This is a genomic window from Acinetobacter vivianii (assembly GCF_014635885.1).
Lineage (GTDB): Bacteria > Pseudomonadota > Gammaproteobacteria > Pseudomonadales > Moraxellaceae > Acinetobacter > Acinetobacter vivianii.
This window is the reverse complement of sequence record NZ_BMDR01000003.1, coordinates 57,672-114,916: the sequence shown is the minus strand read 5'-3', so window position 1 is coordinate 114,916 and position 57,245 is coordinate 57,672. Positions and strand designations below refer to the sequence as shown.

Genomic DNA, 57,245 nt, shown 5'->3' with positions numbered 1-57,245 from the left:
GGCTAGAGACATCGCCTTTGGCATCGGCGAGAAAGACGGGTACACCGAGTCTGGAAAAGCTTTCTGCCAGTACTTTCAGAGTAACGGTTTTCCCCGTACCTGTTGCACCAGCAATCAAACCATGTCGGTTTGCAAATTTAGAATGCAAAACAATATCTTGTGTTGTATCTGTGGTTTTTTTAGCAATAACGATTGGTGTACTCATTCTTCACCTGTTTTTTTGATCTCAATCGAGCTGTTTTAATGCGTTTTGAATATCTTGGATTAAATCTTCTGGATGTTCTAGTCCTATACAGAAGCGCACCAATAAACCTTGTTGTAAATGTGTATTTCCCAGCGAACGCATCTGCTTTAAATCATAGAGCATGGCTAGGCTGACTGGGCCACCCCAGCTAAATCCAAGTTTAAACAATTTCAAGTTATCACAGAATTGTCGAACCGCCGTCAAGTCATAATTAGCTTTAAAAATGACGCTAACCAAGCCTGCGCTTTTGCCTGTGGTACAAATGTCTGACCAGAACGAGTGACCTGCTGAATCTGGTGAGCTTGGATGTAAAACCTGACTAAATTGAGGCTGTTGTTTGAGCCATTCCAGTAATACACGGGTGCTTTGTGCTTGCTGTTCATAGCGGAGCGACATGTGAGCCAGACTACGTTGAATCTGAGCAGTATCATCGCCTGATACAGAGATCCCTTGAATGGCATGCATGCGATAGAGTTTGTGATGTAACTGTTGATCACGGGTCACCACTGAACCCATGAGAATATCGCCGCCGCCGCTTGGGTATTTGGTGAGTGCATGTACGGTGATATCGACCGCTAAATGTTCATCAGAGAAATCGAAGGCATTAAAAGCAAGTCCTGCACCCCATGTGTTATCTAATGCAGTGAGTACATTGGCTTGTTGGGCTTTTTTGACCAGATTTTTGAGATCGGGAAATTCTAAGGTGACTGAGCCAGCTGCTTCGAGCCAGATTAATTTGGCTTTCTCTGTAGGTTGAAAGCTGGCTGCATCAACTGGATTATAAATTTTTACGCTGATGCCGTACCGGTCTTGCAGATTATTCAAATGTTCAAGGTTAGGGCCATAGATATTGTCGGCGACCCATACCTCATCACCAGTGCTTAGAAATGTACTGTTCACCAGATTAATCGCAGATAAGCCGCTGGGTGCAAGCAGGCAATAATTTCCGCCTTCAATTCTTGCAATATTGTCCCCTAATGTAAAAGTAGTTGGGGTGCCGTGTGTGCCATAACTATAGTCATAGGCATCGGTCCAGTGGCGATCAAAAAGGTGCGCTGTTGTTTTAAAAATAATCGTAGATGCACGAAATAGGGGAGGCTGGATGGTTTCTATGTATTGAGGGGCTTTACGTGGTGCATGAATGAGATCGGTTTGTGCTTTATTGTGAGTTGTCATAGGGCAAAATTAAATCAATAGAATGCGTCTCAGGTTAAGAGAAAATGATGAAAGCTGCTAGTGCTTTACTGCTTTTGTACAGAATCGGTACAGATTCAGGTCATCAATAAAAACTGGCTTTATTTTTGCTAAGACTAATTATCATTCTAACGATAATAGGTTTTCGCGCATGAAGTCGCATTTAAGAGTGCATTATTTTCAGCACATCGCTGGCGAAGGTTTTGGCAGTTGCTATGACTTTTTAAAAGCACATCACGCAAAAATTACAGCAACAGAATTTTTTGCTCTACCTGTAGATTTGCCATTGGAGCTTGAAGCGCTGCCACGCATAGATGAAGTTGACCTCTTGATTATTATGGGGGGAACGATGAGCGTGAATGATGAGGCGAATTATCCTTGGTTAAGATTGGAAAAAAGGTGGCTAAGACGTTATCTGGCTGCGGGAAAACCTGCTATTGGGTTGTGTCTGGGTGGACAATTGATTGCGAATGCCTTGGGTGCAGCAGTCAGTCGTAATCCTGATCAGGAGCTTGGCTGGATGGATGTAGGGCGTGCTTCACACATTCCAGAGCAATGTTTCCAGATACCAGAACAATTGAATATTTTACAGTGGCATAGTGAAACGTTTGAAATTCCCAAAGGCGCAATACGTCTAGCGGAAAATAAGGTGTGTTTAAATCAGATGTATCAAATTGGACGCAATGTATTGGGATTTCAGTTTCATCCAGAGATGACACCACACGCCTTGGCTCTGTTGATTGAGGGGGAGGAAGAGATGGCTGTTTTTAATGGAAGGTATGTACAGCCTATTGCTGAATTAAAAAGAAGCTTGAAAAGTAAATTTGAGCAGGGTAATCGTTTACTGAATCAGGCGATTGATTATGTGGTGAGTGCTTGAGCTGACAAAATGCTTAAAAAATGAAAAGAAGAATTGCATAAGACTTAAACAATCGTTATAATGGGCGACCCTCAAATGGAGGGCGTTTACTACGAAGAAAGTAGTCAACGCATTACAGTCGTGGCATCGATCACGACCATAGTGATTTTCACTGCCCTTGACACTTACCAAAAGGTGAGGTGCGTCATGGGTGATTCTTTATATATTTGGCTTGGAGTTTACTGGTATGTCTAACCAGAGAATTCGTATCCGTTTGAAGTCTTTTGATCATCGTCTGATTGATCAATCTGCTCAAGAGATCGTAGAAACCGCTAAGCGTACTGGCGCACAAGTGTGTGGTCCAATTCCGATGCCTACTCGCATCGAACGCTTCAACGTTCTTACTTCACCACACGTCAACAAAGACGCTCGTGATCAGTACGAAATCCGCACTTATAAACGTTTGATCGACATCGTTCAACCAACAGATAAAACTGTTGATGCATTGATGAAGTTAGATCTTGCTGCTGGTGTTGATGTTCAGATCGCTTTGGGTTAAGGCTTTCGGTTGATTAACTTTTAAGTTAATTAGGCCGCTTTATTAGAGGTTTATGCACATGGCTATTGGTTTAGTCGGTCGCAAATGTGGTATGACTCGCGTCTTTACGGATGCTGGTGTATCTGTACCTGTTACAGTTATCGAAGTCGATCCAAACCGCATTACGCAAATCAAAACACTTGAAACTGATGGTTATCAAGCAATTCAAGTAACTACTGGTGAACGTCGCGAATCGCGCGTAACTAACGCTCAGAAAGGTCACTTCGCGAAAGCTGGTGTTGCTGCTGGTCGTTTAGTTAAAGAGTTCCGTGTTACTGAAGCTGAGCTTGAAGGCCGTGAAGTTGGTGCTTCTATCGGTGTTGATTTGTTCACAGTTGGTCAAATTGTTGACGTAACTGGTCAATCAAAAGGTAAAGGTTTCCAAGGTGGTGTTAAGCGTTGGAATTTCCGTACGCAAGATGCTACTCATGGTAACTCTGTATCTCACCGTGTATTAGGTTCTACAGGTCAAAACCAGACTCCTGGTCGCGTGTTCAAAGGCAAGAAAATGGCTGGTCACTTAGGTGACGAACGCGTAACAGTTCAAGGTCTTGAAATCGTATCTATTGACGCTGAACGTTCTGTTTTAGTTGTTAAGGGTGCTATTCCTGGTTCAACTGGCGGTGACGTTGTTGTACGTCCTACCATCAAGGCCTGAGGGGAAATACTGTGAATTTAAAAACTGTTTCCGGCTCTGCTGTTGAATTGTCTGAAGTTGCTTTCGGACGTGAATTTAACGAAGCTCTTGTACACCAAGTTGTTACAGCTTACTTAGCTGGTGGTCGTCAAGGTACTCGTGCTCACAAATCACGTGCAGATGTTTCTGGCGGTGGTAAAAAACCATTCCGTCAAAAAGGTACTGGTCGCGCTCGTGCGGGTTCTATTCGTAGCCCTATCTGGGTTGGTGGTGGTAAAACTTTTGCTGCTCGCCCACAAGATTGGTCTCAAAAAGTAAACCGTAAGATGTACCGCGGTGCAATGCAATGTATCTTAGCTGAACTTGTTCGCCAAGATCGTCTTGTATTAGTTGAAGAGTTTGCTGTTGCAGCTCCAAAAACTAAAGAATTGCTTGCAAAGCTTACTGACTTGAATGCAACTCGCGCATTGATCATTACAGATGCTGTAGATGAGAACTTGTATCTCGCAGCTCGCAACCTTCCACACGTTGATGTGGTTGATGCTACTGCTATTGATCCTGTTAGCTTGATCGCATTTGATAAAGTTGTAATGTCTGTAGCTGCTGCTAAGAAAATTGAGGTAGAACTCGGATGAACAACGAACGTATCTATCAAGTCCTATTAGGACCAGTATTCTCAGAAAAAGCACAAGTTTTAGGTGATACTGCTGGTGTTCAAGTGTTCAAAGTTGCATTAAATGCAAATAAACTTGAAATCAAGAAAGCAGTTGAGCAGCTCTTCGGTGTTGAAGTTGTAAAAATCAATACAACGATCACTAAAGGTAAAACAAAACGCTTTGGTAAAACATTAGGACGTCGTTCTGATGTGAAAAAAGCATACGTCACCCTGAAAGCTGGCCAAGATGTAGAAATGGCTGACTTGGGCGATACCGCTGAAAACGCAGCGGAATAAGGACGAGAATTATGCCAATTCAAAAATGTAAGCCAACGTCTCCAGGACGTCGCTTTGTAGAGAAAGTGGTTCATGACCACCTTCACAAAGGCGCTCCTTATGCACCGTTGGTAGAAGCTAAAAAACGTACTGGTGGTCGTAATAACAATGGTCACATCACTACACGTCACGTGGGTGGTGGTCATAAGCAAAACTACCGTATTGTTGACTTTAAACGTAACAAAGATGGTATTCCAGCGACTGTAGAGCGCATCGAATACGATCCTAACCGTACAGCTCATATTGCTTTATTGAAATATGCTGATGGTGAACGTCGCTACATCATTGCACCTAAAGGCTTACGTGCTGGTGATAAAGTTCAATCTGGTAACGATGCTCCAATTCGTCCAGGTAACTGCTTGCCACTTCGTAACATGCCAATCGGTTCTACACTTCACAACCTTGAACTTAAAATCGGTAAAGGTGCTCAATTAGCACGTTCTGCTGGTACTTCAGTTCAGTTGTTGGGTCGTGATGGTTCTTACGCTATCGTTCGTTTACGTTCTGGTGAAATGCGTAAAGTCCATGTTGAATGTCGTGCTGTAATTGGTGAAGTTTCTAACCAAGAAAGCAACCTTCGTTCATTGGGTAAAGCTGGTGCTGCGCGCTGGCGTGGTATTCGTCCTACCGTTCGTGGTATGGCGATGAACCCAGTAGATCACCCGCACGGTGGTGGTGAAGGGCGTAGTAAAGGTATTCAACCTGTAAGCCCATGGGGTCAAAAAGCTAAAGGGTACAAGACACGTACCAACAAGCGTACGACTAAGATGATTATTCGCGACCGTCGCGTCAAGTAAGGGAATCTGAATAATGCCTCGTTCATTAAAAAAAGGTCCATTCGTCGACGCACATTTGTTCGCTAAGGTTGAAGCTGCTGTAGCTGCTAACAACCGTAAGCCGATCAAAACTTGGTCACGTCGTTCAATGATCCTTCCAGACTTTGTTGGTTTAACAATTTCTGTTCACAATGGCCGTAACCACGTTCCAGTAATTGTTACTGAACACATGGTTGGTCATAAATTGGGTGAATTCGCGCCAACTCGTACCTATCGTGGTCACGGTGTTGATAAGAAGTCTAAACGTTAATAGGTGCTATGATGGAAGTAACTGCTAAATTACGCGGTGCCGCTATCTCGGCACAAAAAGCACGTTTAGTTGCTGATTTGATCCGTGGTAAGTCGGTTGCACGTGCGATAGACATTTTAAACTTCAGCAACAAGAAAGCAGCTGTGCTCGTTAAAAAAGCACTTGAATCTGCAATCGCGAATGCTGAACACAACAACAGCTTAGATGTTGATGACCTTAAAGTAACTACGATTTACGTTGATGAAGGCATGAGCCTTAAACGTATCATGCCACGTGCTAAAGGCCGTGCAGATCGTATTACTAAGCGTACTTGTCACATCACCGTTAAGGTAGGGGTTTGATATGGGTCAGAAGGTTCATCCAATCGGTATCCGCCTAGGTGTTGTGAAACGCCATAACGCTAACTGGTATGCGAATCCGAAGCAATACGCTGAATACTTGCTTAAAGATCTTCAAGTTCGTGAGTTTTTAATCAAAAAACTTAAAAACGCGATGATCAGCAATATTCTTATCGAACGTCCTACAGGCGCTGCTAAAGTAACTATTAGCACTGCTCGTCCTGGTATCGTTATCGGTAAAAAAGGCGAAGACATTGAAAAATTACAGCGCGAACTCACCAATATTATGGGTGTTCCAGCTCAAGTTAGCATCAATGAAATTGATCGCCCTGACTTGGACGCACGTTTAGTTGCTGAAGCAATTGCTTCTCAATTAGAAAAGCGTGTTATGTTCCGTCGTGCTATGAAGCGTGCGGTTCAAAACACAATGCGTGCTGGCGCTAAAGGTATTAAAGTTGAAGTTTCTGGCCGTTTAGGTGGTGCAGAGATCGCTCGTACTGAGTGGTATCGTGAAGGTCGTGTACCTTTGCATACACTTCGTGCTGACATCGACTATGCAACTATGCGCGCAGAAACAACATACGGTACGATCGGTGTTAAAGTTTGGATTTTCCGTGGTGAGATCTTAGGTGGCATGAAACAAGTCATGAACCCAGCTCCTGCTGAAGAGCGTCCAGCTAAACGCGGTCGTGGTCGTGGTGAAGGTCAAGAGCGTCGTGGTCGTCGCGGTGACCGTGCTGCTGACAAGGGAGAATAATCCATGTTGCAACCTAAACGTACCAAATTCCGTAAAGTGCACAAAGGCCGTAACACTGGTCTAGCGCATCGTGGTAGTACAGTATCATTTGGTTCGATTGCAATTAAAGCAACTGAACGTGGTCGTATGACTGCGCGTCAGATTGAAGCTGCACGTCGTACCATTAGCCGTCGTATCAAACGTGGTGGTAAAATCTTCATCCGCGTATTCCCAGACAAACCAATTACCGAAAAACCATTAGAAGTTCGTATGGGTAAAGGTAAAGGTAGCGTGGAATACTGGGTTTGTCAGATCCAGCCAGGTAAGATCCTGTACGAAATTGAAGGTGTTAGCGATGAGTTAGCGCGTGAAGCTTTTGCTTTAGCTGCTGCTAAACTCCCGTTTAAAACCACTATCGTGACTCGGACGGTGATGTAATGAAAACTAAAGATCTACGTGAAAAGTCGGTAGAAGAGTTGAAAGCTTTGCTTGATGAGCAACAGCTTAACCAATTCCGTCTTCGTATGGCGAAAGCAACTGGTCAATTAGGCAAATCGCATGAAGTGCAAATTGCTCGTAAGACAATTGCTCGTATTAAGACACTCCTTACCGAAAAACAGGGGAACGGACAATGAGTGAAAAAACAGTCCGCACGTTAACCGGCAAAGTCGTAAGCGACAAAATGGACAAGTCTATTGTTGTGCTTATTGAACGCCGCGTTCAACACCCGTTGTATGGCAAATCAATCCGCCGTTCAACTAAATTACACGCTCATGATGAGAACAATGTTGCTAAATTAGGCGACTTGGTAACCATCAAAGAAAGCCGCCCAATTTCTAAAACTAAAGCTTGGACTTTAGTGGAAGTAGTTGAAGCTGCTGCTGAGTAATTAGACGTTCTTGTTGCATCATCGGACAATTTCGAGTACTCTTTGAGCCTTTCGAAATTGTGACCGGTGATGCTCGGTTTTGGAGTAGGGCAATGATTCAAACCGAAAGTATGCTCGACGTAGCAGACAACAGTGGTGCACGCCGCGTACAATGTATTAAAGTACTTGGTGGTTCACACCGTCGTTATGCTTCAGTTGGCGACATTATTAAAGTTACTGTAAAAGAAGCAATCCCACGCGCACGTGTTAAAAAAGGTGACGTGATGAATGCTGTAGTTGTTCGTACAAAGTTCGGCATCCGTCGTCCAGACGGTTCTGTTATTCGTTTCGACGATAACGCAGCTGTTATTTTGAACAACAACAAAGCTCCGATTGCTACTCGTATCTTCGGACCAGTGACTCGTGAACTTCGTACTGAACAGTTCATGAAAATCATTTCATTGGCTCCTGAAGTTCTATAAGAGGCAATCATGGCTAAGATTAAAAAAGGCGATCAAGTAATCGTGATCGCAGGTAAAGAAAAAGGCAAACAAGGTGTTGTTTTGTCTGTTTCTGAAGATCGAGTTAAGGTCGAAGGCCTTAACTTAGTGAAGAAGCATCAAAAGCCAAACCGTGTAACTGGCGCTGAAGGCGGTATCGTTACTCAAGAGGCTACGCTTCATATTTCAAACGTGGCAATTTTTAATGCTACAACCCAAAAGGCTGACCGTATTGGTTACCAAGTGATTGATGGCGCGAAAACTCGTGTTTATAAATCAAATGGTGAATCAGTGGCGGTAGCGAAGTAATAGGTTGAAAAGGCAATGGCCAGACTTAAAGCACGTTACAACGACGAACTTAAAGCAAAGTTAAAAGAAGAACTTAGCGTTAAGAACGTGATGGATATTCCTCGCATCACGAAAATCACCCTTAACATGGGTGTAGGCGCAGCTGCAACTGATAAGAAATTATTAGATGGCGCTGTTGCTGATATGCAACTCATTGCTGGTCAAAAACCAGTTGTGACTCTTGCTCGTAAATCAATCGCTGGTTTCAAAATCCGTGACGGTTGGCCGATCGGTTGTAAAGTTACTTTACGCGGCGACCAAATGTACGAATTCTTGGATCGTTTGATCTCGATCGCAATCCCTCGTATCCGTGACTTCCGTGGTTTCTCTGCGAAATCATTTGATGGTCGTGGTAACTACTCTATGGGTTTAAAAGAGCAAATCGTTTTCCCTGAAATCGATTTTGACAAAATTGATCGTATCCGTGGTTTAGATATCACTATTACGACCACTGCTCGTAGCGATGACGAAGGCCGTGCGCTTATGCGTGCATTCGGCTTCCCGTTCAAATAAGAGGTCGATATGGCTAAGAAAGGTATGATTAATCGCGAATTGAAACGCGAAAAGACAGTTGCTAAATACGCTGCAAAACGTGCTGAATTAAAAGCAACGATTGCAAATGTAAATGCGAGTGACGAAGAACGTTTTGAAGCGACATTAAAGTTACAGGCATTGCCACGTAACGCATCTCCAGTACGTCTTCGTAACCGTTGTGGTTTAACTGGTCGTCCTCATGGTTACTTCCGTAAGTTCGGTTTAAGCCGTAACAAATTACGTGACACAGTAATGCAAGGTGATGTACCGGGCGTTGTTAAGGCAAGCTGGTAAGGAGCGACTAAATGAGTATGCAAGATACCGTTGCCGACATGTTAACCCGTGTTCGTAACGCACAAATGGCTAAGAAACAAACTGTTTCTATGCCTTCTTCTAAGTTGAAAGTTGCGATTGCAAACGTTCTTCAACAAGAAGGTTATATTTCAGATGTGGCAGTTGCTCAAGAAGAGACAAAAGCTACTCTGACAATTACTTTAAAATATTTCGAAGGCAAACCAGTTATCGAAACCGTTAAGCGTGTAAGCCGTCCAGGTCTTCGCCAATACCGCGGTAAAGATAAAATTCCTAGCGTTAAGCAAGGTTTGGGTATTGCAATTGTTTCTACAAGCAAAGGCATCATGACTGATCGCGCTGCACGTGCTGCGGGCATCGGTGGTGAAGTTATTGCTTTTGTTTCTTAATAGGTGATTCCTCATGTCTCGTGTGGCTAAAGCCCCAGTAACTGTACCTAATGGTGTAGCAGTTACTCAGAACGGCCGGCAGGTCGAAGTGAAAGGCAGCAAAGGTACATTGTCTTTCAACCTGCATGCGCTGGTCGAGCTAAAACAGGAAGAAGGTAAACTTCAACTTGCTCCGGCTAAAGAGTCGAAAGACGCTTGGATGCAAGCTGGTACTGCTCGCGCTGTATTGAACAACCTTGTAAAAGGTGTTAGCGAAGGCTTCGAACGTAAGTTACAGCTTGTTGGTGTTGGTTATAAAGCTGCGGTTAAAGGTACTGTTGTAAACCTTAACCTTGGTTACTCACACCCAATTGACTACGCTTTACCTGAAGGTGTAACAGCGGAAACTCCAACTGCTACTGAAATCATTTTGAAATCAGCAAACAAGCAGTTGTTAGGTCAAGTGGCAGCGGAAATCCGTGCATACCGTTCTCCTGAACCATATAAAGGTAAAGGTGTTCGTTATTCGGATGAAGTTATTCTTCGTAAAGAAGCTAAGAAGAAATAAGGCGCGAGGTTCTTATGAACGAAAAGAAACAAACCCGTTTGCGTCGTGCGAAAAGCACACGCTTGCACATTCGTGCATTGGGTGCGACTCGTTTGTGTGTAAACCGCACTCCGCGTCACATCTATGCGCAAGTTATTTCAGCAGATGGTGGCAAAGTTTTAGCGCAAGCTTCAACTTTAGATGCATCTTTGCGTAGTGGTACTACTGGTAACGTAGATGCAGCTACGAAAGTTGGTGCTTTGATCGCAGAACGTGCTAAAGCAGCTGGTGTTACTAAAGTTGCATTTGACCGTTCTGGTTTTAAATATCATGGTCGTATCAAAGCCTTGGCTGATGCTGCTCGTGAAGGCGGCTTGGAGTTCTAATCATGGCGAAAGTTGAACAAAACGAAGGTCTCGTTGAAAAGCTGGTTGCCGTTGATCGTGTAGCCAAGGTTGTTAAAGGTGGTCGTATCTTCTCTTTCACAGCATTAACTGTTGTGGGCGATGGTAACGGTCGTGTAGGTTTTGGTCGTGGTAAAGCACGTGAAGTTCCAGCTGCTATTTCTAAAGCACTTGAAGCTGCTCGTCGTAACATGATCACTGTAGACCTTGCGGGTACTACTTTACAACACCCTGTGAATGCTCGTCATGGCGCAAGCCGTGTATACATGCAACCTGCTTCAGAAGGTACTGGCGTAATTGCTGGTGGCGCTATGCGTGCTGTTCTTGAAGCTGCAGGTGTACATAACGTACTTGCTAAATGTTATGGTTCTACAAATGCTGCTAACGTAGTAAACGCAACTTTCAAAGGTTTGCGTGATATGACTTCTCCTGAGAAAGTCGCTGCGAAACGTGGTCTTTCAGTAGAACAAATTCAAGGGTAATCAATCATGAAAACGATTAAAGTTACCCAGACTAAATCTTCATCGCATCGTTTAAAAAATCATAAACTTTGCCTTCAAGGTTTAGGTCTGCGTCGTATTGGTCATACTGTAGAAGTGCAAGATACGCCTTCTAACCGTGGTATGATCAACAAAGTTTACTATATGGTTAGTGTAGAGGAATAAGCCATGACTCTGCGTTTAAATGAACTTTCACCTGCAGAAGGTGCAAAACGTGAAAACCGTCGTCTAGGCCGTGGTATCGGTTCTGGTGTTGGTAAGACTGGTGGCCGTGGTGTCAAAGGTCAAAACTCACGTAAAAGTGGTGGTACTCGTCCGGGCTTTGAAGGCGGTCAAACTGCGTTATATCGTCGTTTGCCTAAATTCGGTTTCACTAGCCAAATCGCTTTGAAAACTGCTGAAGTACGTTTGTCTGAGTTGAATAAAGTTGAAGGTGATGTTGTTAGCCTTGAAACTTTAAAAGCTGCGAATGTTGTTCGTCGTGACCAAATTCGTGCTCGCATCGTTCTTTCTGGTGAAATCACTCGCGCATTCACTGTTAAAGGTGTTGTGTTGACTAAAGGCGCTAAAGCTGCTGTTGAAGCTGCTGGCGGTAAAGTCGAGGAGTAATCTCGAGTGTCTATGACTCCTAGTTCTTCAGGTCATGTCAACATGATGAAAGGCCAACCGTTTCATGTGAAATACCGTGAAATTATTCGTCGATTAATGTTCTTGATTGGCGCGTTATTGGTCTTTCGACTAGGAGCGCATATTCCGTTGCCGGGGATTGATAATGTCGCGCTAGCACATTTTTTTAAAGCTAATGAAGGTACCTTCTTAGGTTTATTTAATATGTTCTCTGGCGGTGCATTAGAACGCATGTCGATTCTGGCGTTAGGGATCATGCCGTACATTTCTGCGTCGATTATCGTGCAGTTAATGTCTACGGTAGTTCCTTCGCTGGAAGCTTTGAAAAAAGAAGGCGAGCAAGGCAAACGTAAGATCAATCAATATACGCGTTATGGCACCTTATTTCTTGCACTCGTGCAAGGTGTAGGGATGTGTGCTGGCTTGATTAGTCAAGGTATTACCTTAACGTCAGGCTTGGCATTCTATGTTCCAGCAGTAACTTCGTTAGTTGCAGGAACAATGTTCTTGATGTGGTTGGGCGAGCAAATTACCGAACGTGGTGTTGGTAATGGTATCTCGATGATCATTTTCGCAGGTATTGTGGCAGGTTTGCCAAATCTTGTGATTCAGTCGTTTACGTCTGTTCAGAATGGTCAGGGTAGTTTAATTGGTTTAGTTGTATTCGGCTTACTCTCATTAGCTGTTTTAGCTGCGATTGTGTTTATTGAAAAAGCACAGCGTCGTATTCCAGTGAACTATGCACAAAAACAACAAGGTCGTCGTGTATTTACTGCACAGCAAACACATTTGCCGTTAAAAATTAACATGGCAGGTGTAATTCCAGCGATTTTTGCAAGCTCATTGTTATTATTTCCAGCGAGCTTGGGACAATGGTTAGGAAGTGCTGATCCAAATGCAGGGATTGTAAAACGTAGCCTACAAGATCTGGCATTGGTGTTATCGCCTGGACAGCCGTTGTATTTAATGCTCTTCGGCGCGTTGATCATTTTCTTCTGTTATTTCTATACGGCGCTAGTATTTAGCCCTAAAGAAGTTTCAGAGAATTTAAAACGTAGCGGGGCATACGTGCCTGGTATCCGCCCAGGTGAGCAAACGGCTCGTTATTTAGATCATATTCTTAACCGTTTGACCTTCATCGGTGCAATATACATCACTGTAGTGTGTTTAATGCCTATGGTGCTACAAAGCTCGTTCGGTATTCCATTCCATTTGGGTGGGACATCGTTACTGATTGTAGTGGTAGTAGTAATGGACTTTATGGCGCAACTCCAAGCGCACCTTACTTCGCATCAGTATGATAATCAAACGTTAATGAGAAAAACGACTGCTCATCCTAAGGGATAAGCGCACTTAGAAGGTTTCATCATGAAAGTACAAGCTTCTGTAAAGAAAATTTGTGGTAGCTGTAAAGTTATCCGTCGTAATGGGGTAATTCGCGTAATTTGTAGCGCAGAACCTCGTCATAAGCAGCGTCAAGGTTAATTTAATTAAGACCTGTTGATTTCAGTAGGCTAATTAGGTTATTATCCGCCCCTCAAGATTTTTGTGGGGCGGTTGATTATCTTGACTGCCTTTTTGGAGAAAATTGAATGGCTCGTATTGCCGGTGTAAACATTCCGGATAACAAGCATGCTGTTATCTCTCTCACGTATATTTTTGGTGTAGGTCGCCACACTGCTAAGAATATCTTAGCTGCTGTAGGTATCACTGAAACTACGAAAATTCGTGAATTAGATGATGCTCAGCTTGATGCGATTCGTGCAGAAGTTGCTAAGGTTCCGACCGAAGGTGATTTACGTCGCGAAATTTCCATGAACATTAAACGTTTAATGGATTTAGGCTGCTACCGCGGTCTTCGTCATCGTCGCAGCTTGCCTGTTCGCGGACAACGCACCAAAACTAACGCACGTACCCGTAAAGGTCCGCGCAAACCGATTAAGAAATAAGATTTCTGGAAGCTAAAAGATGGCTAAAGATACTCGCGCACGCAAGAAGGTCACTCGTACCGTCTCTGAAGGTGTCGCACACATTCACGCTTCTTTTAATAACACCATTGTTACGATTACCGATCGTCAAGGTAATGCATTGGCTTGGGCTACCTCAGGTGGACAAGGCTTCCGTGGATCACGTAAATCAACACCGTTTGCTGCTCAGGTAGCTGCTGAAGTTGCTGGTAAAGCTGCTTTAGATTACGGTTTGAAAAACTTGGACGTCCTTGTAAAAGGTCCTGGTCCTGGTCGTGAATCTGCGGTTCGTGCATTAGGTGCAGTGGGTTATAAAATTAACAGCATTACCGATGTGACTCCAATTCCGCACAACGGTTGCCGTCCACCTAAAAAACGTCGCGTGTAAGGAGAAACATTCATGGCTCGTTATATTGGTCCAAAATGCAAACTCTCTCGCCGCGAAGGGACAGACCTGCAATTAAAATCTGGCGTTAAACCATTTGACGTTAAGACTAAAAAACATGCTAAAGCTCCTGGCCAACATGGCGGAGCTCGTGGTAGCAAACAATCTGAGTACTCACTACAATTACGTGAAAAACAAAAAGTACGTCGTATGTACGGTGTGTTAGAGCGTCAATTTAGTAACTACTATAAAGAAGCTGCTCGTGTTAAAGGCGCAACAGGTGAAAACTTGTTGAAGTTGCTTGAAAGCCGTCTTGATAACGTTGTTTATCGCATGGGTTTTGGTTCTACACGTGCAGAAGCTCGTCAGTTAGTATCTCACCGTAGCATCACTTTGAACGGTCGTCGTGTTAACATTGCATCTATCCAAGTTAAAGCTGGTGATGTAATTGCAGTACATGAAGGCGCTAAACAACAATTACGTATCAAAAGCGCAATTGAATTAGCTGCTCAACGTGGTATCCCTGCTTGGATGGAAGTTGACCATTCTAAGTTAGAAGGTACGTTTAAAGCTGCGCCAGATCGTTCTGATTTACCTGCTGAAATCAACGAAAGCTTGATTGTAGAATTGTATTCTAAATAATCCTTGAGGTAGCAATAAATGACGCGTACTGCAAACGAGTTTCTAACTCCGCAAGCGATCAAGGTCGAAGCGGTGAGCGGGACCTCGGCAAAAGTGATTCTGGAACCTTTAGAGCGTGGCTTTGGTCATACTCTAGGTAATGCTTTACGTCGCATTCTATTGTCTTCTTTACCTGGCGCAGCTGTGGTTGAAGTGGAAATAGAAGGCGTCGAGCACGAGTACAGTACTTTAGAAGGCTTGCAGCAGGACATCGTCGAGCTCTTGCTGAACCTAAAAGGATTGTCTATTAAGCTGTTCGATCAAAATGAAGCATATTTAACATTAGAGAAACAAGGGGCAGGTGACGTAACTGCAGCTGACCTTCGTTTACCTCATAATGTTGAAGTGGTTAACCCTGATCATTTAATCGGTACTTTGAGTTCTTCTGGTTCATTAAAAATGCGCCTTAAAGTTGCTCAAGGTCGTGGTTATGAAACATCTGACTCACGTTTCCCTGAAGGTGAAACACGTCCAGTAGGTCGTTTACAGTTAGATGCTTCTTATAGCCCAATCAAGCGTGTTTCATACACAGTAGAAAATGCTCGTGTTGAACAACGTACCGATCTTGATAAGTTAGTGATCGATCTTGAGACTAACGGAACTGTTGATCCAGAAGAAGCAATCCGCAAAGCGGCAACAATCTTGCAACAACAAATTGCAATTTTTGTTGATCTTCAGAAAGATCAAACTCCTGTTGCTCAAGAACCTCGCGAAGAAGTTGACCCAATTTTGCTTCGTCCAGTAGATGATCTCGAGCTAACTGTTCGTTCTGCTAACTGTTTGAAGGCAGAAAATATTTACTACATTGGTGATCTTGTTCAACGTACTGAAGTTGAGTTGTTAAAAACTCCTAACTTAGGTAAAAAATCGTTAACAGAGATCAAAGATGTTTTGGCATCGAAAGGTTTACAACTCGGCATGCGTTTAGAGAACTGGCCACCAGCTAGTCTCCGTATGGATGACCGTTTTGCCTATCGTAGCCGTTAATTAAGTAGGACTATCACCATGCGTCATCGTAATAGTGGTGTGAAATTAGGCCGTACAAGCAGCCACCGTAAGGCGTTGTTCCAAAACTTAACAAATGCTTTAGTTGAGCACGAGTTAATTAAAACAACTTTGCCTAAAGCGAAAGAACTTCGCCGCGTTGCTGAGCCTTTAATCACTTTGGCAAAAAACGATACAGTAGCAAACCGTCGTTTAGCGTTTGCTCGTACTCGTTCTGCAGCAACTGTTGGTAAATTATTTACCGTTCTTGGCCCTCGTTACAAAGAACGTAACGGCGGTTATCTTCGTGTTCTTAAAGCGGGCTTCCGTGCAGGTGATGCTGCACCGATGGCTTACGTTGAACTCGTTGACCGTGAAGTAAAATAATACTTCTACGTGTAGAACAGTCAGTTGTTCCAAAAAAGGCCGGTGTAATAACCGGCCTTTTTTATTGTTTATTTTTAATCATTTTTGAGACGAGAAGATTCTCAATAATAATTTGCTTCTCAATACTGCTTTGAGTATTTGACCAATATGCTAAATTAAGCCGAGATACTATAAAAAATTTAAACAGATACATATGTTAGATATTGAGATTAAAATTTTAGATGTAGATGAGCTGAATGATTTCAGAGAGATTCGGCTTTCAGCTTTAGCAAAAGCCCCAGAAATGTTTGGTTCTACTTATGATGCAGAAGTCGTAAAGCCGTTAAGCTTTTTTCAAAGTTGCTTATCAAGTTCAACAATCTTCGGGGTTTATCATAAAGATAAAATTATTGGCTTGGCGGCGTTAACACGAGAGCAAGGTATAAAGCTGTCGCATAAGGCTATTTTATCTAGCGTATTTATTGAGCCGGAATTTCAAAGACAAGGTCTTGCAAGTGCATTGCTTCGTACTGTTATTGCCTATGCTAAAGCGCATGTCGAACAAATTTTGCTAACAGTTGCTGATGGCAATCAGTCAGCAATTAGGCTTTATGAAAAATTTGGCTTTCAGGTCTATGGAACGGAGCAAAAAGCGTTGAAAAATAATGCTGAATATACAGATGAGCTTTTAATGAAGCTTTTTCTATTCTAGGCCCATTTGCAAACTTTTAATGACCGTATTATTTGAAATTGCTCAAAAGCCATTTTTCAGAGTCATTCATTTTAAATTCTTCTATAAAAAGAAGTATTAGGCTGATTTTAATAAGTTGTCTTATCTTATTTGGATTTTTTCTAACAATAATGTTGTGTTGAGATCGGACAAAATCAATGTGTCATCACTTCAAAATTTCCCTAATTCTCTTACTCGACTCACCATGCTTATCCAAGGAATCCAAGCAAAAATCTCAACATTTTTGACAGCGAATTTTTATCAAAATGTCCCGAACTGATATAAAAAAACCGATGAATGACTAAACTTGACATTGTGTATTGTCAAATTTGTGCTTTAATAAAGACATGGTTTATACAGGGTATAAAAAAAATGGAAAAGCAAGTTGACGTATTAATTATTGGTGCAGGGATCTCAGGAATCGGGTTGGCTGTACATCTCTCTAAGCATTGCCCACAACGCAAATTTGAAATTTTAGAGCGTCGTGACAGCTTTGGTGGGACTTGGGATTTATTCCGTTATCCTGGTATCCGTTCTGATTCGGATATGTCGACCTTTGGTTTTAACTTCAAACCATGGGCAAAAGATAAAGTATTGGCAAGTGGCTCTGAAATTAAAAGCTATTTGAGTGATGTCATTAGCGAAAATCAATTGAAAGAAAAAATCCATTTTGGTCATCGTGTGCTTTCTGCAAATTATGATTCAACAAAGAAAAAATGGTCTGTTGAAGTCGAAGATAGCAATAAGAAAAAGCAAATTTGGTCAGCAAACTTCGTGATGGGTTGTACGGGTTACTATAACTATGATCAGGGTTATGCACCGAAATTCCCGAAACAGGAAGATTTCAAAGGACAGTTCATTCATCCACAACACTGGCCTGAGAATCTAGATTACACCGGTAAGAAAGTCGTGATCATTGGCAGTGGTGCAACGGCCATCACCTTAGTGCCTTCAATGGTGAAAGGTGGGGCAGGTCATGTGACGATGTTACAGCGTTCACCAACCTATATTGCAACAGTCCCTTCAATTGACTTTATTTATGAGAAGACCCGTAAATTTATGTCTGAAGAAACTGCTTATAAATTTACGCGTGCACGTAACATCGGTATGCAACGTGGTATTTATGCTTTAGCTCAAAAATATCCAAAAACCGTGCGTCGCTTATTGCTGAAAGGGATTGAATTGCAGTTGAAAGGTAAAGTCGACATGAAGCACTTTACTCCAAGTTATAATCCTTGGGATCAACGTTTATGTGTAGTACCAGATGGCGATTTGTTTAAAGCATTACGTCAGGGTCAAGCGAGCGTAGAAACAGACCAAATTGAGAAATTCACGGCGAATGGTATTCAACTAAAATCTGGTAAACATCTTGAAGCGGATATCGTCATTTCTGCAACAGGTCTGGAAATTCAGATTCTGGGTGGTGTGAAAGGTTCAATTGATGGTAAACCGATGAATACCTCGCAACATATGTTATATCAAGGTGTAATGGTCAGCGATGTACCAAATATGGCAATGATCATTGGTTATATCAACGCGTCTTGGACATTAAAAGTTGATATTGCAGCTGAATACATTTGCCGCTTGCTTAATCATATGGACAAGAATGGTTTTGACGAAGTCATTGCGCATGCAGATCCATCGCAACTTGAACATGATACGATTATGGGCAAAATGTCTTCTGGCTATATTGCTCGTGCGGCAGATGTGATGCCTAAACAGGGTAAGCAAGCCCCTTGGAAAATTACCAATAACTATTTGGCAGATCGTAAAGAATTGAAAGATGCCAAATTTAATGATGGCGTTCTACAGTTCCACAAACGTGATGAGCATGCAGATCGTAAACCAAAACTGGTATCGTAATTCAGTAACTCAATAATTGAATAACCCTATGTCAATGCATAGGGTTTTTTATTTGAAATAGGGTTTGAATTCTAAAAATATCACGTATATTGGGCAGATTAGAAAATTAAGATTAGGGATAGTGTGATGAAAAAACTCATCATTTTGGGGCTGATATTATCAAGTGGTTTGGCTTTTGCAGATGATGCAAAACAGAAGGAAGCGATTGCACAAAAACTGGTATCGGTTGATGGTACCGAGCAAGGTTTGCAAAACACCGATAAAATGATTTTAGAGCAAATTCGGATGCGTTTGCCGAAAGATTTACCAGAAAGCTTCTATGTCGATTTAAGTAAAAACTTGAATAGTGAACAGCGTAAGCAGTTTATTGTGCAGCGTTATGTTGAAAGCTTTAATCAAAAAGAACTGCAAGCAGCTTTAAATTTTTATCAATCAGCTGAAGGTAAAGTCTGGGCGAAGAAGGCCAGTGATGTGGGCAGTGAAGTAGCGCATTTCACCACACAAAATGCGCGTAATGCACTCAATACGACCATGCAACAATATGGTGAAAATCCTAAGGTGAAGCAGTTAATGGAGCGAATGAATCCGCAACCTGCTCAAACAGCGAATGAAAAAGTAGCACCGAAATAAAGAAAAAAGGGATCATGCATCTAGCGTGATCCCTTAGGTTTTATAGATTTATTAGAGGGTACGTGAAATCAACTCTTTCATGATTTCATTGGTACCTGCATAAATACGGTTGGCACGGTTGTCGATATAAGCACGTGCAATTGGATATTCCAGCATATAGCCATAACCACCATGCAATTGTAAGCATTCATCGACAACTTTCGAGAACATATCCGAAATTTTGTATTTTGCAGCTGCAGCAGCATCAACACCTAAGCTTTCTTCGAGTTGTAGTTCCATACAGCGATCTAAATAAGTACGACAGAAATCAATTTCAGTCCGTAACTCAGCCAGTTTAAAACGGGTGTTTTGGAAAGTGCCAATTGGTTTACCAAACGCTTTACGGTCTTTGGTGTATTGAACGGTATGCGCAAAAGCAGCTTCAGCACCAGCCTGACAAATAATAGCAACCAGCATACGTTCCCATGCCAATTCTTTCATCAGCATCATAAAGCCCATGCCTTCCATACCAAGTAGGTTTTCTTTAGGAACACGAACATTATCAAAGAACAATTCGCAAGTATCCTGACCTTTCATCCCGATTTTATTTAAAGGTTTTCCTTTACTGAAGCCTGCACGATCTGCTTCCACAATAATTAAAGAAAGATTGGCTGATCCTTTTTCATTATTACCAGTTTTACAGACCACAATGGCCATGTCGCATAGGTAGCCATTGGTAATAAAGATTTTTGAGCCATTAATGACATATTCATCGCCATCTAGTACCGCTGTGGTACGTACAGCTTGAAGGTCTGAACCTGTCCCTGGTTCGGTCATGGCAATCGCGGTAACCGTTTCACCCGTTGCCATTTTTGGAAGCCAGTTCTGCTTTTGTTCTTCATTACCAAAGTTGTTGATATAGTTGGCAACGATATCTGAATGTAATGAAAAACCAGTGCTGGAATCCATCGCATAGGCTTGTTCCTCGATCAGAATCATACTGTAGAGTCGGTCAACACCCGAACCACCATATTGCTCTGGCATAGTGGTACATAGCAGGCCAAGTTCGCCTGCCTTATTCCATAAATCGCGGTCAACATGTTGTTGTTTTTCATATTTTTCAATATTGGGAACAACTTCTTTTTCATAGAATTTACGTACAGTTTCACGAAATGCTTCATGATCAGAAGTAAAAATTTTACGCGCGAGCATATTTGGAACTGGACGAATTGCACCTGATTGCATTTGTTATATTTTCCCTAGTTTGTTGAATGTAAATCATCTTCCTCACCATACAAGAAAGAGAAAATAGTGAACAATGTGATCAATGCTCAATTTGATTGATGTATTTGGTCACTTGAGAAAAAACGCTGCGAAGTTAAACGGGGATCGGGTACACTATGAGAGAAAATTGTTGCATAGTGGAACAGATAATGTCTGATGAAATGACACTGGAAGAACGTAAGGTCGTGTATCGTGCACGTCGTGGTTTAAAAGAAATCGATGTATATTTTGACCCGTATGTTAAAAACTACTATCTCACCGCAGATCCTGCTGAAAAGGCCTTGTTTGCAGAGCTGGTTGATCAGGAAGATCCAGATTTACTGGACTGGTTCATGGAAGTTGGGGAATCTCCACGTACTGAACTGAAAGAATTTATTCTAAAATTAAAACATTATGTTCACGGCTAATCGTGTTTTTGAGTTGCAATACAGTCGTTTTTCGATTGCATTGCAACTGTTTATTTTACTTTTGATTGTCAGCCTCACTTATTCTCTACTTTCTTTAGTTTTATGGTTAAGCAGTTGCATCTTATTGGCGTTGAGCTGGTTTCTATTTCTTAAACAACCCCGATTAAAACGTTTTGAATATCTGGATCAGCAGGAATGGTCATTTGAGTTTTATGATTCATCTCTCCCCATCCAGTGTCGCAAAATCGAAAAAATAATCGATCATCAAGCCTATATCGTGCTTTATTTTTCTGATCCAGAACATAAAAATTTCATTATTTGGTGGGATCAGTTATCACTTTTACAGTGGAAAAACCTAAAATTACACGCAAAACTTGCATAATTGTTTGACAATTCTACATCTGTATATAATTAATTATTTCATAAATTTCAATAGTATAGTTATTTTAAGCGTCTTTTTTATTCAAATTGTTAGATTAAATACTCTAAAAAATAGTGAAAATTATGATTGTCAGACAATTTGGCAGTCAAGGCTGATTTATTTTCGTTAAAGTACAAACACCAACGTAAAGTGTGGTGGAGGTCCAAAATGGAAATTCCAACATGGTCGTTTCTGGTGATCGCAATTGTTTTTGCGATTGTAGTAGGAAGAGCAGGAACTTTACTCAGGGAATATCTTGAATCACATCAACCTGTTGCTGTGACCAAGAGAAAGAGATTGAAAGTATCATCAATATATCACTCTCCCGTGAATATCGATGGTGAACGCCAATCTAGTATCTATCAAAAGTAGATACAAAAGTGTAGGAGGTCTCTATGGAGATTTCAATGTGGATGTTTCTGGTAATTGCGATCGTTATGGCGATTGTAGTAGGAAGAGCCGGAACATTACTCAAGGATTATTTTCAACAAAACTAAAATATAAAGAGTTTCACGATTTTACCAGTTAATAAGTAGCATGTGCTGAACCGTCGCAATGCTACTTTTTTTTGCCTGAAATTTCTGTATTCCCGCAAATCTGTCAATTCATTCATTTGTGAAGTATGTCAAAATGTCCCCGTGAAATTAGAGCAATTACTCTTTAATTCAAGTATTGCATCTGATAATGTACAGCTAAAAGGAAAAAACAAATTATTAGAGGGACAGGAAGTATGTCTAAACTCCATAAAATGGGACAGGGCGTAGCGGTTGCTTTGCTGACAACATCAATGTTATCTGGATGTTCATACGTCGTTAAAACTGGAGCGAATGTCGCCTTAGGTTTTGGTGAAAAACATATTGTTCCACCGATTTTGGCAATGGATGATGCTGAAATGGTGTGTAACTCAGGTAATGCATTAACACCGGCAGTGATGTCGACCAAAGATATGGGTGCAGACCCAACCCGCATGGCAGTTCTGCTTTATACCGCAGCAGGAATTTGTGCTGAAAATCAGGCATTGGAAGCAGAGTTACGCTATTTGCGTGCTTCTAAAGCAGGTCAGGTATCGGAAGCACAAGATGCTCGTATTGAACAGAAACGTTGGGCTGGGATTGCGGCTGAACGTCAATATGCAGGCTATCAACTTTTTGCAAATCGTTGGGAATCAAAATACAAATATAAATTAGGTGATTCATGCCCAACCATGCGTAATGATCTGGATCAGACTGTTTATTTGTTAGGTATGGTAAGTGGTTTACAAGCCATGACCAATGACATTAACTCTGGCGGTGCGATCAATGTTCCTAAGGATATCGCAGGGATTGTTGAACGTGGCATGACCTGTCTGGACAATGAAAAATTCTGGGGTGCGCCAATGGCGACTCGCGCTGTGATCTGGACTTTATTGCCAGGTGCAGGCGATGGTAAACCTGAACCTTATGCCACAATGAAGCAATCGATGGCGATCGGTGAGAAGAAAGGTGTCCGCTTATCGCATGCTCTATATGCAGTGGCAGCACAGGCCAGTGGTGATGATGCAAAATTACGTGATGCGCTTCGTTCTTATGCAGCAGCAACAGGTGATGACAAACCTGCAAATCCTCAGTTCAGACTTATCGATAAAATGGCAGGTTTGATGGTTCGTGGCATCGCAGATCGTTATTGGACTGAAAATACAGGTGTGAGAGCAAGCGATGAAGGCTTGACCACATTCTGGGATGATAAACAAGAAAGCTCGGCTGAACTGGATTCACTCTTTGATGGTGGCGAGGGTGCCTCTGCACCTGCACAGGATGAGGCTGCTCCAGCGCAAGAAACACCAGCAGAGTAACCTGAATTAAACGGCCTTTTACATTGCAAACATCTACACTTTGTAAAAGGTCTGTTTTTTCAAGAGGTGGTCGATAAATGAAAGATCAAATATGGATAGAAAAAGTCATTTTGATCGCGATATGTGTTTCGATATCGGCATGTCTGCAAGTTTTTGCTGATCATTTCATTTACTGGCGACCGAGTTTACTCAGTGAGTTCTGGCGTTTATGGACCGCACACTGGGTACATGTCGGCTGGATTCATTTTCTTTTAAATATGCTGGCATTTGCGTGTTTACCTTTCATTTTTCCGCATGTCCGCAATTGGCATTTATGGGCGTTACTGCTGATTTTGCCGCCATTCATTAGTTTAGTTTTCTATTTCTACTTACCTTATATTGATGCTTATGCTGGACTTTCTGGTGTGCTACATGGTCTGTACACCGCCGTAGGGCTGGTTTATCTGCAATATAAGAAAGAACGTAAGTTTGCAATACTGGTTTTAGCCCTGATTGCAGCAAAACTGATTTGGGAAAATACCTTTGGACAAACTGGAACAGCTCAGTTGATTGGCAGCCCAGTCCTGACTGAAGCACATTTAATTGGTGCTATCGGTGGCCTCCTATGTGGGTTAAGTTATTTATTTGTAAGAAGGAAAAAAATAGAGAACACATAAATTGATAAAAACAACCAACAAAAAAGTGATTGTAGTCATTCTTTTTTGAAAAAGATTGATTCAAATTTAAGCGGTTTAAAGGGATTGGTTAATAAGAGGGTAAATTCATTTATCTATCAACCATGGACAGCGCATGATTCAACATCTTTGGATGGATGTTGATAAGAATAAACTGGAATAGACATGCAAAATGATCAAGAGAAAAAGTCTGGATTAGCCCGGTTAGGCTATATCTGGAATGATTGGATATCAACATTCATCATTCTTGCTTTGTTGCTAATGACCTTGCTTATTGGTACTGGCGAGATGATTCACGGTCAAATGCTCCGTATGGGGGAGCGGCTTTACGGTGATCAAACCACAGGAATGCAATATTCGTTTTTGAGGGCGGAGCCTGAAAAACCATCTTGCGATCGACATCCTAACATTGATGCACAAGTTCAAGAGCAGATGAAGGCCAATGCTGCGGATGAATTTGCAAGTATGTTCGGGGCTGCTTCTGAGTCTGATGTGCGTACTTCGTTATTGGCAGCACAGCAGCAGTGTGAAGAAAAATATCAATTCTATGATAAAGCGATGAAGCATTTGGAAGCACATCCAAGTATTCGTACTTATCGTAAAGTTGAGACAACATTCTTCGGAATTTTCAAATTAGGTTCTGAAAACCAGACTGTAATTCTACTGGTTATGGTTTTATTTGCTTCAATTACAGCGTCTTTGCGTTACCACCACATTGGTTTACGTGCACCGAAAACCAGAATCGACTTCCGTGTTTATTCAGCGTTGATGGTGGCGGGGAATGCATTACTGAGTTATTCGGTCTTAAGCCAATATCATTCAGTATTGAATTCAGGCGTTGAAGTTGCTGGTAAAACCACAGTCTTATATTGGTTATGGATTGCGTTATTCGTATCCCTGACCATTATCAGTATCTTCCAGTTTATCTTTATACCGAAAACGGCTCAGCCGAAGGGTAACTTTGGTTTAGCTTTACTCAGTGTGCCGTTGTATGCCTTCATGTCTTTGGTGACCGGTATTGTATTTACCTTCTTCATGGACTATCCAATGGGGCAAGGGATCTACTTGGGTATTCTGGTTGAGTTCTCGGGTATTTTCCTGAATCTTGCACTGTTTATTTGGGCTGGTATGTTGCTGACCCAAACCCGTGTCATGGATTTATTCTTAAATATCCTGCGTCCATGGAACTTGGCTCCAGAAACTTTAACTTGGTTAATCTTGATTGCAGCAGCGATTCCAACAGCCTATACAGGTGCTTCAGGGATTTTCGTTATTGCAGCGGGTGCAATCATCTATAAGGAAGTCTGGAATTCGGGCGCTCGTCGTCAATATGCATTGGCTGTATCTGCAATGTCAGGCTCTTTAGGTGTGGTGATTCGTCCATGTCTACTTGTAATCCTGATCTCAATGTTAGACAGTCGCCATGTGACATCTACCGAATTATTTGATCATGGTATCTATGTCTTCTGGCTAACAGCGTTTATTTTCCTTGGCGTTTCATTGATTCTTGCCGAAGAAAAATTCCGTGTGAACTCACCTAAAGTTGCGGTACCGGGTATGTTACGCGCATGTGTGCCTGTCATTCCTTACGTGATTATCGGTTTCGCCGTCGTGATGTTCTATAAGCTGGCTTTAGATACATCAATCAATGAATTCACTGCTCCAATGATTTTACCGTTGGTATTGATTGCAATGATCTTGTTTGACAAGTTATTTGCATCAAAAGTGGCACCAGCGCCTGTGGTTGATCCTAAGCATGAAGCTCTGGTTCGTGAACATGAGAAAAAATCCGAGTTCCTGAAATCACATGATCCACATGGCGGTAAGCACTTAGGTTTTGGTGGAGCATTACGTTTCGCAACCTCAGAAACAGTTGGGCATATTGGTGCGTTGATTCTGCTTATGGCATTGTCTGCAAGCGTCGGTGGCTTAATTGAACGTGCTGAAGTTGTGGAATTATTACCAACGCATCTCGGTAATATCTATATTTCACTTGCCTTTATTGCACTGCTACTTGCCATTATTGGTATGACGACCGATCCATTCGGTGCGGTGATTCTGGTTGCTGCAACGGTTGCGCCTGTGGCCTACGAAAATGGTATTCATCCGATTCATTTCTGGATGATCGTACTGGTTGCCTTCGAGTTTGGTTATGTGACACCACCTGTTGCCTTGAACCACTTGCTGACGAGGCTCTCCGTCGGGGATGAGGAAGTCTCGGCCGCCGACAGGGAAGCGAAAGAGAAATACACGAGTTTCTACTTCCGTTATGAACGTTGGTTATTGCCGATTATCGTATTGTTCTCATCGTTGGTGTTGGTGACCTATGCACCATATATCTTCCAGATGTTTGGCTGGTATAAACACTAACAGTTGACATTAAAAAAGCACCTACGGGTGCTTTTTTATTACTAAATAAATAGAGATTTAAATAAAACTATTTTTAGATAATTTTCTGACTTCTTAAATCTTGTAAAAGGTCTCCAATATTCGAAGAAATCGCTGAGCGTACAGCTTCAGAATCCGTGCCTCCTGCTGTTTTGGGAGCTGCTTTATGGGTTTTAATAGTATTTTTATAAATTGTTTTTCCATTCTTTGTGACTAAATATTCAATATCTAAATAAAAGTCTACTTCTACAAAGCCAATCCAATTATATTCAAATTTTTGAATATCTCCTGAGATTTTGAGATCTGCATCTTGGTTTGGGTTGAATCCAGCAGCAATTAATTCTTTAGTTAAGGATGATTTTAACAATACATCTGCTTTATCAGACATATACATGCTACCAATTGCTGCTGTTGGTTTTTGAAATTCATTTTGTTTAACCAAACCCTTCTCAGCGGGGATATATTTGAATACGCCCACACCAATATCTCCTTGTCCTCGAATAGATGGAGAAGCAATATAATGAATAGGCATTGTGGTTGAGCATCCAGAAAGAAGTAAAAATGCCCCGATGAATGAGGTTAAAAATATTTTATTCACTTGATATTTCCAGTTGTTATAAAGCCGCACAATTTATCAAAAGGCTCAATAAAATAATAGTGGGGCCTTTATTGGTGAATTTTGATATAGAAGTGATTGGCTATTTAGATCGTTTTATCCTTTGGATCAGTGGACTGCATAATAGAATTGCCAATAAAATAATACCGAAGCCAATCACACTGTATAAATCAGGTACTTCATTCCAGAGCAAAAATCCCCAAATGCCCGCGAAGATAATCGCAATATAATTGACAGGTGCAATTTGCCCAGCTGGCGCTAGACGATAGGCATGCGACATAAAAATCTGGCTGACATTGGCCAATACACCTGCTGAGATTAGAAAAAATAATTCATACAGGTGATAAGGTTGCCATACCCAGAACATCGGGATCACCGAAAGCAAAGAACCAATCAGGCAGAAATAAAATACGATGCGTTCAGGTGGTTCGGTTTGAGTGAGGGCGCGAACAGTCACAAATGCCATAGAGGCCAATAGACTTGAACTAATGCCGACAATGGAGATCCAGTTCAATAAGCCTTGATCTGGTTTTGCCACACAAAATACGCCAATAAATCCCAAACCAGCAGCGCATAGCATTGCTGCGGTGACTTTTTCTTTCAGGAAAAGCCATGCGATCAGCGGAATAAAAATCGGAGAAGAATAGGTAAATACCATGGCATTGGAGAGTTTTAGATGCGCGATGGCATAGAAAAAGCCATACATGGCTGCAAGTCCCACGATACAGCGCCAAGTATGCATCCAGAGTTTTTCTGTTTTTACAAATCCTATGCCTTGTTTAAAAATAAAAGGCAGAAACAGGATCAGTCCAACCGCGTTGCGGAAAAATACAATGGTGTAATTATCAACAGTATGGGAGGCGTAACGAATGCAGATTCCCATCACTGAAAAAAGTAGAGCAGAAATCGTAAGGCAACCAATCGCCATAAAGAGATTGCGATTCGTTTGGGGATAATCCATAGCCAGTGCAGTATTGAGAGTTTGTGCTTATTTTAAGCCTGTCCCGAAGTGAAAGGAATGAGAATTTTGCCCAGATGAAGACATCATGCATTCAACGTGTAGGGCTGGAAAATTGTTTTAGATAATCACTGGGTGTCATGCTGGTTTCACGTTTAAACATCGCGCTAAAAGCACTAGGACTTTCATATCCCAAATCTAAGGCCACATTGAGTACGGGCTTATTCATGGCGAGATCAATCATGGCTTGCATCAGTTTTGCCTGTCGAACCCAGTGAGAAAAATGTAAACCCGTTTCTTTTTGAAAATGACGTGCCAGTGTTTTACTGCTGATATGTAATTGTTGTGCGCTCTCTTCCAGACTCCATTCCAAAGCCAGATTTTCTTTAATTCTCTGACAGAGCTGCTGAAGCTTCGGGCTTTGTGGATCAGGCAAATTAAAAGCCAGCGCAGGTAACAGACGCACTTCATCCAGAATAAGTTGCAATAATCTTTCATTGCGGCTCTCAGGTTGAATCTCGTTTTGGATGTCCATCGCGCTGCTCATTAATTCCCTTAATAGGGCAGGAATAGCAACTACACGGCATTCATTTCGTATATCGTGCTGCAAGGTATCTTCGATAAAGACACCTCGTGCTTTGACATCACCGCTAATTAACAGGGCGTGGGGTTTGTGTGCGGGAATCCACACACCACGTCCGGGTGGAATAATCCAGATTCCTTCATGGGTCTGGACACGGATCACGCCTGTCAGGGTATGAATTAGCTGGATACGGTCATGACTATGCCAGTCTTCAATATGACCATGTAGATAATTTTCTGAGAAGGCATAGACTGGATAATCCAAGAAGCCATGTTTAAAGTTTTTCCCCATGCTGAATTAAACCTGAAATAAATTGTCCTTTTTACGATAGTTATCGTCTATTTATCGAGAAACTATAAGTTGATTATTTTTTAGCATGATCTGTACGGCAATGTACAGGTTTAGATTATGTTTCAGAAAGCTTATTTTTATCCATTGTTCGCCATTTTATTTTGGGCTGGCAATGTTGTCGTTTCCAAAATGGCGAGTCATGCCATTTCTCCTGTGGCGATTACTTTTTATCGACTGGTACTGGCGCTCGCCGTGATGAGTACGTTTGTTCTGATTCCTGTCTGGAAAAATCGACACACCATCAGGCAATACTGGAAGCAATTGGCATTGGGCGGTTTCTTGTCAGTGTCACTGTTCCAATTCTTATCGTATCAGGCCGCATCGACGACCACGGCAACCAATATGGCGATCGTCACTGCCTTGATTCCATTACTCACCATGATCTTGAGTAGCGTGATGCTCAAAGACAGAATCAGCTATGGCATGTTATTCGGTGGCGCACTTTCTTTTTATGGCATTTTATACTTATTGGGTCACGGTAGTATTCGCAATATATGGGGGCAGGGCGTACATCTCGGCGATGGCTTAATGCTGATTGCAGCAGCAGGCTATGCTTTATATGGCGTGCTGTTAAAACGCTGGAAAATGCCGATTCCTGCTTGGCAATCTAATTTCGTACAGTCTAGTTTTGCGATTTTATATGTATTGCCATTCTTTGTGTTTTTACCCGCCCAAGATATACAACTGAACCAGCAAACTATTCCGTTGATTGTTTATGCCAGCATTTTCTCATCGGTATTGTTGTCTTATTTATGGATTGAAGGGGTCAGGCATTTAGGGCCGAATCGCAACAGTATTTTTATGAACCTGTTGCCTTTATTTACCGCATTGATTGCAGTGGCCCTACTCGGAGAGCATTTGCAAATGTTCCACTATATCGGTGGTGGTTTGACTTTGGTGGGAATCTTGATTGCGCAAATGATTCAAAAACCGCTTCAGTTGAAATCTCGTTCTGAACAACTTTTAGATTAAAACGTTCGGCAATAAAAAAGCTTTAACGAAGGTTAAAGCTTTTTTTGTTTTAAGAGTGATTCTGGGCAGCGAGTTGCGCTTCTAATAACTTGATCTGCTCTTCCTTCAGTTTAAGCATTTGATCAACATCTTCATGTTGCTGCTTAAGCTCATGTTGCTGGTCTTGAAGTTGTAGGTGAATATCATCCAGTTTTGCAATTTCTTCCTTGGCTAGACTGTCATTGGTTGGAAGAGGCGCTTTAATAATCGATTCTTCAACCAGTTTAATTGGTTCAACAGGCTCATTTTCCGCAGTCACTGTTTCATTGCTGATCGTCGTGTCTGGTTGAGAGCTTGTAACAGTGATTTGAGCTGCAACAGGTTGTGTTGGCGTTGTTGTCGATTGCTGATCTTTTTGTGCTAAAAACCATTGGACAGCAAGGAACAGAACCACAACAACACTTATTCCACCGATTATCATCCATAATAATCTGGAATTTTCAGTTGGATATGTGGACATCATTTTTAACCTTTCTAGTCAAAATGACGAGGTTTGAACTGTATCACCCCAATTTCATCTGGCTCAGCGGGTTGTTGCTCTTCCACGCGGGTTGGGCGCTTCTCGCTATAAGCACAGTCGATACATTCAATCCACTCGTCATCCACAGTGATGATCTTAACCACACGATCTAACGCTCCACATTTGGGACATTTTGCACCCGCGATGAATTGTCTTTTCATGTCAGTTAATTACACCCTGTGAATAATAATGACATAGTTTAAGCGGTTTTATCTGTGTTCGTCCAACCTTGATGACGTAATAACGCATCTATTTTAGGCTCTCTTTTTCGGAAATTGCGAAACGCATCAAGTGCTGTATCTTTTCCGCCAACTGCTAGAATAAACTTTCTAAACTCTTTTCCAGTCTCGGTATTAAAAATACCTTCGCTTTCGAAACGGTCAAAGGCATCACTTGCTAAAACTTCTGCCCATTTATATGAGTAGTAGCCTGCAGCGTAGCCACCCGCGAAAATATGACTGAAACTGTGCTGAAAACGGTTGTATGGAACAGTCGGGGCAACGGCGAACTTATTACGAATCTCGTCCAGTGTTTCCTGAATCTGCTGGCTGTTTAATGCTGGTGCTTGACGATGGATCGTCAGGTCAAACAATGCAAATTCAATCTGACGCAGGGTTTGCATACCAGACTGGAAGAAACGTGCATTCAATAACGCTGATAGCAGTTCTTGTGGCAGGGTTTGTTTGGTTTCGGTATGTTCACTCAGGACATCCAGACTTTCATTATCCCATGCCCAGAATTCCATGAACTGACTTGGCAATTCAACTGCATCCCACGCCACGCCGTGTGTACCTGCAACCGAGATGTTATCTACTTCGGTGAGCATGTGATGTAAGCCATGACCAAACTCGTGGAATAAGGTAATCACTTCGTCGTGGGTAAGCAGTGCAGGTTGATCGCCAATCGGTGGTGTGAAGTTACAGACCATGTAGCAAATTGGCTTTTGCAGGCCATTTGCCGTTTGCACACGTGAACGGAAACCGCTCATCCAGGCACCACCGCGTTTGCCATTGCGGGCATATAAATCGAAGTAGAAACCACCGACCACTTGGCCTTGATCTTCAATTTCAAAATAGCGCACATCATTTTGCCAAACGGGTGCCTGACGTTCGACGATCTGGATACCGTAAAGGCGTTGTACGATCTGGAATAAACCGTGTACCACTTTAGGTGCTGGGAAATATGGTTTAAGCGCTTCTTGAGAAAGGTTGAACTGTTGTTGTTTCAACTTTTCAGAGTAGTAGGTTGCATCCCACGGTTTGAGTTCTTCAATGCCATCTTGTTGTGCAATGGCCTTGAGCTCTGCAATTTCAGCCAGTGCTGGGGTGCGTGCATGTTCTGCCAGGTCGACCAGAAATTTATCGACAGTCTCGACATCTGGTGCCATTTTACTGGCAAGTGAATATTCAGCGAAATTATTGAAACCTAGCAGTTGTGCCATTTCCTGACGTAAGCTCAGGATTTCTTCCATCACAGGTGTGTTATCAAACTCAGTCTTGTCAGACTGCTCAGATGCACGGGTGACATAAGCTTTGTAGAGTTCTTCTCTTAATTCGCGATCATCGGCATAGGTCATAATCGCAAAATAAGCAGGGAAGTCGAGTGTGGCAACGGCTTGCTCTAGCTCGCGTTGTTGTCCGTATTGCTTTAACAGTTCGATACTGCTTTGTGGTAAGCCTTTGAGCTGATCTTCTGTTAATGGCTTGAAGTAGGCTTGGGTTGCATCGAGCACATGGTTCGAGAAGTCCGAAGACAACTGGGACAAACGTGCCGAGATTTCTGCATAACGTTTTTTCGCTTCACCTTCGAGTGCAACACCAGACAGTTTAAAGTCGCGTAAAGCCAGTTTAATGGCGCTTTGTTGTGCTTCACTAAGTGCCTGAAATGCAGCGCTATCGTGAATCTGCTGATAAGTTTGATACAACGGTGTATGTTGGCCCAATTGGGTATAATATTCGCTCAAACTTGGTAAAAGTGCTTGGTAAACCTCACGGGTTTCGGCATTGTTCATAACCGCATTCAGATGCGATAAAATGCCCCATGACTCACTCATGTTATTTTCAAGTTGATCGACTTCGGTCAATGTTGCAAGTTGGGCTTCTGTGCCTTGAGGAACTTCATTGAGTTGATTTAAGAAGTTCTGACCATTTTGAATCGTCTGTTCGATCTGTTGTTTTAATTCGGCAAGTTGAATGCGATCAAACTGAGGAACGGGAAGTGTCGCTTGCTGTAGTGTCATTGTATTTTTGCCATATCATCTTTAAACATAGTTATAGATGTAGGGCTTAGCGAGGGAGAAATCAAGGTTGATTGATTATTTATTCGTTGGGTTTTGCGTTGCGACTTGGATTTCATCAATCGACAGTACATATGTGCCAAAATAACTTTGAAGTGTCGATAACTTCAATTTGAGTTGATGGTTTTTATACGCTTGATATTCAGTCAATGTCATTCTAAAGATCGGTATGTCGGAATAAGCTGTTTTAAAAAAATAGATATTTCCATGTCTCGTGTGCTTTTTTTCGGCAATCGCTGATGCCTCTATCCTTTCCGAATCTCCAGTGGTATACGTCCAGATCATTGGAAGCGTACCCGCCAAGTTGAGCCAGAGTATGGGAATAATGAATAAAGGGAAAATAAATAAAGCATAATGTTTAGGTTGTTTTTGTACTTTCTCCCATTGTCTAGGAATTACCCATTCCTGTTTCTTTTTCAGGTAGAGAAAATAAATGAGGAGTAAAGCATAGAGAAAACAAGAAATGATCAAGGCGACAATTTCTACTGTAGAACTAGGTGAAAAATCACTCCAAAATATAGATATAGCGGCACAGATTGTGAAAAAGAAAAAGAGTATATAAACGTAATAATGATAATAATATTTGGTGATGCGGTAATGAGGCATTAGGATTTTATTTATATTCAAAAATAGTCTATCTATTCATTCTATAACAAAAGATAAGAGAGCCGAAGCTCCCTTATCTTTTATCAGTTATTCAGCCTTTGCTTTCGCATTCGACTTTTTCTTTTTCACTTTCTTTTTGGCCTTTTCTTTCGTTTCAGGCTTAGCAGCTGCTTTTTTAGCTGGCTTTTTGCTATAAGAACTTGGTTTGTTCTTATCCTTTTTCTTACGCACAGGCTTTTCGCCGTCTTCACTCACTTTAGACTTTGTAGATGCGGGTTTGCCAAATACTTCTTCAGTTGTTGAAGCACGATTTGAACTAGAAGGATTCGCTGTACGAGGTGCTTTCTGGCGAATCACACGACCTAAGTGCGTTAATTGCTGAACTAACTGGAAGTCAATTTTACGTTCTTCCAGATTTACACCTGCCACTTGAATCTTGACTTCATCACCAAGACTAAACGATTGACCACGATTCTGACCGATTAAGCTTTGGCTGGCCTGATCATACAGGAAGAAGTCTTCACCCAATTGGCTGACATGAATCATGCCATCAACATAAAGATCTTTGAGGGTGACGAATAGGCCGAACTCAGTCACGGCACTAATGATACCAACAAACTCATCGCCTAAATGCTGTTGCATATAATGGCATTTCAACCATGTTGTGACACTACGTGAAGCTTCATCGGCCCGACGCTCAGTTTGTGAGAAATGCTCACCCGCATCATCTAATGCTGCACCTGAAAGCGGGTAAGGTTTCTTATCAAGATAAGCCTTAATCGCACGATGTAACAACAAATCAGGATAACGACGAATTGGCGAAGTAAAGTGTGTATATGCTTCATAAGCAAGACCGTAATGTCCCGCATTCTTCGCGCCATAATATGCTTGCATCATTGAGCGTAATAACACTGCATGAATACTTGGTGCATCTAAACGATCTTTGGTCGCTTCAATTACGGCTTGGTAATCGGCTTGGGTTGGCTGCTCAGGGAATGGCAAGCCGAGTAGCTTCACAAAGTCACGGACTTTTTGAATACGTGAGAATTCTGGTGCTTCATGCACACGATAAAGCATTGGAATATCATGTTCTAGAGCATATTCAGCTGCTGCAACGTTTGCCAGTAACATACATTCTTCAATCAGCTTATGCGCATCATTACGTGTACGTGGCAAGATTTCCTTGATTCCACCTAACTCATCAAAGGTCATGTAGGTTTCAATGGTTTCAAATTCCATTGCATGACGTTCAGCACGAAGGCCTTTTAAGGTTTGATAAAGCTGGAATAAGGTGTTCAGCGATTTATGGATAGTCTTATCTTCTGGGATAGCATCCGTTGCGCCTTCAAAATATTGACCGACTTGGGTGTAGGTCAAACGCGCTTTAGAATGCATCACCGCAGGGTAGAATTCATAACCTGTGACTTTACCTGCACGAGAAAGTTTTAAATCACAGACCATACATAGACGGTCAACATGTGGATTTAAAGAACATAAGCCATTGGATAATGCTTCTGGCAGCATTGGCAATACGAAGTGCGGGAAATATACCGATGTTCCACGATCTTCAGCTTCTTCATTTAACGGAGAATCTAAACGAACATAATGGCTGACATCTGCAATGGCAACGACAACGCGATAACCACCGCCTGGGCGTTTTTCAGCAAAGACCGCATCATCAAAGTCACGTGCATCTTCACCATCAATCGTAACCAATGGCAGATCACGTAAATCAACACGACCTTGACGATCCTGCTCAGAAGGCTCTTTAAAGCTTTCTGCTTCTTTAATCACAGCATCTGGAAATTCATAAGGCAAACCAAATTCTAAAATGGTTTGCGGAATGATGATTTCCGTATCTGCTTTGTCTGCCATGGATTGAACCACATGACCTGTCGCCAGTTCTTCACGGGTCGGATAGTCATCAATGGCAACACGCAACATATCACCAACTTTGGCGTTGGCATGTTCAATCAATTCTTTTTCTAAGGTAATCGGTTGATGCTGGTTTGGATTGCTGGGTTGAATGAAATATTCACCGTCATGCTCAGAGACTTTACCAATAATCTGCTTAACGCGGCGTTGTACCACTTCGGTAATAAAGCCCCAAGCTTTGCCTTTACGGTCAACAGACGTTTGGCGTACTTTAACGCGATCACCATTAAAGACCAGACGTAACTCACGTTCAGGCAGAAGAACATCATCCTGACCTGCGATATTGGCAGTGCCCAGTCCTTTACTATTGATATAGACCGTTGCTTCATGGCTCGGTAAATCTGTTGCAGGCTGGTATTTGAAACCATCCTTCATTAATTGCCCATCACGCACCATTGCGCTTAAACGATGGTTTAATGCATCAATACTTTTTTGATCTGGAATATTAAAGTGGTCAACCAGCTCTGCATGAGACTGTGCAGTTTTTAATTGTTCTAATGTAGTTAAAATAAGAGTTCGGCTAGGAATAGGATTATCGTAACGTTGCGCTTCTGCTTTTGCTTCGGGATCAGCCCAATTTTTAGTCATATCGTTTCATTTCACATCTGGCAGATCGGTTTAGCATAAGTCATTCAAACTCTAACTGCACGTCAAAGATTGCAAGATTCTGTTTATCGCTCCGATCTGAATAAAGGAGAGAACACTATATTAACAAGCGTAGAACTAAAAAATGCTGAAAAAATGCGTAAATTGATTAAAAAGTATTTGATTGAGCTGAAATAGTGGAAAAAAATAGGAACATCCCTTGTGTAATGTGGTTTTAGTTTGTATTATTGCGCTCGTGTTACGGTGAGATGGGTGAGTGGCTGAAACCACATCCCTGCTAAGGATGCATACGGGTAACTGTATCGAGGGTTCGAATCCCTCTCTCACCGCCACTTTACTTAAGGCGCTCATAGCTCAGCTGGATAGAGCACTTGGCTACGAACTAAGGGGTCGGGAGTTCGAATCTCTCTGAGCGCACCAAGTAAAGATTTAAAGTAACACATGCCATGATTGGCAACCTAAGTAATGCGCTCATAGCTCAGCTGGATAGAGCACTTGGCTACGAACTAAGGGGTCGGGAGTTCGAATCTCTCTGAGCGCACCAACTTAAATAGAAGAAACCGCTTAATTGCGGTTTTTTTGTGCCTGAATTTTAAGAGATATAAATCATCACGCTGCTATAAACGGCTAAAATATAATATAGGCTCAGTAAAGCCATGAGTATAATTCTTGATTTATTGGAGAATATTTTTAATAAAGTAGACACCATAAAAGCAATCAATAAAAACATCCACGCTCCAATGAATGTGATTATCCAGAGCTTCCAATTCTTTTTCTGTATCGCGGTTGGGGTGTTGGGGGCTAGTTGCTGATAATTTAGATGAATTAAATTTCCTTTAAGATCAATATAATCAATGGCTTTAAGCTGGTATTCGGGCTGATTATTTCCTGTCGGAATTGTTTGATAATAATAGATTGTTTGGATCGCATGAGTCGGTTGCTTAAGCTCTTGCTGGCATAACTTCATGAGTTTGACATCACACTTCATCGTTAAAGAATTATTGGCGTTTGTTGGAAGTATCAGTGATGCACCAGCTCGTTCACGACGGATGTGAAATTGGTTGGTTGAGTTGACATGTTGTTTTGAGATTTTCCATGTGTGATTTCTAGCAAGGTCTACTTGGTGTAAGGCTGCTTGGTGCAAAGAGCTAAAAACTAATAAAATTATGAAAGAATAAAGAAAGCATAGGAAGGCAGATTTAAAGTGGTTTAAGATGTAATTTTCTTCTGCATTATGGTTCTCGAAAATAGTTTTTGGCATTGTGTTCCTTAGTTTTAGCTAGATTTTACTTTTACTATTTTCTTTTCAAACAATTGATAAAGATAACCTACTGTCCCAAGTACACCCACCATACGGATCACATGAAATGCGGTCACCATAGGCACGCCGAGCTGTAACACATTGGCGGTTAATGCCATTTCAGCCACACCACCCGGAGCAAGACCCAAACCAAGTGTGGGTAAGGGAACCTCTGTCCAAAAGGTGAGGCCGTAGGCAAGCAAGCCAGCGAACAGAATGGCGCCTAGATTGCTTAGGGCCACAATGCTGAGATAATGCGGTGCGGTTTTGAAAAATCCTGGCTTAAATTTATTGCCTAAAGACCAGCCCAGTAAGACTTGGCCTAAATGTAAAATTGTTGTTGGCATCGCTGACAGGTGAATATCTTGTGTGGTAAATAAAATTGCAACCAGTAGTGCCCCAAAGGTCCAAGGGTTTGGCAGCTTGTAATATTTAAAAATACGGCTGGCAAAGTAAGCCAAACTTGCTAACAGGGCAAGACCATACCAATTCACTTCGCCATGACGATGAAGCGTACTGTGATCAAGGCCATGCCATCCCATAAATTGATAAAAAAATGGAACGATGACCACCACCATTAATACACGTAAGGTGTGGGCAGAGGCAACTTTATCGACGCGGGCTTGATAATGCTCAGCCAAGTTAGACATTTCATTTGCACCACCGATTGCGGAAGCAAACCAAGCAGTTTTAAAGTCAACATTTCCCCAGCGATACAATATGGCAGAGCCGATTGCACCCAAGAATAAGGCAAAGAGTAGCCCGCCAAGCAGAAGAGGCCACTGCATTGCAATCAGTTGAATCATTTGAGGAGTAAAATAGAGACCCAGCGTTAGTCCTAAAATCGACAAGCCGATATTACGTGCGCTGTGATGGCATTCGATCGGCGCATGATTCATTTTAAGAAATGCGGTAATGAATAAAGGCCCAAGTAGCCATGGAAGTGGCAGATGTAACCATTCCGCCAAGTGGGCACCTAAAAAGGCAACCGCTAGACTCAACGCATACTTGAGGTACATCATTCAAGCCACCGAAAATAAGTGAATAAACCAAAGCAAAGGTGCCAATAGCAATACATGATTGCTATTGGCCATGCAATTAAGATCTTTGACGTTTGCTACGTAACCAGCGAATCAGTGGCAACACAATCATGATACCCGCCATGATCCATAACACCTTCGTGATATAACCATCAAAGAGAATAAATAATTCACCATGTGAAATAGAAAGTGCACGACGTAAACTGGACTCCATCAATCCACCCAGTACAAAGCCAAGGATTAATGCCGAAAGCGGGAAGTTGAGCTTACGTAAAATATAACCAAAGATGCCGAGTACGACCATTAAAATCAGGTCGAATATCGTACTGTGGATGGCATATACCCCAACAAAACTTACCGCTGCAATGGCGGGTAGTAAAATGAAATGTGGAACACTCAGGAGCTTGGCAAAGTACCGAACCAGTGAAATGTTCATAAATAGGAGTAGGGCACTGGCAATAAAGAGCGAAGCAATAAGTCCCCACACAATCGTTGGCTGCTCGGTAAAGAGTTGTGGACCCGGCGTAATATTATATAAAGTTAAAGCGCCCATCATGACCGCTGTCGTTCCAGAACCAGGTACACCCAAGGTTAACATTGGAATAAAAGAGCCGCATGCTGAGGCATTATTCGCAGCTTCTGGCGCAGCAATCCCGCGTAAATCTCCTTCACCAAATTTACTGTCTTTACCTGCCAGCTTGCGTTCACTGGTATAAGCCAAAGCACTGGCAATCGTGGCACCTGCACCGGGTAAAATACCAATAATAAAGCCTAGAAAAGAACTGCGAAGGGTAGAGCCGAGTGTAAAAGTAAATTCCTTTAAATTGAATAGACTACGCTTACCTTGTCCTAACGCTTTTTGCCCAATTGCCGTTTGTTCCAGCATGATCAGGATTTCACTGATACTGAAGAAGCCAATCACGATCGTAGTAAATTGAATTCCATCACTTAAACTGACAGAGTTAAAAGTGAAACGATATACACCTGTTACGGCATCTACGCCCACTGTCGCGAGTAGTAAACCAATTAAAGCGGAGATTGCTGTTTTTACAGGTTGATCACTGACCAAGCCACTTAAGCAAGTCAGGGCAAATACCATCAGAACAAAATATTCGGCAGGGCCAAACACAATCGCCCATTTTGCCAAGAGTGGTGCGAATAGAATAATCCCAACAATGGCAATGATACTTCCAATGAATGAGCTCATGGCGGACAGTGATAATGCAATACCAGCTTTACCCTGTTTAGCAAGTGGATAACCATCAAGCGTTGACATAATGGCTGCCGCATCACCAGGCACATTGATCAGAATTGCTGAAATTCGTCCCCCAAACTCACAGCCTAAATAGACCGAAGCGAGAAGAATCAGTGCGCTTTCAGGAGGTAGGCCAAGCGCGTAGGCAAAGGGTAACAGTAATGCCACGCCATTAATCGGGCCTAAGCCGGGTAATAAGCCAACAATGGTTCCTATAAATGCGCCAATAAGGGCAATAAATAAGTTTTGTGGGGTCAGTGCAACCTGAAAACCGTACATTAAATATTCAAAAACATCCATTTATTCTTCCCCGTTTTAATTAAAGAGGCCTAATGGCAGAGGGACATCTAGTACATAATCAAATAGTCCGTAGAGTAAGCAACCAAAGACAATGCCAGTGACAAGTGAAGCCTTGAGGCTGCCACCGAAAAGAGGGCCGACCAAAAAAAACATCAGGGCAGTCGCGATAGGGAAACCTAAAAGCTCAAAAGTGGTTGCGTAAATCAGCATGAATAACATGAGCAAACCGACTTTTTTTAAGATGCTCCGAGATAGCCCTAGGTTAAGTAACTCTGCAAGTTTCTTAGGCCGAATAACGAGATAAAAACAACATAAAATTAATAGTAATAATAGAAGTGCGGGGTAGGGGCGTGGCCCCAATGGATCATAGGCAATGGGGGCGACATAGCTCCAGCATAAATAAAGCAGACCAAGACTCACAATCCCTAAAATCCCTGAAAAAATTCTTTCTATGGGCATAATCATTCCTTTTCTGATCTGGTTTTTAGATACATTTCAGGACACTGGAGTTTCAGCGAGAGAAACCTCCAGAGACTGAAATGCTTTTATTGTTTTCAGGATTATTTGGTAATGAGTTCGAACTCTTTGGAGAGATCTCTTAACTGATCGGTTTGCTGCAATACAAATTGATCTAACTCGGCGCCAGTCATCGAAAATGGCAGTAAATCAAACTGTTCACGGGTCTGAGTGAACTTTGGATCGGTGAGCATTTTATCGAATGCTGTTTTCCACCACTGATAGGCCTCATCACTCACTTTAGGACCAACGTAATAGCCTCGTACAACAGGCCACTGGATGTCATAACCTTGTTCTTTGGCTGTTGGTATATCTGCTAAGGTATTCGGAAGACGTTCAGGTGCAAAAACTGCAAGTGCGCGTAACTTGCCTGATTTAACATGAGGAATAACCTCCGCAATGCCTGCACTGACGACTTGAATATGATTGCCTAAAACTGAAGTAATGGCTTCACCACCACCTTCCATCGCGATATAAGTCATATCTTTCGGATTGACGCCAGCGGCTTTCGCCAACATTGCGGTTTGCATCCAGTCCTGACCGCCAACACTGCCACCCGCACCAAAGCTAATCGATTTCGGATTTTTCTGAAGAGCCTGAATCAGGTCATTAAGATTTTGGTAGGGTGATTCGGCACTCACTGCAACAACGCCGTAGTCTGTACCGACCACTGCGAGCCAACGTACGTCTTTTTCGGTGTATTGTCCGAATTTGCCTTGGGCTAAATTAAGGAGTGAGCCTGTTGAGAATGCGACAATAGCATTGTCATTTGCTGGATCATTGGCGACGATCTTGTTATATGCCACTGCACCCACACCGCCTGGCATGTAGGTCACTCGCATTGGAGAGTTGAGAAGTTCAGTTTCTCTAAATGCTTTCTGTGCCAGTTTACAAGTCAGGTCAAAGCCACCACCCGGTTTAGCTGGGGCAATACATTCAGGACGTTTGGGTTCTCCGACTTGGCCTTTGCTCTTATCACATGCCGATAAACCGAATCCTAAGGTGATCAATGTACTTGTGAATAAAACTTTTTTTAACATTTTAAATGTTTCTCCGTAAACAATTATATTGATATGCAAGTTCATACATATTTAAAGGTGCTGCTTTTAATAAAATTTTAGAGTTGCTATTAATAATTGAATTTTAGTTTGGAGGTGGTCCATTAACCTCTATTTTAGATTTTTACTATTGTGTGCCTTGGTTATTATTGAGATTAGCACTATATTTTATGAGCCAATGGTGTGGTTTTGAAATATTCCTATATTGTTAATTTATTTGGGAGATTATGTGTTTTCGAAATTGGATTTAGAAGCTGCTGATAGCTGAATTTAAACGTTTTAAATTTTTTAATGGATTAATCTGATGAGTAAAATGGTTTTTCCTGTTATGAGAGGTGATCTTGCCCAGATGTTTAAAAGCCAGAAATATACAACTTCTGGCTTTTAATGATTATAAATTCTGAGCGATGTAGGGACTTAGAACTTAAATTCTAAACCTGTGCCTACAAGTGTTTGACTATCCTTTAGATTTGCCTGTTTAAAGCGCGCATAGCCTGTATAGCCATACGATCTTACCTGCTTGCTAAATGAATAACCGATACCTGTCATGATTTGCTGGGCTGTATAGTCGGTAGATTGATCTTTAAAACTGGTTTTGTTGGTGCTGTATTGGGCTTGTACATTCCATTTTTCATGATTTGGAATCTTGTATTCCGTACCGATAAGCCAGCCCACTGAATCATCAATATTGGCTGCACCTTCCTGATTCCCTTTTGCCTCTTCGATCTGAGATTTCTGGATCAAGGCCTTTAAAGCAAGGTCATCGGTTGCTTTAATACGGGTGATTAAGCGTGTTGTGTTTGCGGCAGCCAATACACCATCGACATTAATATTTGTGTCTGATGCGTTCAGGAAACCTTGCCCTAAAAAGTTACTTGGGATCGCCTTATCATAGGCAATACCTGCGACAAGGAATGGATTGGTATAGGTCAGAGAGCTTGACCACGCATCACCTAAGCCTTTACCGTCAACAGTGACACCCCCTTGACTACTTTTGATACCTTGGCCTTCTCCAGTTGCCAGAAGGGCAATAAATTCAACATTAGCATCCTGACCCACAGAAAACTTAGGTGATTCATATAACACCGAATTATTAATCCGGTTTTCACCAGGCATAATGCCAGTGACATCTGCGGTATTACGAACATAGTTATTAAAGCTATCTACTGGACTTGAAAGTCTCTTTAATGGTGAATTATGTTTGCCAACTTTTAGCGCACCTAGATATTTATCTTTTAAACCTACATATCGATCCCGTTGTGACCAGTCGGTACCATCGCCATCTGCATTAAATGCCCATTCTACTAAGTAAACTGCATCTAAACGATCTGTTAGTTTTTCCTCACCTTTAAGACCGAGAAAGGAACTATTCGTATTAATTTTCCATACATCTTTATTTTTTGTATGGGCATTATTTTCGGGTAAATAATCAACACTGGCGTCGATCTCACCATACATGTGAGGAGCAGCAAATGCTGAGCTGGTGATGATCGTAAATATGCTGGCAATTAAAACCGTAACTCTCATTTTTTCATCCTGAAAAGTTTATAAAGCATTCCTTAGGGATGATGTGTCATTGTTGTGTTGTTTAAAATAGTAAAATGCTTAAGCCTTTAATACAGGTAGATTTTTAATAGAGTGAATGGTTTTTATCAAGCGCTATAGCGGAGTGGTTATTGGAGTGGTTTAAATAAAATTATTTTAATCTTTTATAGATGTATTTATTATTTTTTAGATTTTATATTTTATTTAAGTGATTTCGGGGTTTTTATGTGAGTTGTTTTTTTAGGGTGTAAACGGTTATATTGTTAAAAAATAAAAAAGCCGCTAATAATAGCGGCTTTTTTATTGATTTGTTTAGAAGTGATTTACTGAACTGAAGAGATGATCAGTTAAATTACCTAAAGAAGATTGAAGCGATACAAGGTCGGTTAAAGAACCACCATTTGGATTTGGTTCACCCACCGCAATACCTGAACTTGATGAAACTGTTCCTGTAATCGCATCTAAAATTCCATCAACGCTACCATGGACATTGTAGTCGCCATTTCCAGCACTGATACTAATGAGGTTATTGAGGCTGTCAAGCGAGCCATCACCGAAGAGGGTGCTCACGTGGTCTTGTAATGTATCAACGGCCACATTTCCGCTACTAATTACGGTCTGGATTGGTTGAGCGATACCAGAAATAATATCTCCGCTATTTACGCCGCCGCCAATGCCGCCTGTAATACTGCCGATAATGTCAGTGATTGAGCCTAAAGGACCGCCTTCACCACCACCTATACCGCCAGTGATTCCACCGATGATGTTAGTGATTGAGCCTAAAGGACCACCTTCACCGCCACCGATACCGCCAGTGATTCCGCCGATAATGTCAGTGATAGAACCTAAAGGACCACCTTCACCACCACCGATACCACCAGTAATGCCGCCGATAATGTCAGTGATAGAACCTAAAGGACCACCGTCGCCACCACCGATACCACCAGTGATTCCGCCGATAATGTCAGTGATAGAGCCTAAAGGACCGCCTTCACCGCCGCCGATACCGCCAGTGATTCCACCGATGATGCCAGTGATTGCGCCAAGAGGGCCACCTTCACCACCACCGATGCCGCCAGTGATTCCGCCGATAATTCCAGTGATCGCGCCAAGAGGACCGCCTTCACCACCGCCGATACCGCCAGTAATGCCGCCAATGATTCCAGTGATCGCACCCAGAGGACCGCCTTCACCACCACCGATACCGCCAGTAATGCCACCTAACAAGCCACCAACGTCAGTTAGGTCACCCACTGCATGTTGAACCAGACCAGAAGCCGTTGAACCATTCGTAATCAGTGTACCGACAACGCCAGTAAGAGAGCCTGCAGCACCACCAATATCAGCACCTGCTAAATCAGAGATGGCTTCAAGTGTACCGTTTACAGTATCACGAGAGGTTTCAAAGGTGAGGGTACCGAGATTGGTCAGGTCGGTAACAGGATGAACACCCGGAAGTACGCTACCAATTGCACCACCGACCGTGCTAATACCTGTGTTGATAATATCTGTTTTCAGGCTTTCAACGCCTTGCAGTACATCAATACCAGTCTGGATTACGCCAGTGACAGGATTGTTGCCTAAGTCACCACCCGTAATGCCGCCGATGATTCCAGTGATCGCGCCAAGAGGACCGCCTTCACCACCGCCGATACCGCCAGTAATGCCGCCAATGATTCCAGTGATCGCACCCAGAGGACCGCCTTCACCACCACCGATACCACCAGTAATACCGCCGATGATTCCAGTAATTGCACCAAGAGGTCCGCCTTCACCGCCACCGATACCGCCAGTGATTCCACCGATGATGCCAGTAATTGCACCTAAAGGACCGCCTTCACCGCCGCCGATACCGCCAGTAATGCCACCTAACAATCCACCAACATCAGTGAGGTCACCAACTACATGTTGAACCAGACCAGAAGCTGTTGAACCATTAGTAATCAGTGTACCGACAACGCCAGTAAGAGAACCCGCAGCACCGCCAATATCTGCACCAGCTAAATCAGAGATGGCTTCAAGTGTACCGTTTACAGTATCGCGAGAAGTTTCAAAGGTGAGGGTACCAAGATTGGTCAGGTCGGTAACAGGATGAACGCCCGGAAGTACGCTACCAATTGCGCCGCCTACAGTGCTAATACCTGTGTTGATAATATCTGTTTTCAGGCTTTCAACACCTTGCAGTACATCAATACCAGTCTGAATCACGCCAGTGACAGGATTGTTGCCTAGATCACCACCAGTAATACCACCGATAATTCCAGTGATCGCGCCAAGAGGCCCACCTTCGCCACCGCCAATACCTCCAGTGATTCCGCCGATGATTCCAGTAATTGCACCTAAAGGACCGCCTTCGCCACCGCCAATACCGCCAGTGATTCCACCGATGATGTCAGTGATTGAGCCTAATGGGCCACCTTCACCGCCACCGATACCACCAGTAATGCCACCGATGATGTCAGTGATTGAGCCTAAAGGACCACCTTCGCCGCCGCCAATACCACCAGTGATTCCACCGATGATTCCAGTGATTGCGCCAAGAGGACCACCTTCACCACCACCGATGATTCCGCCTGCATTGGTAAGATCACTAGCAATATGCTGAACCAGACCAGAAGCCGTTGAACCATTGGTGATCAGTGTCCCGACAACGCCAGTAAGAGAACTTGCAGCACCACCAATATCAGCGCCTGCTAAATCAGAAATGGCTTCAAGTGTGCCATTTACAGTGTCGCGAGAGGTTTCAAATGTAAGCGTACCCAAATCTGCAAGATCACCAATTGGGTGTTCAGATTGATGAACTGCACCAATAATTGTATTTGCAACCGTATCAATACCTGTATTGATCACTTCAGTTTTTAAGCTTTCAAGTCCTTGAAGGACATCAATACCAGTCTGGATTACACCTGTGACAGGATTATTGCCTAAATCACCGCCAGTAATGCCACCAATAATATTAGTGACCGCGCCAAGTGGGCCGCCTTCTGTACCACCTGTAATACCACCGATAATGCCTGTTACTGCACCGAGTGGATTGCCACCAGCCCCGCCAGTGATACCACCAATAATGTTTGTGACTGCACCTAATGGGCCACCGTCAGTTCCACCTGTGATACCACCGATGATTCCGGTAACTGCGCCCAGTGGATTGCCCGTAGCGCCACCTGTAACTCCTCCAATAATATGCGTGACAGAATCAAGAGGACTACCACTTGTCCCACCTGTCACACTACCAAGAATGTTTGTAACTGCCCCAAGAGGATTGTTGGCCGCTCCGCCAGTAATACTGCTAACAGTATTCGTGAGTGTATTTGTTGAAACGATATTGGTAATGGTAGAGAGTGACAGGGGAGCAAGGAGTGAACCGCCAACATGTGATGTTGAGCTATTACTATCGATTAAACTCGAAGTAATGCTTTTAATGGGTGATAGAAGACTTTTAAAAAGCATAACGATACCTATATTTTTAAAGTTGTGTTGTTCTAAGTAGTTATTAAATTGCTATGATTATTTTGTGATTAAAGTCACATTAATCTATTTTAGTGTTATATGCGGCAGTTATTTTGTCAATCTGTAACGGTATTGATCTGGATTGTTAAATTTGAGTTTAAGTTGCTGAATAATATTTATTTTTTTGCATAAAACATTCTATTAAATCTACATATGTATTTTATTATAAAAAGGGCCATAAACTCAGTAGAATAAAATATAATCAAATTTATCATGTAATTAAAATGAATTTTCCACTCAAAAGCGCTCCTTTTTTAGGCAGAAATGGGAAAAGTTATAAAATTTGTTACTCATTTGAAAATAAATATTTCGACTAAAATAGTATGTTTAAAAAATAGATAAAAATCATAGTATTAATATTGTTTGGTAAGTTTTTTTAAAATAAAAATCAAGTAAAAAATGATGATCTTTTTACAGGTCAGCAATGTGTTGTTAAAAAAAACTTATTAATGAAAACTACGATTCTTGCTTAAGTAGATTGAAATTGTGGTCTAAGGGAATAGAAAAGCCACTGACCTCAGCAGCTTTTCTAAAAGTTAAAGATTAAAAGTGATGAACAGAACCGAAGAGGTGATCGGTTAAGCCTGATAATGGTGAGGTGATTGAAATAATATCTGTTAAAGAGCCGCCATTTGGATTTGGCTCACCTACCGCAATACCTGAACTTGATGAAATTGTTCCTGTAATCGCAGTTAAGATGTTATCAACACTACCATCTTCATTATTGACATGAACAAGGTTGCTAATGCCATCGAATAGATTGCCATTTGATAGGCTACCCAGACTGTCTTGCAGAAGATCGAGAGTTAAGCTACCACTGCCAACCACAATTTGAATCGGTTGAGCGACTCCGGAAATCACGTCACCACCACCGATACCGCCAGTGATTCCACCAATGATGTCAGTGATTGAGCCTAAAGGACCACCTTCACCACCACCGATACCGCCAGTGATTCCACCGATAATGTCAGTGATCGAACCTAAAGGACCACCTTCGCCACCGCCGATGCCGCCAGTAATACCACCGATAATGTCAGTGATCGAACCTAAAGAACCGCCTTCACCGCCGCCGATACCGCCAGTGATTCCACCGATAATGTCAGTGATTGAACCTAAAGGACCACCTTCACCACCACCTATACCGCCAGTGATTCCACCGATGATACCTGTGATTGCACCGAGAGGACCGCCTTCACCACCACCGATGCCACCAGTGATTCCACCGATGATGTCAGTAATTGAGCCTAAAGGACCACCTTCGCCACCGCCGATGCCGCCAGTGATTCCTCCGATAATGTCAGTGATCGAACCTAAAGGACCGCCTTCACCGCCGCCGATACCACCTAACAATCCACCAACGTCAGTTAGGTCGCCAACTGCATGTTGAACCAGACCAGAAGCCGTTGAACCATTGGTGATCAGTGTACCGACAACGCCTGTAAGAGAGCCCGCAGCACCACCAATATCAGCACCTGCTAAATCAGAAATGGCTTCAAGTGTACCGTTTACAGTATCGCGAGAAGTTTCAAAGGTGAGGGTTCCAAGATTAGTCAAGTCAGTAACTGGATGAACGCCTGGAAGTACGCTACCAATTGCACCACCGACAGTGCTAATACCAGTGTTGATAATATCTGTTTTCAGGCTTTCAACACCTTGCAGTACATCAATACCAGTTTGAATCACACCAGTAACTGGATTGTTACCTAAGTCACCACCCGTAATGCCGCCAATGATTCCAGTGATCGCACCAAGAGGACCGCCTTCACCGCCGCCGATACCACCAGTGATTCCACCGATAATGTCAGTGATCGAACCTAATGGACCACCTTCGCCACCACCAATACCACCCGTAACGCCACCGATAATTCCTGTAATTGCGCCAAGAGGACCGTCTTCACCGCCACCGATGCCGCCAGTGATTCCACCGATGATTCCAGTGATCGCACTAAGAGGACCACCTTCACCACCGCCGATACCGCCAGTGATTCCACCGATGATGCCAGTGATCGCGCCAAGAGGCCCGCCTTCACCACCGCCGATGATTCCAGTGATTGCACCAAGAGGCCCGCCTTCACCACCAATACCGCCAGTGACGCCTCCAACAACCCCAGTCACCGTACCGAGTAGGCCTGTGCCACCTTCGCCATCACCTGCCACAATATGAATAATGTTGGTCACTGGGCTTAGTGGATTAAATTCACCTTCACCATTTAAACCGCTGAGGTCGAGTACCGAGATGGCATTGCCTGAGAAGTTAATTGGAATCGTAATCGGTGTCACGATACTGGCATCATCACCAATACCATTGCCAATACCGTAATTATGCTCACCATTGCCTGCGCCAATACCGCCGAGCAAGCCGCCTGAGCCATTACCACTACCACCGTTGCCTGTACCATTCCCATTGTTGGTGCTGTCATTGTCCTGAACATAGTTGTTGGTTGTGGTCGATGAATTATTGTGAGAGTTGGCAGTTGCGCTACCAAATAAAGAGATTGCATTACCTGAGAGGTTAATCGGAATGGCAATCGGGGCGACGATGCTGGCATTGTCTGCAATACCATTACCGATGCCATAGTTATGTTCACCATTACCTGCTGCAAAACCATTGAGTAAACCGCCCAAACCAAGCAAGCCGCCTGAACCGCCACCTACGCCATTGCCGCCACTATTACTATTATTGGTGGAGTCATTATCCTGAACATAGTTATTGGTTGTGGTTGAGGAATTATTGGTTGAGTTGGCTGTTGCGTTACCAAAGATCGAGAAAGCATTACCCGATGCATTGATTGGGGTCGTAATCGGGATCACCACACTGGCATCATCGGCAATACCATTGCCAATACCGTAGTTGTGTTCGCCATTACCTGCGGCAACACCATTTAATAATCCGCCTCCTGTGCCATTGCCTGAACCGCTGCCAGTACCGTTACCGCCGCTATTACTGTTATTGGTTGTATCGTTATCCTGGAAGTAGTTATTGGTTGTGGTCGAAGAATTATTCACTGAGTTTGAAGTGGCATTACCAAAGAGAGAGAAGGCATTACCCGATGCGTTAATTGGTGTGGTAATAGGAGCAACCACACTGGCATCATCAGCAATACCATTACCAATACCGTAGTTGTGCTCGCCGTTACCTGCACCGACACCATTTAATAAGCCACCACCAACGCCATTACCTGCCGTACCGCCAACACCGCTACTGCTGTTGCCGTTATTAATGCTGTCATTGTCCTGGAAGTAGTTTGTGGTTTTGGTTGAGGAGTCGTTGACTGAGTTTGAAGTGGCATTGCCAAAGAGGGAGAAGGCATTACCCGAACCGCTGATTGGCGTTGTGATGGGTGCAACGACACTAGAGTCATTGCCGATACCATTGCCAATACCAAAGTTATGGTCGCCATTCCCCGATGCAGGGCCATTACCCCAACCACCAACGCCATTGCCAGCCGAGCCATCAGTCAGGCCAGTGCCGCTGTTGCTATTGTCAGTAGTGTCGTTGTCTTCATAATGATTGACGGTTGTGGTCGATGAGTTATTGACTGAGCTTGTGGTCGAGTCTCCAAAGACAGAGAACGAGTTACCCAAGCCGCTGAGTGGGGTGGTGATTGGCATAACCACACCAACGTCATCACCATTACCGTTGCCAATACCGTAATTATGTTCGCCATTGCCTGCACCGACACCATTGAGTAGACCACCGATACCATTGCCAGAACCACTACCTACACCTGTGCCGCCGCTGTTGCTATTGTCTGTCGTGTCATTGTCACGAACAATATTGGTGGTGATGGTCGAAGCATTGTTATGAGATGAGTTATTGGCATCACCAAAGAATGAGAACTCATTGCCTAGGCCATTGATTGGCGTCGTGATGGGTGTGGTGATACCTACATCGTCACCATTGCCATTACCGATACCATAGTTTTGCTCACCATTGCCTGCACCAATACCGCTCAGTAGGCCTCCGATTCCATTGCCAGCAGCGCCTGCGCCACTATTGCTATGGTCGATATGATCATTATCTTCTACGATGTTGGTGGTATTGGTTGATCCATTATTGACAGAGGTATTGCCTGTATGAGCCGGATCATTGCTGCCGAACCATGAAACATTATTCCCCATGGCATTGATTGGAGTCACAACTGGAGAAGTCCAGTCTGCGTCATCACCGTTACCATTGCCGATGCCGTAATTGTGTTCACCATTGCCAGCGCTGATACCATTGAGTAAGCCACTCAGACCATTGCCAGTGCCGCCTGTACCTGTTCCACTATTGCTATTATCAGTGCTGTCATTGTCCTGAACATGGTTCAGTGTGGTGGTTGGTGCTGAATTGGTAGATGAGTTATTGCCACCACCGCCAACAGAGTTGCCGAGTACATTCAATGGTGTAGTCCAAGGCACAGTAATATCGACATCATCTCCATTGCCGTTCCCGATGCCATAGTTTTGTTCGCCATTGCCTGCGGCAGGACCATTGCCCCAGCCACCAACACCATTACCCACGCCACCTAGGCCTGTTCCAATATTGCTGTTATCGGTTGTGTCATTGTCCTGAATAATGTTGGACGTGGTGGTTGGTGCGGTATTGGTCGAGTTCACATCGCCATCGCCTAAACCTGCAAATGAGTTGCCGAGTACATGCACTGGCGTAGTCCACGGTACGGTTACGCTGGCATCGTCACCGTTGCCATTGCCAATTCCGTAATTATGTTCATCATTGCCTGCACTAATGCCGTTGAGTAAGCCACCTAAGCCATTACCTGAGCCTCCGACACCTGTACCTTGATTGCTGTTGTCAGTTGTATCGTTGTCTTGAATCACATTAGAAGCTGAAGTTGGGGCTGTATTGACGGAGTTCACATCACCGCCACCAAGACCTGCAACTGAATTGCCGAGTACCTGAAATGGTGCTGTGACGGGTGTCGTGATACTGGCATCATCACCGTTACCATTGCCGATGCCATAGTTCTGTTCACCATTTCCAGCACCGACACCATTTAACCAGCCACCACCACTGCCGTTGCCCACAGCACCAGTACCTGTATTGCTGTTATTGATGGTGTCATTATCTTGAATGTGGGTAGAGGAGGAGATCGGTGCTGTATTTATAGAATTCACATCACCACCACCCAAGCCAGCAATCGAATTACCTACCGCTTGAACAGGTGTCGTCCATGGAATCGTGACTGTGGCATCATCACCGTTTCCATTACCAATGCCATAATTGTGTTCGCCATTTCCTGCTGCCACACCATTCAATAAGCCCCCACCATTGCCGTTCCCAGCACCAGTGCCAGTATTGCTATTATTGGTGGTGTCATTGTCTTCAATGAGTGTAGTTGAGCTGGTTGGTGTCGTATTAACTGACTCCAGATCGCCATTACCAAGCGCTGCAACAGAATTACCTAAAGCTTCGAATGGCACTGTAACAGGTGTCGTAAGATTGGCATCATCTCCGTTGCCATTCCCAACGCCATAATTATGGTCGCCGTTTCCAGAAGCGATACCACTTAACAAACCGCCATTGCTGCCATTCCCGGCACCTACGCCAGTATTGCTGTTATTGATAATGTCATTGTCTTGGACGTGAGTCGAAGATGTTGTCGTCGCCGTATTTACGGATGACGTACCTCCAAGCCAAGGGAATGAGTTGCCTAATGAATGAAAAGCTGTCGTAAAAGGGAAAGGAAAATTAAGATCTTGGGCGTTACCAACCCCAACACCGTAATTTTGATGACCATTGCCTGTGATAACACCGCCTAATAAACCATCACCTGAACCATTACTATTATTGGTGATGGTGGTATCTTCGACCTGAACATGATTTGTTGTCGATACAGTGTTAACAGGAACTGGCGCCGTTGCTTGGCTATTACTACTCGAAAGCGAGAGAATACCCGTAATTGGTGATAAAATATTTTTAAATAACATGTCGATATACCTATAATTATTAAAGTTTTGTTTTATTTAGCTTAATAATTATGTGACTCCTGTCTCATAATATACCAATTAGTATTGGTTGATTAACGCTTTAATGTCAATATTGCAGTATGTATCATATTTTTAATGGGTTATAAAATTGATATAAAACAAAGAATTGGAATCTGATTTTAAAGTCTGGATTTTAATTGTTATTAATATTATGAAATTATAGATTATTTATAAAAATTACAGAGTCATTTATGATGATGTATCGAAAAATTAATTAGTTAATTGAATTTTAATAACTAATCTATTTAAAGTTCTTTTTAGGTACTGATTTGAATTGGCCCATGATGATATTTTTAATCATAGCGGTGAATAACATATTTTTTAGTCAAACGGGCTTCGTTACGCTGATTGTATCTGGATCATGTGCTGAATCTATAGCCAGTTGATCGATAACTTTGGAAAAAGGACTTATCTTTTGCTAAAAAGTGCGTATAATGCCCTCCATCAAATATGCGCTCATAGCTCAGCTGGATAGAGCACTTGGCTACGAACTAAGGGGTCGGGAGTTCGAATCTCTCTGAGCGCACCAATTTGAAAAAAGAAACCGCTTAAATGCGGTTTTTTTGTGCCTCAAATTTTTGCCTTGAGTTTCTGAACAAAGACAGCATTACCGCCAACGGCTGGTAGAACCTCATGATAAGGCAGGCTTCGCATTGCTCTTAATAAAAAGGGGGCTTTCTCATCGACTTTCATACTGCTGGTCATTTTAAATAAAGTGCCTTGATTCATCTCAGTAAATCGCATCTCGCCTTTAATAAATCTTAAATCCCCTCCATTGGCATAAAAACTACTTTTAGTCGCTTCTGGATAATTAAAATGTAATTTAAAAGCGAAGGGGATATTGATAACACCAAGCCCGACATTGACCTGAATATCAGCATCTTGCCCCTGATTCTGAATCGGTGTGGTGATGACTTTTTTAATCTGGCGAGGAAACAATTCCTGATAGGCAGCGGGTGTTAACCATTTTTGCAGTTGCTGCGGTGACTGTTTATAAAATTGATAGGTGGTAGTAAAACGCATAGCTTCCCGCCCATGCGTATAAAGGATACTGGTGGGTGCATGAATAAAGCTTACCGGTTGTTGTGTAGTCTGAATCAACTGGCTAATTTTGGCGAGCTGAGCTGGATTTAATTGTGGTGTCGGGAGTTGTCCTGCATTTAATGGCGTGACCGTCTGCTTGTTAAAGCGGTTGCGCAAGGCCTCCAAAACAAAGGCATTGCTGCTACTTGGTACACCTAACTTGGCTTCGGGAATAGCATTCAGAATTTTCTTAAAAATAAAACCCTTCGGTTGATTTAAATCGCCCCATTGAGTCAAGGTAATTAAGGTACGGTACTCGTCCAATGCAAACCATTCAAATTTGCCTACGCCGTAGGGAATAGGCGCATCAATCACCAGACTAGAAATACTATTGGATTTGATCTGATGCTGTAAGGTGACATCTTCATTGAAATTCAATACAGGAATAGGTGTCGGAATTGAGACCCGATATTTCATCTGCACAATATTGCCTGATTGTTGCAGTGTTTTAGCAGATTTCAAGGTGGGAAATAAACCGACATATTGACTAAAGTCAGTCAGGGTTTTGGCGACCTGTTGCGCATTGACAGGCACAATAATCGCGGCTGAATTGAAACTCACACTGGGCTGAGGATTGGTTTTTAAGGTCGGCACCGCAGTTTTTGTTACAGGATGTCCAAAGATAAAAATATTATTTTGGGTATAGCTTGCCAATGTTTGTGGATTGTTCTGAAATGGTTGTAAGGCACTGGGAATATTGTCATTCCATGACAGAATCTGTGCAAAACAACTTTGTGTGATGCCTAAAAAAATACAAGAGACAAGTAGACCATTCAAATAACGCATCACATTCCTTTGATTTTTATTTGTGATTTGGTGGACAGGGGTTAATACCTCATGACTAAGGATATCCCTGCCGATTATTAATAAGATTTTTTAGCGTTAAAAAATAGTCGTGTTGTGTAAAACTTATTCAGAAGGTTTATTTCTTTGGATTGAGTCATAAAAATGATCTAAATGGCTTAAGAAATGTCTATTTTTTTCAGTGCTCACAAATAGCAAATCAAACATGAATATATATAAAAAAGAACAATTAAGGCCATTTGAATCTCACATTTAAATTTTGTATCAAAACGCCATAAATGTGATTTCCCCGCGAAGCATTTATGTTCTAATAGGTCAGTTTTTTCAAATGTTAGAATTTTAAAAATGTCTGAACAACGTCCAACAGTCTCTGTGCGCTATTATCTGAATCTGGAAGAATCACAAGATGGTTTTGCTCTGGTCACTTTTGGTAAAAAGACGTTTAGTCGTTTTCTGACTCCCGTGATTAGTATTGCCATTATCCTGTGGGGCGTTTATTTAGGCTTCTCTGGGGTAGGGCGTTATTATGTTGCGCTGGGTGCTTTTTTCCTGCTTATGCAAGGTGTGATGCGCTACTGGTTATTGCCGATGTTGTTCAAGCGCCAGTTTGTACGCTATCAATTTGGGAAAAGTGAACAGGGTGTTGATTTATATCAGGATCATTTTGAGCTGTATTCAACAGGTAAAACCCAGAGAGCCGAATATGCCGAGGTCCAATCCTTTGCAATTGGCAAGCTGACCTATATGCTGGAACTGAAAAGTCATACGGTCATCATTGTACCGAAGCGTGCATTTGAAAATTCAGCAGATCAAACCAAATTTGAAAATAGTTTTAAAAAGTAAACTTATCAGCGGTTCAAAGAACAAGGAACATTCATGAGTACACGTCCTTCAAAAATTGTGTGTGTAGGCCGAAATTATGCTGAACATGCGAAAGAATTAGGTAACCCTATTCCTGATCGTGCGATCTTATTTATCAAGCCACCCAGCAGTTTGAGTCCTTTATCGCAAGGAATTAGTTGGAATCAGGCTTTAGGTGAGTGTCATTATGAATGTGAAATCTGTTTAAAAATCACCCATCCTTTATCTCAGGAAACTGATCCTGCCAAAGCTTTAGAAGCGATCGGTGCAGTGACCTTGGGGCTAGATTTAACCTTGCGTGATTTGCAAGGGGATTTAAAAGCCAAAGGCGAACCATGGGAACGTGCCAAAGCATTTGATGGTGCCTGTCTTTTGGCGGACTGGATCGAAGCGGATGAAGTGGGTGACTTGCAAGAGTTAGAACTCATTTTCACCATTAATGGCGTTGAGCGTCAGCATGGATTTAGCAAAGATATGATTCGGGATATTGGTGCATTACTGGTTGAGATCAATCAATGTTTTAGTCTGGAAGCAGGCGATGTGATTATGACGGGTACACCCGCAGGTGTCGGCGCTTTACGTGCCAATGATCAGTTGACCATGAAACTGATTACCCAGTCTGGTGAATATGATTGGGATAGCTTTGTAAAAGCATAATCATCACCATCAATAAAATGGCGCTGCTATGAAAATATCAGCGCCATTTTTTAACAATGAGAAAAATAGAATGAAAACATGGCTATATGTCGCACTCTTTTTAATGACCACCATCGGCCATGCGAAACAGCTTGCATTCAGTTTTGATGATGGCGTAAATCCTGATCTGAATGCGCAAGCGACTCAGATTAATCAGCAAATTTTACAACAGCTTAAACAGCATCAGCTCAAAAGTATGATTTACCCAAGTGTGATTAAAATTGGGGATTATGCTGGTTTACAGTTGGTCAAGGAGTGGGGTAGACGAGGTCATCGGATTGGTAATCATAGCGAATTACATCTCAACCTCAATAAAGATCAAATCTCTAGTCAGCAGTACATTGCGGGTATTCAGCGTGCAGAGCAGGTTTTTCGTCCTTTACCAGGTTGGGTAGCCAGATATCGTTATCCCTTCTTAAAAGAAGGCAATACTCAGGAAAAGCGGGATAGCGTTGCCCAATACTTAAAACAGCAGGGCTATCAGTCAGGTGCGGTAAGTATCGATGCCAGTGACTGGTTTTACAATCTGAAATATTTGTCTTATCAAAAACAGAAAAATACAGCTCAACTTGAAAGATTAAAACAAGCGTATATTGCCCATTTACTCGATCGGGCTGCCTATTATGATCAGCTGGCTGTTGAAACGATTGGCTATTCTCCAAAGCATGTGTTGCTACTCCATGTAAATGCGATTAATGCTGCATTTTTGAATGACGTGATTGAAGCGTTCGAAAAACAAGGTTGGCAATGGATTGAAAGTGAACAGGCTTATACCGATCCTTTGTATCAGCAACATCCTGATATTTTGCCTGCTGGAGAAAGTTTGATCTGGTCATTGGCGAAGCAAAAAGGTCAGACAAAGTTACGTTATCCAGCTGAAGATGCACCTTACGAACAGGACAATTTAAAACGTTTTGATCTACCTTGATCTAACGACCTTGATAGAGCTTGCGAAACTGATCGGGCGTGAAATGCATCCAGCGTTTAAACATATAAATAAAAGCCGATGAGCTGGCATAGCCTAGATCTAGGGCAATACTCTCAATGGTTTTGCCCTGATTCAGCATCGACATGGCTTTCATGACTTTTAAACGTTGCCGCCACTCATGCAGTGACATCCCCAATTCTTTTTGGCTATAACGCGCTAAGGTTCGCTCGGTCATATTGATCATGTGTGCGAGTTGTTCAAGGGTACTGTTATCGGCAGGAAATTCATGTAAATGGGTCAGGATCTTTGCCAGTGCCGGATGTTGGGTGGTGGGCAAATAACTACCGACCAGTTCAGCATGCGTTAACGTGTCCAGTAAAACATGTAGAAGGCGTATATATTCTGGGTCTTGTTCTGAAAATGAATGATGACGAATGTGTTCCAGCAGCGCAGAAACCAGTGGTGCGGAGAGTAAAATCCCAGCCTGTTGCGGCATCCGTTGGCATAAAGACTCATGGATATAAAGCGTACAATAGGTCACATCATTACGGTTAATCCCGCTATGTTGCAAATGTGGCGGTAGCCAGATGCC

General features: G+C 42.6%; 62 protein-coding genes, 4 tRNA genes and 1 pseudogene (2 of these 67 cut by a window edge). 46 read left to right on the top strand and 21 right to left on the bottom strand.

Annotation, left to right across the window (positions count from 1 at the left end; translation table 11 throughout):
- On the bottom strand, positions 1-205 hold the 5' end (the start) of the coding sequence (locus IEV36_RS07110; protein WP_005259823.1) for a helicase HerA-like domain-containing protein. Its footprint begins 1,346 nt before the window's first position; the window shows 205 of its 1,551 coding nt (coding positions 1-205); the start codon lies at positions 203-205; its stop codon lies off the left edge, out of view.
- A gap of 21 nt (positions 206-226) precedes the next feature.
- Positions 227-1,420: a PLP-dependent transferase gene (locus tag IEV36_RS07105; protein ID WP_005259821.1), complete on the bottom strand. Its 1,194-nt coding sequence runs from the start codon at positions 1,418-1,420 to the stop codon at positions 227-229.
- A gap of 169 nt (positions 1,421-1,589) precedes the next feature.
- On the opposite strand from IEV36_RS07105, the gene IEV36_RS07100 reads away from it, so the two are divergent.
- The 32 genes and pseudogenes from IEV36_RS07100 to IEV36_RS06945 all read left to right on the top strand — a co-directional run bounded on the left by IEV36_RS07100 (position 1,590) and on the right by IEV36_RS06945 (position 19,297).
- On the top strand, positions 1,590-2,318 hold the full coding sequence (locus tag IEV36_RS07100) for a type 1 glutamine amidotransferase (protein ID WP_005259819.1): 729 nt from the start codon (positions 1,590-1,592) through the stop codon (positions 2,316-2,318).
- Between the two features lie 226 nt (positions 2,319-2,544).
- Entirely contained in the window at positions 2,545-2,856 is a 312-nt protein-coding gene (rpsJ, locus tag IEV36_RS07095) for a 30S ribosomal protein S10 (RefSeq protein WP_000070912.1), read from the top strand.
- Between the two features lie 58 nt (positions 2,857-2,914).
- Entirely contained in the window at positions 2,915-3,553 is a 639-nt protein-coding gene (rplC, locus tag IEV36_RS07090) for a 50S ribosomal protein L3 (RefSeq protein ID WP_004775888.1), read from the top strand.
- A gap of 11 nt (positions 3,554-3,564) precedes the next feature.
- Positions 3,565-4,167: a 50S ribosomal protein L4 gene (gene rplD, locus IEV36_RS07085; RefSeq protein ID WP_004641072.1), complete on the top strand. Its 603-nt coding sequence runs from the start codon at positions 3,565-3,567 to the stop codon at positions 4,165-4,167.
- Complete coding sequence (gene rplW / locus IEV36_RS07080; RefSeq protein ID WP_004641070.1) at positions 4,164-4,484, top strand: 50S ribosomal protein L23; 321 nt, start codon at positions 4,164-4,166, stop codon at positions 4,482-4,484. Before rplD ends, rplW begins: the two co-directional genes overlap by 4 nt.
- Before the next feature lie 11 nt (positions 4,485-4,495).
- Positions 4,496-5,320 (top strand): 50S ribosomal protein L2, encoded by an 825-nt coding sequence (rplB, locus tag IEV36_RS07075; protein WP_004660349.1) that lies wholly within the window; start codon positions 4,496-4,498, stop codon positions 5,318-5,320.
- A 13-nt stretch (positions 5,321-5,333) separates the two neighbouring features.
- A complete protein-coding gene (rpsS, locus tag IEV36_RS07070) occupies positions 5,334-5,609 on the top strand; it encodes a 30S ribosomal protein S19 (protein WP_004775885.1) in 276 nt (91 codons plus the stop codon).
- Between the two features lie 11 nt (positions 5,610-5,620).
- Positions 5,621-5,950: a 50S ribosomal protein L22 gene (gene rplV / locus IEV36_RS07065; protein WP_004657676.1), complete on the top strand. Its 330-nt coding sequence runs from the start codon at positions 5,621-5,623 to the stop codon at positions 5,948-5,950.
- 1 nt (position 5,951) lies between these two features.
- A pseudogene (gene rpsC / locus IEV36_RS07060) lies at positions 5,952-6,768 on the top strand (30S ribosomal protein S3).
- Positions 6,708-7,121 (top strand): 50S ribosomal protein L16, encoded by a 414-nt coding sequence (rplP, locus tag IEV36_RS07055; protein ID WP_004657678.1) that lies wholly within the window; start codon positions 6,708-6,710, stop codon positions 7,119-7,121. The pseudogene rpsC and the gene rplP overlap by 61 nt, the downstream one beginning before the upstream one ends.
- Entirely contained in the window at positions 7,121-7,318 is a 198-nt protein-coding gene (rpmC, locus tag IEV36_RS07050; RefSeq protein ID WP_000849927.1) for a 50S ribosomal protein L29, read from the top strand. The genes rplP and rpmC overlap by 1 nt, the downstream gene beginning before the upstream one ends.
- A complete protein-coding gene (rpsQ, locus tag IEV36_RS07045; protein ID WP_004657679.1) occupies positions 7,315-7,572 on the top strand; it encodes a 30S ribosomal protein S17 in 258 nt (85 codons plus the stop codon). Before rpmC ends, rpsQ begins: the two co-directional genes overlap by 4 nt.
- A 92-nt stretch (positions 7,573-7,664) precedes the next feature.
- Positions 7,665-8,033: a 50S ribosomal protein L14 gene (rplN, locus tag IEV36_RS07040; protein WP_004657680.1), complete on the top strand. Its 369-nt coding sequence runs from the start codon at positions 7,665-7,667 to the stop codon at positions 8,031-8,033.
- A 9-nt stretch (positions 8,034-8,042) separates the two neighbouring features.
- Complete coding sequence (gene rplX, locus IEV36_RS07035; RefSeq protein ID WP_004641054.1) at positions 8,043-8,360, top strand: 50S ribosomal protein L24; 318 nt, start codon at positions 8,043-8,045, stop codon at positions 8,358-8,360.
- A 15-nt stretch (positions 8,361-8,375) separates the two neighbouring features.
- Entirely contained in the window at positions 8,376-8,912 is a 537-nt protein-coding gene (gene rplE / locus IEV36_RS07030) for a 50S ribosomal protein L5 (RefSeq protein ID WP_004775884.1), read from the top strand.
- A 9-nt stretch (positions 8,913-8,921) separates the two neighbouring features.
- Complete coding sequence (gene rpsN, locus IEV36_RS07025) at positions 8,922-9,227, top strand: 30S ribosomal protein S14 (protein WP_004641050.1); 306 nt, start codon at positions 8,922-8,924, stop codon at positions 9,225-9,227.
- Between the two features lie 11 nt (positions 9,228-9,238).
- Entirely contained in the window at positions 9,239-9,634 is a 396-nt protein-coding gene (gene rpsH / locus IEV36_RS07020; protein ID WP_004775883.1) for a 30S ribosomal protein S8, read from the top strand.
- A 13-nt stretch (positions 9,635-9,647) separates the two neighbouring features.
- Entirely contained in the window at positions 9,648-10,181 is a 534-nt protein-coding gene (gene rplF / locus IEV36_RS07015; RefSeq protein ID WP_004775882.1) for a 50S ribosomal protein L6, read from the top strand.
- A gap of 14 nt (positions 10,182-10,195) precedes the next feature.
- Positions 10,196-10,546 carry a 50S ribosomal protein L18 gene (rplR, locus tag IEV36_RS07010; protein WP_004775881.1) on the top strand — a complete coding sequence of 117 codons (351 nt, stop codon included), beginning with the start codon at positions 10,196-10,198 and terminating at the stop codon, positions 10,544-10,546.
- Positions 10,547-10,548: 2 nt separating this feature from the next.
- Positions 10,549-11,046 (top strand): 30S ribosomal protein S5, encoded by a 498-nt coding sequence (gene rpsE / locus IEV36_RS07005; protein ID WP_004657688.1) that lies wholly within the window; start codon positions 10,549-10,551, stop codon positions 11,044-11,046.
- 6 nt (positions 11,047-11,052) lie between these two features.
- Positions 11,053-11,229, top strand: a complete 177-nt coding sequence (gene rpmD / locus IEV36_RS07000) for a 50S ribosomal protein L30 (protein ID WP_000849088.1) — start codon at positions 11,053-11,055, stop codon at positions 11,227-11,229.
- A 3-nt stretch (positions 11,230-11,232) separates the two neighbouring features.
- The gene (gene rplO, locus IEV36_RS06995; protein WP_004775880.1) at positions 11,233-11,673 is read left to right on the top strand and encodes a 50S ribosomal protein L15; all 441 of its coding nucleotides are present in this window, start codon (positions 11,233-11,235) and stop codon (positions 11,671-11,673) included.
- 45 nt (positions 11,674-11,718) lie between these two features.
- Positions 11,719-13,038, top strand: a complete 1,320-nt coding sequence (gene secY / locus IEV36_RS06990; RefSeq protein WP_171067087.1) for a preprotein translocase subunit SecY — start codon at positions 11,719-11,721, stop codon at positions 13,036-13,038.
- Positions 13,039-13,059: 21 nt separating this feature from the next.
- Positions 13,060-13,176: a 50S ribosomal protein L36 gene (gene rpmJ / locus IEV36_RS06985; protein ID WP_000867907.1), complete on the top strand. Its 117-nt coding sequence runs from the start codon at positions 13,060-13,062 to the stop codon at positions 13,174-13,176.
- 107 nt (positions 13,177-13,283) lie between these two features.
- Complete coding sequence (rpsM, locus tag IEV36_RS06980) at positions 13,284-13,640, top strand: 30S ribosomal protein S13 (protein WP_004657696.1); 357 nt, start codon at positions 13,284-13,286, stop codon at positions 13,638-13,640.
- Positions 13,641-13,659: 19 nt separating this feature from the next.
- Positions 13,660-14,046, top strand: coding sequence for a 30S ribosomal protein S11 (gene rpsK / locus IEV36_RS06975; protein WP_004281491.1), 387 nt, complete (start codon positions 13,660-13,662; stop codon positions 14,044-14,046).
- Positions 14,047-14,058: 12 nt separating this feature from the next.
- The gene (gene rpsD / locus IEV36_RS06970) at positions 14,059-14,685 is read left to right on the top strand and encodes a 30S ribosomal protein S4 (protein ID WP_004775874.1); all 627 of its coding nucleotides are present in this window, start codon (positions 14,059-14,061) and stop codon (positions 14,683-14,685) included.
- Between the two features lie 18 nt (positions 14,686-14,703).
- A complete protein-coding gene (locus IEV36_RS06965) occupies positions 14,704-15,711 on the top strand; it encodes a DNA-directed RNA polymerase subunit alpha (RefSeq protein WP_004660372.1) in 1,008 nt (335 codons plus the stop codon).
- An 18-nt stretch (positions 15,712-15,729) separates the two neighbouring features.
- On the top strand, positions 15,730-16,095 hold the full coding sequence (gene rplQ / locus IEV36_RS06960) for a 50S ribosomal protein L17 (RefSeq protein ID WP_004641032.1): 366 nt from the start codon (positions 15,730-15,732) through the stop codon (positions 16,093-16,095).
- 193 nt (positions 16,096-16,288) lie between these two features.
- A complete protein-coding gene (locus IEV36_RS06955) occupies positions 16,289-16,786 on the top strand; it encodes a GNAT family N-acetyltransferase (protein WP_005259817.1) in 498 nt (165 codons plus the stop codon).
- A gap of 390 nt (positions 16,787-17,176) precedes the next feature.
- Positions 17,177-18,667, top strand: a complete 1,491-nt coding sequence (locus IEV36_RS06950; protein ID WP_005259816.1) for a flavin-containing monooxygenase — start codon at positions 17,177-17,179, stop codon at positions 18,665-18,667.
- Positions 18,668-18,793: 126 nt separating this feature from the next.
- Positions 18,794-19,297: a DUF2059 domain-containing protein gene (locus IEV36_RS06945; protein WP_005259815.1), complete on the top strand. Its 504-nt coding sequence runs from the start codon at positions 18,794-18,796 to the stop codon at positions 19,295-19,297.
- A 51-nt stretch (positions 19,298-19,348) separates the two neighbouring features.
- On the opposite strand, the gene IEV36_RS06940 is transcribed toward IEV36_RS06945, so the two are convergent.
- Positions 19,349-20,521 carry an acyl-CoA dehydrogenase family protein gene (locus IEV36_RS06940; RefSeq protein ID WP_005259813.1) on the bottom strand — a complete coding sequence of 391 codons (1,173 nt, stop codon included), beginning with the start codon at positions 20,519-20,521 and terminating at the stop codon, positions 19,349-19,351.
- A 188-nt stretch (positions 20,522-20,709) separates the two neighbouring features.
- Between IEV36_RS06940 and IEV36_RS06935 the strand changes: the two genes are divergently transcribed.
- The 6 genes from IEV36_RS06935 (at position 20,710) to IEV36_RS06910 (ending at position 26,263) form a co-directional block, all read left to right on the top strand.
- Entirely contained in the window at positions 20,710-20,967 is a 258-nt protein-coding gene (locus tag IEV36_RS06935; protein WP_005259812.1) for an FAD assembly factor SdhE, read from the top strand.
- Entirely contained in the window at positions 20,954-21,349 is a 396-nt protein-coding gene (locus IEV36_RS06930; RefSeq protein WP_005259811.1) for a hypothetical protein, read from the top strand. Before IEV36_RS06935 ends, IEV36_RS06930 begins: the two co-directional genes overlap by 14 nt.
- A 207-nt stretch (positions 21,350-21,556) precedes the next feature.
- Entirely contained in the window at positions 21,557-21,760 is a 204-nt protein-coding gene (locus IEV36_RS06925) for a hypothetical protein (protein WP_004775862.1), read from the top strand.
- A gap of 358 nt (positions 21,761-22,118) precedes the next feature.
- Positions 22,119-23,219, top strand: coding sequence for a hypothetical protein (locus tag IEV36_RS06920; protein ID WP_004775861.1), 1,101 nt, complete (start codon positions 22,119-22,121; stop codon positions 23,217-23,219).
- A gap of 77 nt (positions 23,220-23,296) precedes the next feature.
- Positions 23,297-23,875 (top strand): rhombosortase, encoded by a 579-nt coding sequence (rrtA, locus tag IEV36_RS06915; RefSeq protein ID WP_004775858.1) that lies wholly within the window; start codon positions 23,297-23,299, stop codon positions 23,873-23,875.
- A 183-nt stretch (positions 23,876-24,058) separates the two neighbouring features.
- A complete protein-coding gene (locus tag IEV36_RS06910) occupies positions 24,059-26,263 on the top strand; it encodes a TRAP transporter large permease subunit (RefSeq protein WP_005259810.1) in 2,205 nt (734 codons plus the stop codon).
- A 73-nt stretch (positions 26,264-26,336) separates the two neighbouring features.
- On the opposite strand, the gene IEV36_RS06905 is transcribed toward IEV36_RS06910, so the two are convergent.
- The 3 genes from IEV36_RS06905 to IEV36_RS06895 form a co-directional block, all read right to left on the bottom strand.
- A complete protein-coding gene (locus tag IEV36_RS06905; protein WP_032863984.1) occupies positions 26,337-26,879 on the bottom strand; it encodes a hypothetical protein in 543 nt (180 codons plus the stop codon).
- A 100-nt stretch (positions 26,880-26,979) separates the two neighbouring features.
- Positions 26,980-27,858, bottom strand: a complete 879-nt coding sequence (locus tag IEV36_RS06900) for a DMT family transporter (RefSeq protein WP_005259808.1) — start codon at positions 27,856-27,858, stop codon at positions 26,980-26,982.
- A 91-nt stretch (positions 27,859-27,949) separates the two neighbouring features.
- Positions 27,950-28,729, bottom strand: a complete 780-nt coding sequence (locus IEV36_RS06895) for an AraC family transcriptional regulator (RefSeq protein WP_005259806.1) — start codon at positions 28,727-28,729, stop codon at positions 27,950-27,952.
- A gap of 117 nt (positions 28,730-28,846) precedes the next feature.
- On the opposite strand from IEV36_RS06895, the gene IEV36_RS06890 reads away from it, so the two are divergent.
- Positions 28,847-29,761 (top strand): DMT family transporter, encoded by a 915-nt coding sequence (locus IEV36_RS06890; protein WP_005259804.1) that lies wholly within the window; start codon positions 28,847-28,849, stop codon positions 29,759-29,761.
- Positions 29,762-29,810: 49 nt separating this feature from the next.
- On the opposite strand, the gene IEV36_RS06885 is transcribed toward IEV36_RS06890, so the two are convergent.
- From IEV36_RS06885 to rnr, 5 genes are all read right to left on the bottom strand, one after another.
- Positions 29,811-30,263, bottom strand: coding sequence for a hypothetical protein (locus IEV36_RS06885; RefSeq protein ID WP_005259801.1), 453 nt, complete (start codon positions 30,261-30,263; stop codon positions 29,811-29,813).
- 11 nt (positions 30,264-30,274) lie between these two features.
- Positions 30,275-30,481: a YheV family putative metal-binding protein gene (locus tag IEV36_RS06880; RefSeq protein ID WP_005259799.1), complete on the bottom strand. Its 207-nt coding sequence runs from the start codon at positions 30,479-30,481 to the stop codon at positions 30,275-30,277.
- 38 nt (positions 30,482-30,519) lie between these two features.
- Entirely contained in the window at positions 30,520-32,559 is a 2,040-nt protein-coding gene (locus tag IEV36_RS06875) for a M3 family metallopeptidase (protein ID WP_005259797.1), read from the bottom strand.
- Between the two features lie 75 nt (positions 32,560-32,634).
- Complete coding sequence (locus IEV36_RS06870) at positions 32,635-33,222, bottom strand: hypothetical protein (protein ID WP_005259795.1); 588 nt, start codon at positions 33,220-33,222, stop codon at positions 32,635-32,637.
- Positions 33,223-33,309: 87 nt separating this feature from the next.
- On the bottom strand, positions 33,310-35,745 hold the full coding sequence (rnr, locus tag IEV36_RS06865; RefSeq protein ID WP_005259792.1) for a ribonuclease R: 2,436 nt from the start codon (positions 35,743-35,745) through the stop codon (positions 33,310-33,312).
- 260 nt (positions 35,746-36,005) lie between these two features.
- On the opposite strand from rnr, the gene IEV36_RS06860 reads away from it, so the two are divergent.
- The 3 genes from IEV36_RS06860 to IEV36_RS06850 all read left to right on the top strand — a co-directional run bounded on the left by IEV36_RS06860 (position 36,006) and on the right by IEV36_RS06850 (position 36,307).
- Positions 36,006-36,095 (top strand) — tRNA-Ser (locus tag IEV36_RS06860).
- Between the two features lie 11 nt (positions 36,096-36,106).
- Positions 36,107-36,183, top strand: a tRNA-Arg gene (locus IEV36_RS06855).
- A 47-nt stretch (positions 36,184-36,230) separates the two neighbouring features.
- A tRNA-Arg gene (locus IEV36_RS06850) sits at positions 36,231-36,307 on the top strand.
- Positions 36,308-36,355: 48 nt separating this feature from the next.
- On the opposite strand, the gene IEV36_RS06845 is transcribed toward IEV36_RS06850, so the two are convergent.
- The 8 genes from IEV36_RS06845 to IEV36_RS06810 form a co-directional block, all read right to left on the bottom strand.
- Positions 36,356-37,024: a hypothetical protein gene (locus tag IEV36_RS06845; protein ID WP_005259791.1), complete on the bottom strand. Its 669-nt coding sequence runs from the start codon at positions 37,022-37,024 to the stop codon at positions 36,356-36,358.
- A 14-nt stretch (positions 37,025-37,038) separates the two neighbouring features.
- A complete protein-coding gene (locus IEV36_RS06840) occupies positions 37,039-38,085 on the bottom strand; it encodes an AbrB family transcriptional regulator (protein WP_032863981.1) in 1,047 nt (348 codons plus the stop codon).
- 76 nt (positions 38,086-38,161) lie between these two features.
- Positions 38,162-39,658 carry a tripartite tricarboxylate transporter permease gene (locus tag IEV36_RS06835; protein WP_005259783.1) on the bottom strand — a complete coding sequence of 499 codons (1,497 nt, stop codon included), beginning with the start codon at positions 39,656-39,658 and terminating at the stop codon, positions 38,162-38,164.
- A 15-nt stretch (positions 39,659-39,673) separates the two neighbouring features.
- Complete coding sequence (locus tag IEV36_RS06830; RefSeq protein ID WP_005259782.1) at positions 39,674-40,117, bottom strand: tripartite tricarboxylate transporter TctB family protein; 444 nt, start codon at positions 40,115-40,117, stop codon at positions 39,674-39,676.
- A 101-nt stretch (positions 40,118-40,218) separates the two neighbouring features.
- On the bottom strand, positions 40,219-41,214 hold the full coding sequence (locus IEV36_RS06825) for a tripartite tricarboxylate transporter substrate binding protein (RefSeq protein WP_005259781.1): 996 nt from the start codon (positions 41,212-41,214) through the stop codon (positions 40,219-40,221).
- A 435-nt stretch (positions 41,215-41,649) separates the two neighbouring features.
- Positions 41,650-42,759, bottom strand: a complete 1,110-nt coding sequence (locus IEV36_RS06820) for a porin (RefSeq protein WP_005259780.1) — start codon at positions 42,757-42,759, stop codon at positions 41,650-41,652.
- Positions 42,760-43,089: 330 nt separating this feature from the next.
- Complete coding sequence (locus IEV36_RS18785) at positions 43,090-46,227, bottom strand: hypothetical protein (protein ID WP_227591682.1); 3,138 nt, start codon at positions 46,225-46,227, stop codon at positions 43,090-43,092.
- Positions 46,228-46,830: 603 nt separating this feature from the next.
- On the bottom strand, positions 46,831-52,221 hold the full coding sequence (locus IEV36_RS06810; RefSeq protein WP_005259776.1) for a beta strand repeat-containing protein: 5,391 nt from the start codon (positions 52,219-52,221) through the stop codon (positions 46,831-46,833).
- 512 nt (positions 52,222-52,733) lie between these two features.
- Between IEV36_RS06810 and IEV36_RS06805 the strand changes: the two genes are divergently transcribed.
- A tRNA-Arg gene (locus tag IEV36_RS06805) sits at positions 52,734-52,810 on the top strand.
- 41 nt (positions 52,811-52,851) lie between these two features.
- Here the strand turns inward: IEV36_RS06805 and IEV36_RS06800 are convergent.
- A complete protein-coding gene (locus IEV36_RS06800) occupies positions 52,852-54,150 on the bottom strand; it encodes an SRPBCC family protein (RefSeq protein WP_005259774.1) in 1,299 nt (432 codons plus the stop codon).
- A 363-nt stretch (positions 54,151-54,513) separates the two neighbouring features.
- On the opposite strand from IEV36_RS06800, the gene IEV36_RS06795 reads away from it, so the two are divergent.
- From IEV36_RS06795 to IEV36_RS06785, 3 genes are all read left to right on the top strand, one after another.
- A complete protein-coding gene (locus IEV36_RS06795; RefSeq protein ID WP_005259773.1) occupies positions 54,514-55,011 on the top strand; it encodes a YcxB family protein in 498 nt (165 codons plus the stop codon).
- A 33-nt stretch (positions 55,012-55,044) separates the two neighbouring features.
- The gene (locus tag IEV36_RS06790; protein WP_004775826.1) at positions 55,045-55,686 is read left to right on the top strand and encodes a fumarylacetoacetate hydrolase family protein; all 642 of its coding nucleotides are present in this window, start codon (positions 55,045-55,047) and stop codon (positions 55,684-55,686) included.
- Positions 55,687-55,756: 70 nt separating this feature from the next.
- Positions 55,757-56,653 (top strand): polysaccharide deacetylase family protein, encoded by an 897-nt coding sequence (locus IEV36_RS06785; protein WP_005259771.1) that lies wholly within the window; start codon positions 55,757-55,759, stop codon positions 56,651-56,653.
- 1 nt (position 56,654) lies between these two features.
- Here the strand turns inward: IEV36_RS06785 and IEV36_RS06780 are convergent, their stop codons facing one another.
- Positions 56,655-57,245: the 3' portion of an AraC family transcriptional regulator gene (locus IEV36_RS06780; RefSeq protein ID WP_005259769.1), read on the bottom strand. 210 nt of this gene lie beyond the right edge of the window; the window shows 591 of its 801 coding nt (coding positions 211-801); its start codon lies off the right edge, out of view; it ends in the stop codon at positions 56,655-56,657.

Coding starts and splice junctions, on each gene's coding strand:
- IEV36_RS07105 (WP_005259821.1), bottom strand. CDS start 1,420: ATGACAACTCACAATAAAGCACAAACCGATCTCATTCATGCACCACGT.
- IEV36_RS07100 (WP_005259819.1), top strand. CDS start 1,590: ATGAAGTCGCATTTAAGAGTGCATTATTTTCAGCACATCGCTGGCGAA.
- rpsJ (WP_000070912.1), top strand. CDS start 2,545: ATGTCTAACCAGAGAATTCGTATCCGTTTGAAGTCTTTTGATCATCGT.
- rplC (WP_004775888.1), top strand. CDS start 2,915: ATGGCTATTGGTTTAGTCGGTCGCAAATGTGGTATGACTCGCGTCTTT.
- rplW (WP_004641070.1), top strand. CDS start 4,164: ATGAACAACGAACGTATCTATCAAGTCCTATTAGGACCAGTATTCTCA.
- rplB (WP_004660349.1), top strand. CDS start 4,496: ATGCCAATTCAAAAATGTAAGCCAACGTCTCCAGGACGTCGCTTTGTA.
- rpsS (WP_004775885.1), top strand. CDS start 5,334: ATGCCTCGTTCATTAAAAAAAGGTCCATTCGTCGACGCACATTTGTTC.
- rplV (WP_004657676.1), top strand. CDS start 5,621: ATGGAAGTAACTGCTAAATTACGCGGTGCCGCTATCTCGGCACAAAAA.
- rplP (WP_004657678.1), top strand. CDS start 6,708: ATGTTGCAACCTAAACGTACCAAATTCCGTAAAGTGCACAAAGGCCGT.
- rpmC (WP_000849927.1), top strand. CDS start 7,121: ATGAAAACTAAAGATCTACGTGAAAAGTCGGTAGAAGAGTTGAAAGCT.
- rpsQ (WP_004657679.1), top strand. CDS start 7,315: ATGAGTGAAAAAACAGTCCGCACGTTAACCGGCAAAGTCGTAAGCGAC.
- rplN (WP_004657680.1), top strand. CDS start 7,665: ATGATTCAAACCGAAAGTATGCTCGACGTAGCAGACAACAGTGGTGCA.
- rplX (WP_004641054.1), top strand. CDS start 8,043: ATGGCTAAGATTAAAAAAGGCGATCAAGTAATCGTGATCGCAGGTAAA.
- rplE (WP_004775884.1), top strand. CDS start 8,376: ATGGCCAGACTTAAAGCACGTTACAACGACGAACTTAAAGCAAAGTTA.
- rpsN (WP_004641050.1), top strand. CDS start 8,922: ATGGCTAAGAAAGGTATGATTAATCGCGAATTGAAACGCGAAAAGACA.
- rpsH (WP_004775883.1), top strand. CDS start 9,239: ATGAGTATGCAAGATACCGTTGCCGACATGTTAACCCGTGTTCGTAAC.
- rplF (WP_004775882.1), top strand. CDS start 9,648: ATGTCTCGTGTGGCTAAAGCCCCAGTAACTGTACCTAATGGTGTAGCA.
- rplR (WP_004775881.1), top strand. CDS start 10,196: ATGAACGAAAAGAAACAAACCCGTTTGCGTCGTGCGAAAAGCACACGC.
- rpsE (WP_004657688.1), top strand. CDS start 10,549: ATGGCGAAAGTTGAACAAAACGAAGGTCTCGTTGAAAAGCTGGTTGCC.
- rpmD (WP_000849088.1), top strand. CDS start 11,053: ATGAAAACGATTAAAGTTACCCAGACTAAATCTTCATCGCATCGTTTA.
- rplO (WP_004775880.1), top strand. CDS start 11,233: ATGACTCTGCGTTTAAATGAACTTTCACCTGCAGAAGGTGCAAAACGT.
- secY (WP_171067087.1), top strand. CDS start 11,719: ATGAAAGGCCAACCGTTTCATGTGAAATACCGTGAAATTATTCGTCGA.
- rpmJ (WP_000867907.1), top strand. CDS start 13,060: ATGAAAGTACAAGCTTCTGTAAAGAAAATTTGTGGTAGCTGTAAAGTT.
- rpsM (WP_004657696.1), top strand. CDS start 13,284: ATGGCTCGTATTGCCGGTGTAAACATTCCGGATAACAAGCATGCTGTT.
- rpsK (WP_004281491.1), top strand. CDS start 13,660: ATGGCTAAAGATACTCGCGCACGCAAGAAGGTCACTCGTACCGTCTCT.
- rpsD (WP_004775874.1), top strand. CDS start 14,059: ATGGCTCGTTATATTGGTCCAAAATGCAAACTCTCTCGCCGCGAAGGG.
- IEV36_RS06965 (WP_004660372.1), top strand. CDS start 14,704: ATGACGCGTACTGCAAACGAGTTTCTAACTCCGCAAGCGATCAAGGTC.
- rplQ (WP_004641032.1), top strand. CDS start 15,730: ATGCGTCATCGTAATAGTGGTGTGAAATTAGGCCGTACAAGCAGCCAC.
- IEV36_RS06955 (WP_005259817.1), top strand. CDS start 16,289: ATGTTAGATATTGAGATTAAAATTTTAGATGTAGATGAGCTGAATGAT.
- IEV36_RS06950 (WP_005259816.1), top strand. CDS start 17,177: ATGGAAAAGCAAGTTGACGTATTAATTATTGGTGCAGGGATCTCAGGA.
- IEV36_RS06945 (WP_005259815.1), top strand. CDS start 18,794: ATGAAAAAACTCATCATTTTGGGGCTGATATTATCAAGTGGTTTGGCT.
- IEV36_RS06940 (WP_005259813.1), bottom strand. CDS start 20,521: ATGCAATCAGGTGCAATTCGTCCAGTTCCAAATATGCTCGCGCGTAAA.
- IEV36_RS06935 (WP_005259812.1), top strand. CDS start 20,710: ATGTCTGATGAAATGACACTGGAAGAACGTAAGGTCGTGTATCGTGCA.
- IEV36_RS06930 (WP_005259811.1), top strand. CDS start 20,954: ATGTTCACGGCTAATCGTGTTTTTGAGTTGCAATACAGTCGTTTTTCG.
- IEV36_RS06925 (WP_004775862.1), top strand. CDS start 21,557: ATGGAAATTCCAACATGGTCGTTTCTGGTGATCGCAATTGTTTTTGCG.
- IEV36_RS06920 (WP_004775861.1), top strand. CDS start 22,119: ATGTCTAAACTCCATAAAATGGGACAGGGCGTAGCGGTTGCTTTGCTG.
- rrtA (WP_004775858.1), top strand. CDS start 23,297: ATGAAAGATCAAATATGGATAGAAAAAGTCATTTTGATCGCGATATGT.
- IEV36_RS06910 (WP_005259810.1), top strand. CDS start 24,059: ATGCAAAATGATCAAGAGAAAAAGTCTGGATTAGCCCGGTTAGGCTAT.
- IEV36_RS06900 (WP_005259808.1), bottom strand. CDS start 27,858: ATGGATTATCCCCAAACGAATCGCAATCTCTTTATGGCGATTGGTTGC.
- IEV36_RS06895 (WP_005259806.1), bottom strand. CDS start 28,729: ATGGGGAAAAACTTTAAACATGGCTTCTTGGATTATCCAGTCTATGCC.
- IEV36_RS06890 (WP_005259804.1), top strand. CDS start 28,847: ATGTTTCAGAAAGCTTATTTTTATCCATTGTTCGCCATTTTATTTTGG.
- IEV36_RS06885 (WP_005259801.1), bottom strand. CDS start 30,263: ATGATGTCCACATATCCAACTGAAAATTCCAGATTATTATGGATGATA.
- IEV36_RS06880 (WP_005259799.1), bottom strand. CDS start 30,481: ATGAAAAGACAATTCATCGCGGGTGCAAAATGTCCCAAATGTGGAGCG.
- IEV36_RS06875 (WP_005259797.1), bottom strand. CDS start 32,559: ATGACACTACAGCAAGCGACACTTCCCGTTCCTCAGTTTGATCGCATT.
- IEV36_RS06870 (WP_005259795.1), bottom strand. CDS start 33,222: ATGCCTCATTACCGCATCACCAAATATTATTATCATTATTACGTTTAT.
- rnr (WP_005259792.1), bottom strand. CDS start 35,745: ATGACTAAAAATTGGGCTGATCCCGAAGCAAAAGCAGAAGCGCAACGT.
- IEV36_RS06845 (WP_005259791.1), bottom strand. CDS start 37,024: ATGCCAAAAACTATTTTCGAGAACCATAATGCAGAAGAAAATTACATC.
- IEV36_RS06840 (WP_032863981.1), bottom strand. CDS start 38,085: ATGATGTACCTCAAGTATGCGTTGAGTCTAGCGGTTGCCTTTTTAGGT.
- IEV36_RS06835 (WP_005259783.1), bottom strand. CDS start 39,658: ATGGATGTTTTTGAATATTTAATGTACGGTTTTCAGGTTGCACTGACC.
- IEV36_RS06830 (WP_005259782.1), bottom strand. CDS start 40,117: ATGCCCATAGAAAGAATTTTTTCAGGGATTTTAGGGATTGTGAGTCTT.
- IEV36_RS06825 (WP_005259781.1), bottom strand. CDS start 41,214: ATGTTAAAAAAAGTTTTATTCACAAGTACATTGATCACCTTAGGATTC.
- IEV36_RS06820 (WP_005259780.1), bottom strand. CDS start 42,759: ATGAGAGTTACGGTTTTAATTGCCAGCATATTTACGATCATCACCAGC.
- IEV36_RS18785 (WP_227591682.1), bottom strand. CDS start 46,227: ATGCTTTTTAAAAGTCTTCTATCACCCATTAAAAGCATTACTTCGAGT.
- IEV36_RS06810 (WP_005259776.1), bottom strand. CDS start 52,221: ATGTTATTTAAAAATATTTTATCACCAATTACGGGTATTCTCTCGCTT.
- IEV36_RS06800 (WP_005259774.1), bottom strand. CDS start 54,150: ATGCGTTATTTGAATGGTCTACTTGTCTCTTGTATTTTTTTAGGCATC.
- IEV36_RS06795 (WP_005259773.1), top strand. CDS start 54,514: ATGTCTGAACAACGTCCAACAGTCTCTGTGCGCTATTATCTGAATCTG.
- IEV36_RS06790 (WP_004775826.1), top strand. CDS start 55,045: ATGAGTACACGTCCTTCAAAAATTGTGTGTGTAGGCCGAAATTATGCT.
- IEV36_RS06785 (WP_005259771.1), top strand. CDS start 55,757: ATGAAAACATGGCTATATGTCGCACTCTTTTTAATGACCACCATCGGC.